Annotated in this window: 64 protein-coding genes, 1 tRNA gene and 1 pseudogene (2 of these 66 only partly in view); 9 read left to right on the forward strand and 57 right to left on the reverse strand. The window is 67.7% G+C overall.

Annotated features, from left to right (window positions below; all coding sequences use genetic code 11):
• Nucleotides 1-538, forward strand: the 3' portion of a protein-coding gene (coaA, locus tag ACWD1U_RS21880; RefSeq protein ID WP_451109749.1) for a type I pantothenate kinase. 452 nt of this gene lie to the left of the window's left edge; the window shows 538 of its 990 coding nt (coding positions 453-990); the start codon falls outside the window, past its left edge; its stop codon occupies nt 536-538.
• A gap of 31 nt (nt 539-569) precedes the next feature.
• Nucleotides 570-1502 carry a DUF389 domain-containing protein gene (locus tag ACWD1U_RS21885; protein WP_451109838.1) on the forward strand — a complete coding sequence of 311 codons (933 nt, stop codon included), beginning with the start codon at nt 570-572 and terminating at the stop codon, nt 1500-1502.
• Nucleotides 1503-1596: 94 nt separating this feature from the next.
• Here ACWD1U_RS21885 and glmM read toward each other — a convergent pair whose 3' ends face one another.
• The 3 genes from glmM to rplM form a co-directional block, all read right to left on the reverse strand.
• A complete protein-coding gene (gene glmM, locus ACWD1U_RS21890) occupies nt 1597-2955 on the reverse strand; it encodes a phosphoglucosamine mutase (protein ID WP_451109751.1) in 1359 nt (452 codons plus the stop codon).
• A 156-nt stretch (nt 2956-3111) separates the two neighbouring features.
• Entirely contained in the window at nt 3112-3624 is a 513-nt protein-coding gene (rpsI, locus tag ACWD1U_RS21895; protein ID WP_004927169.1) for a 30S ribosomal protein S9, read from the reverse strand.
• A gap of 42 nt (nt 3625-3666) precedes the next feature.
• Nucleotides 3667-4110 (reverse strand): 50S ribosomal protein L13, encoded by a 444-nt coding sequence (gene rplM / locus ACWD1U_RS21900; RefSeq protein WP_451109753.1) that lies wholly within the window; start codon nt 4108-4110, stop codon nt 3667-3669.
• Between the two features lie 603 nt (nt 4111-4713).
• Between rplM and ACWD1U_RS21905 the strand changes: the two genes are divergently transcribed.
• Entirely contained in the window at nt 4714-5580 is an 867-nt protein-coding gene (locus ACWD1U_RS21905) for a hypothetical protein (RefSeq protein WP_451109755.1), read from the forward strand.
• A 22-nt stretch (nt 5581-5602) separates the two neighbouring features.
• Here the strand turns inward: ACWD1U_RS21905 and ACWD1U_RS21910 are convergent, their stop codons facing one another.
• The 5 genes from ACWD1U_RS21910 to ACWD1U_RS21930 form a co-directional block, all read right to left on the reverse strand.
• Nucleotides 5603-6688 carry a C40 family peptidase gene (locus ACWD1U_RS21910; protein ID WP_451109757.1) on the reverse strand — a complete coding sequence of 362 codons (1086 nt, stop codon included), beginning with the start codon at nt 6686-6688 and terminating at the stop codon, nt 5603-5605.
• 40 nt (nt 6689-6728) lie between these two features.
• Nucleotides 6729-7211: a poly-gamma-glutamate biosynthesis protein PgsC/CapC gene (locus ACWD1U_RS21915; protein ID WP_020276280.1), complete on the reverse strand. Its 483-nt coding sequence runs from the start codon at nt 7209-7211 to the stop codon at nt 6729-6731.
• An 87-nt stretch (nt 7212-7298) separates the two neighbouring features.
• Nucleotides 7299-8786 carry a poly-gamma-glutamate synthase PgsB gene (gene pgsB, locus ACWD1U_RS21920; protein ID WP_451109759.1) on the reverse strand — a complete coding sequence of 496 codons (1488 nt, stop codon included), beginning with the start codon at nt 8784-8786 and terminating at the stop codon, nt 7299-7301.
• Nucleotides 8787-8793: 7 nt separating this feature from the next.
• A complete protein-coding gene (locus ACWD1U_RS21925; RefSeq protein WP_451109840.1) occupies nt 8794-11040 on the reverse strand; it encodes a HAMP domain-containing protein in 2247 nt (748 codons plus the stop codon).
• 205 nt (nt 11041-11245) lie between these two features.
• A complete protein-coding gene (locus ACWD1U_RS21930; RefSeq protein ID WP_451109842.1) occupies nt 11246-12394 on the reverse strand; it encodes a CapA family protein in 1149 nt (382 codons plus the stop codon).
• 131 nt (nt 12395-12525) lie between these two features.
• Between ACWD1U_RS21930 and ACWD1U_RS21935 the strand changes: the two genes are divergently transcribed.
• A complete protein-coding gene (locus ACWD1U_RS21935) occupies nt 12526-13434 on the forward strand; it encodes a hypothetical protein (RefSeq protein ID WP_451109761.1) in 909 nt (302 codons plus the stop codon).
• A 17-nt stretch (nt 13435-13451) separates the two neighbouring features.
• Here ACWD1U_RS21935 and truA read toward each other — a convergent pair whose 3' ends face one another.
• From truA to ACWD1U_RS22100, 33 genes are all read right to left on the reverse strand, one after another.
• Nucleotides 13452-14306, reverse strand: a complete 855-nt coding sequence (truA, locus tag ACWD1U_RS21940; protein WP_451109763.1) for a tRNA pseudouridine(38-40) synthase TruA — start codon at nt 14304-14306, stop codon at nt 13452-13454.
• A 165-nt stretch (nt 14307-14471) separates the two neighbouring features.
• Nucleotides 14472-14957, reverse strand: a complete 486-nt coding sequence (rplQ, locus tag ACWD1U_RS21945) for a 50S ribosomal protein L17 (RefSeq protein WP_451109765.1) — start codon at nt 14955-14957, stop codon at nt 14472-14474.
• A 117-nt stretch (nt 14958-15074) separates the two neighbouring features.
• Nucleotides 15075-16097 carry a DNA-directed RNA polymerase subunit alpha gene (locus ACWD1U_RS21950; protein WP_003966937.1) on the reverse strand — a complete coding sequence of 341 codons (1023 nt, stop codon included), beginning with the start codon at nt 16095-16097 and terminating at the stop codon, nt 15075-15077.
• Between the two features lie 156 nt (nt 16098-16253).
• Entirely contained in the window at nt 16254-16658 is a 405-nt protein-coding gene (gene rpsK, locus ACWD1U_RS21955; RefSeq protein ID WP_003956432.1) for a 30S ribosomal protein S11, read from the reverse strand.
• A 64-nt stretch (nt 16659-16722) separates the two neighbouring features.
• Nucleotides 16723-17103, reverse strand: coding sequence for a 30S ribosomal protein S13 (rpsM, locus tag ACWD1U_RS21960; protein WP_003992375.1), 381 nt, complete (start codon nt 17101-17103; stop codon nt 16723-16725).
• Between the two features lie 194 nt (nt 17104-17297).
• Nucleotides 17298-17411 (reverse strand): 50S ribosomal protein L36, encoded by a 114-nt coding sequence (rpmJ, locus tag ACWD1U_RS21965; protein WP_003974245.1) that lies wholly within the window; start codon nt 17409-17411, stop codon nt 17298-17300.
• Between the two features lie 60 nt (nt 17412-17471).
• A complete protein-coding gene (gene infA / locus ACWD1U_RS21970) occupies nt 17472-17693 on the reverse strand; it encodes a translation initiation factor IF-1 (protein WP_003948620.1) in 222 nt (73 codons plus the stop codon).
• A 238-nt stretch (nt 17694-17931) separates the two neighbouring features.
• Entirely contained in the window at nt 17932-18768 is an 837-nt protein-coding gene (gene map / locus ACWD1U_RS21975; RefSeq protein WP_451109769.1) for a type I methionyl aminopeptidase, read from the reverse strand.
• Nucleotides 18769-19031: 263 nt separating this feature from the next.
• The gene (locus tag ACWD1U_RS21980; RefSeq protein ID WP_451109771.1) at nt 19032-19694 is read right to left on the reverse strand and encodes an adenylate kinase; all 663 of its coding nucleotides are present in this window, start codon (nt 19692-19694) and stop codon (nt 19032-19034) included.
• The gene (gene secY, locus ACWD1U_RS21985; RefSeq protein ID WP_451109772.1) at nt 19694-21007 is read right to left on the reverse strand and encodes a preprotein translocase subunit SecY; all 1314 of its coding nucleotides are present in this window, start codon (nt 21005-21007) and stop codon (nt 19694-19696) included. The genes ACWD1U_RS21980 and secY overlap by 1 nt, the downstream gene beginning before the upstream one ends.
• 235 nt (nt 21008-21242) lie before the next feature.
• On the reverse strand, nt 21243-21698 hold the full coding sequence (gene rplO, locus ACWD1U_RS21990; RefSeq protein WP_053846784.1) for a 50S ribosomal protein L15: 456 nt from the start codon (nt 21696-21698) through the stop codon (nt 21243-21245).
• Between the two features lie 2 nt (nt 21699-21700).
• On the reverse strand, nt 21701-21883 hold the full coding sequence (gene rpmD / locus ACWD1U_RS21995) for a 50S ribosomal protein L30 (protein ID WP_003974250.1): 183 nt from the start codon (nt 21881-21883) through the stop codon (nt 21701-21703).
• 2 nt (nt 21884-21885) lie between these two features.
• Nucleotides 21886-22491, reverse strand: a complete 606-nt coding sequence (gene rpsE, locus ACWD1U_RS22000) for a 30S ribosomal protein S5 (protein ID WP_003992370.1) — start codon at nt 22489-22491, stop codon at nt 21886-21888.
• A 43-nt stretch (nt 22492-22534) separates the two neighbouring features.
• Nucleotides 22535-22918: a 50S ribosomal protein L18 gene (rplR, locus tag ACWD1U_RS22005; RefSeq protein ID WP_184987145.1), complete on the reverse strand. Its 384-nt coding sequence runs from the start codon at nt 22916-22918 to the stop codon at nt 22535-22537.
• A 3-nt stretch (nt 22919-22921) separates the two neighbouring features.
• Nucleotides 22922-23461, reverse strand: coding sequence for a 50S ribosomal protein L6 (gene rplF / locus ACWD1U_RS22010; RefSeq protein WP_451109776.1), 540 nt, complete (start codon nt 23459-23461; stop codon nt 22922-22924).
• Between the two features lie 23 nt (nt 23462-23484).
• A complete protein-coding gene (gene rpsH / locus ACWD1U_RS22015; RefSeq protein ID WP_003992367.1) occupies nt 23485-23883 on the reverse strand; it encodes a 30S ribosomal protein S8 in 399 nt (132 codons plus the stop codon).
• Between the two features lie 213 nt (nt 23884-24096).
• Nucleotides 24097-24282, reverse strand: a complete 186-nt coding sequence (locus ACWD1U_RS22020; RefSeq protein WP_003948630.1) for a type Z 30S ribosomal protein S14 — start codon at nt 24280-24282, stop codon at nt 24097-24099.
• Between the two features lie 5 nt (nt 24283-24287).
• The gene (gene rplE / locus ACWD1U_RS22025) at nt 24288-24845 is read right to left on the reverse strand and encodes a 50S ribosomal protein L5 (protein WP_030233867.1); all 558 of its coding nucleotides are present in this window, start codon (nt 24843-24845) and stop codon (nt 24288-24290) included.
• Complete coding sequence (rplX, locus tag ACWD1U_RS22030) at nt 24845-25168, reverse strand: 50S ribosomal protein L24 (protein ID WP_003992365.1); 324 nt, start codon at nt 25166-25168, stop codon at nt 24845-24847. The genes rplE and rplX overlap by 1 nt, the downstream gene beginning before the upstream one ends.
• A gap of 2 nt (nt 25169-25170) precedes the next feature.
• The gene (gene rplN / locus ACWD1U_RS22035) at nt 25171-25539 is read right to left on the reverse strand and encodes a 50S ribosomal protein L14 (RefSeq protein WP_003998823.1); all 369 of its coding nucleotides are present in this window, start codon (nt 25537-25539) and stop codon (nt 25171-25173) included.
• A gap of 104 nt (nt 25540-25643) precedes the next feature.
• Complete coding sequence (gene rpsQ, locus ACWD1U_RS22040) at nt 25644-25931, reverse strand: 30S ribosomal protein S17 (RefSeq protein WP_010036717.1); 288 nt, start codon at nt 25929-25931, stop codon at nt 25644-25646.
• Nucleotides 25928-26152: a 50S ribosomal protein L29 gene (rpmC, locus tag ACWD1U_RS22045; RefSeq protein ID WP_010036720.1), complete on the reverse strand. Its 225-nt coding sequence runs from the start codon at nt 26150-26152 to the stop codon at nt 25928-25930. The genes rpsQ and rpmC overlap by 4 nt, the downstream gene beginning before the upstream one ends.
• On the reverse strand, nt 26152-26571 hold the full coding sequence (rplP, locus tag ACWD1U_RS22050; RefSeq protein WP_086601013.1) for a 50S ribosomal protein L16: 420 nt from the start codon (nt 26569-26571) through the stop codon (nt 26152-26154). Before rplP ends, rpmC begins: the two co-directional genes overlap by 1 nt.
• Before the next feature lie 5 nt (nt 26572-26576).
• Entirely contained in the window at nt 26577-27407 is an 831-nt protein-coding gene (gene rpsC / locus ACWD1U_RS22055; protein ID WP_059424834.1) for a 30S ribosomal protein S3, read from the reverse strand.
• Nucleotides 27407-27754: a 50S ribosomal protein L22 gene (rplV, locus tag ACWD1U_RS22060; protein WP_010036727.1), complete on the reverse strand. Its 348-nt coding sequence runs from the start codon at nt 27752-27754 to the stop codon at nt 27407-27409. The genes rpsC and rplV overlap by 1 nt, the downstream gene beginning before the upstream one ends.
• Before the next feature lie 42 nt (nt 27755-27796).
• The gene (rpsS, locus tag ACWD1U_RS22065) at nt 27797-28078 is read right to left on the reverse strand and encodes a 30S ribosomal protein S19 (RefSeq protein WP_003992359.1); all 282 of its coding nucleotides are present in this window, start codon (nt 28076-28078) and stop codon (nt 27797-27799) included.
• A gap of 12 nt (nt 28079-28090) precedes the next feature.
• Complete coding sequence (gene rplB, locus ACWD1U_RS22070; RefSeq protein WP_145867745.1) at nt 28091-28927, reverse strand: 50S ribosomal protein L2; 837 nt, start codon at nt 28925-28927, stop codon at nt 28091-28093.
• 38 nt (nt 28928-28965) lie between these two features.
• Nucleotides 28966-29385, reverse strand: a complete 420-nt coding sequence (gene rplW / locus ACWD1U_RS22075) for a 50S ribosomal protein L23 (RefSeq protein WP_361196789.1) — start codon at nt 29383-29385, stop codon at nt 28966-28968.
• Entirely contained in the window at nt 29385-30041 is a 657-nt protein-coding gene (gene rplD, locus ACWD1U_RS22080; protein WP_059424831.1) for a 50S ribosomal protein L4, read from the reverse strand. Before rplD ends, rplW begins: the two co-directional genes overlap by 1 nt.
• Before the next feature lie 4 nt (nt 30042-30045).
• Entirely contained in the window at nt 30046-30690 is a 645-nt protein-coding gene (rplC, locus tag ACWD1U_RS22085; protein ID WP_010036739.1) for a 50S ribosomal protein L3, read from the reverse strand.
• Nucleotides 30691-30707: 17 nt separating this feature from the next.
• Entirely contained in the window at nt 30708-31016 is a 309-nt protein-coding gene (gene rpsJ, locus ACWD1U_RS22090; protein WP_003948644.1) for a 30S ribosomal protein S10, read from the reverse strand.
• Between the two features lie 635 nt (nt 31017-31651).
• A complete protein-coding gene (locus ACWD1U_RS22095) occupies nt 31652-31852 on the reverse strand; it encodes a DUF397 domain-containing protein (protein WP_451109782.1) in 201 nt (66 codons plus the stop codon).
• Nucleotides 31849-32727, reverse strand: a complete 879-nt coding sequence (locus ACWD1U_RS22100) for a helix-turn-helix domain-containing protein (RefSeq protein WP_451109784.1) — start codon at nt 32725-32727, stop codon at nt 31849-31851. Before ACWD1U_RS22100 ends, ACWD1U_RS22095 begins: the two co-directional genes overlap by 4 nt.
• 152 nt (nt 32728-32879) lie before the next feature.
• Between ACWD1U_RS22100 and ACWD1U_RS22105 the strand changes: the two genes are divergently transcribed.
• From ACWD1U_RS22105 to ACWD1U_RS22120, 4 genes and pseudogenes are all read left to right on the forward strand, one after another.
• Nucleotides 32880-33353, forward strand: a complete 474-nt coding sequence (locus ACWD1U_RS22105) for an ATP-binding protein (protein ID WP_451109786.1) — start codon at nt 32880-32882, stop codon at nt 33351-33353.
• A 202-nt stretch (nt 33354-33555) separates the two neighbouring features.
• Nucleotides 33556-34424 (forward strand): annotated as a pseudogene (locus ACWD1U_RS22110) (helix-turn-helix domain-containing protein).
• Nucleotides 34421-34858 carry a hypothetical protein gene (locus tag ACWD1U_RS22115; protein ID WP_451109788.1) on the forward strand — a complete coding sequence of 146 codons (438 nt, stop codon included), beginning with the start codon at nt 34421-34423 and terminating at the stop codon, nt 34856-34858. The pseudogene ACWD1U_RS22110 and the gene ACWD1U_RS22115 overlap by 4 nt, the downstream one beginning before the upstream one ends.
• Entirely contained in the window at nt 34855-34992 is a 138-nt protein-coding gene (locus ACWD1U_RS22120) for a hypothetical protein (RefSeq protein WP_451109789.1), read from the forward strand. The genes ACWD1U_RS22115 and ACWD1U_RS22120 overlap by 4 nt, the downstream gene beginning before the upstream one ends.
• 182 nt (nt 34993-35174) lie before the next feature.
• Here ACWD1U_RS22120 and tuf read toward each other — a convergent pair whose 3' ends face one another.
• From tuf to ACWD1U_RS22200, 16 genes are all read right to left on the reverse strand, one after another.
• Nucleotides 35175-36368, reverse strand: coding sequence for an elongation factor Tu (tuf, locus tag ACWD1U_RS22125; RefSeq protein ID WP_030839706.1), 1194 nt, complete (start codon nt 36366-36368; stop codon nt 35175-35177).
• A gap of 156 nt (nt 36369-36524) precedes the next feature.
• Nucleotides 36525-38651 carry an elongation factor G gene (gene fusA / locus ACWD1U_RS22130; protein ID WP_451109791.1) on the reverse strand — a complete coding sequence of 709 codons (2127 nt, stop codon included), beginning with the start codon at nt 38649-38651 and terminating at the stop codon, nt 36525-36527.
• A gap of 39 nt (nt 38652-38690) precedes the next feature.
• Complete coding sequence (gene rpsG / locus ACWD1U_RS22135; RefSeq protein WP_003998848.1) at nt 38691-39161, reverse strand: 30S ribosomal protein S7; 471 nt, start codon at nt 39159-39161, stop codon at nt 38691-38693.
• A 2-nt stretch (nt 39162-39163) separates the two neighbouring features.
• A complete protein-coding gene (gene rpsL / locus ACWD1U_RS22140; RefSeq protein ID WP_003948652.1) occupies nt 39164-39535 on the reverse strand; it encodes a 30S ribosomal protein S12 in 372 nt (123 codons plus the stop codon).
• Nucleotides 39536-39857: 322 nt separating this feature from the next.
• Nucleotides 39858-40379 carry a DUF1707 and DUF4190 domain-containing protein gene (locus ACWD1U_RS22145; protein WP_451109794.1) on the reverse strand — a complete coding sequence of 174 codons (522 nt, stop codon included), beginning with the start codon at nt 40377-40379 and terminating at the stop codon, nt 39858-39860.
• A 231-nt stretch (nt 40380-40610) separates the two neighbouring features.
• A complete protein-coding gene (locus ACWD1U_RS22150) occupies nt 40611-44510 on the reverse strand; it encodes a DNA-directed RNA polymerase subunit beta' (RefSeq protein ID WP_451109796.1) in 3900 nt (1299 codons plus the stop codon).
• Between the two features lie 94 nt (nt 44511-44604).
• On the reverse strand, nt 44605-48090 hold the full coding sequence (rpoB, locus tag ACWD1U_RS22155; protein WP_451109798.1) for a DNA-directed RNA polymerase subunit beta: 3486 nt from the start codon (nt 48088-48090) through the stop codon (nt 44605-44607).
• A gap of 573 nt (nt 48091-48663) precedes the next feature.
• Complete coding sequence (rplL, locus tag ACWD1U_RS22160) at nt 48664-49053, reverse strand: 50S ribosomal protein L7/L12 (protein WP_033308983.1); 390 nt, start codon at nt 49051-49053, stop codon at nt 48664-48666.
• Nucleotides 49054-49167: 114 nt separating this feature from the next.
• Nucleotides 49168-49698 (reverse strand): 50S ribosomal protein L10, encoded by a 531-nt coding sequence (gene rplJ / locus ACWD1U_RS22165; protein WP_384150903.1) that lies wholly within the window; start codon nt 49696-49698, stop codon nt 49168-49170.
• 293 nt (nt 49699-49991) lie between these two features.
• Nucleotides 49992-50819, reverse strand: coding sequence for a DUF1396 domain-containing protein (locus ACWD1U_RS22170; RefSeq protein ID WP_451109801.1), 828 nt, complete (start codon nt 50817-50819; stop codon nt 49992-49994).
• Between the two features lie 93 nt (nt 50820-50912).
• On the reverse strand, nt 50913-51770 hold the full coding sequence (locus tag ACWD1U_RS22175) for a hypothetical protein (RefSeq protein ID WP_451109802.1): 858 nt from the start codon (nt 51768-51770) through the stop codon (nt 50913-50915).
• Nucleotides 51771-51897: 127 nt separating this feature from the next.
• Nucleotides 51898-52623 carry a 50S ribosomal protein L1 gene (rplA, locus tag ACWD1U_RS22180; RefSeq protein ID WP_451109804.1) on the reverse strand — a complete coding sequence of 242 codons (726 nt, stop codon included), beginning with the start codon at nt 52621-52623 and terminating at the stop codon, nt 51898-51900.
• Nucleotides 52624-52699: 76 nt separating this feature from the next.
• Nucleotides 52700-53134 carry a 50S ribosomal protein L11 gene (gene rplK, locus ACWD1U_RS22185; protein ID WP_003992325.1) on the reverse strand — a complete coding sequence of 145 codons (435 nt, stop codon included), beginning with the start codon at nt 53132-53134 and terminating at the stop codon, nt 52700-52702.
• Nucleotides 53135-53304: 170 nt separating this feature from the next.
• Nucleotides 53305-54132: a transcription termination/antitermination protein NusG gene (nusG, locus tag ACWD1U_RS22190; RefSeq protein WP_451109806.1), complete on the reverse strand. Its 828-nt coding sequence runs from the start codon at nt 54130-54132 to the stop codon at nt 53305-53307.
• An 80-nt stretch (nt 54133-54212) separates the two neighbouring features.
• Nucleotides 54213-54497, reverse strand: coding sequence for a preprotein translocase subunit SecE (gene secE, locus ACWD1U_RS22195; RefSeq protein ID WP_451109808.1), 285 nt, complete (start codon nt 54495-54497; stop codon nt 54213-54215).
• Between the two features lie 108 nt (nt 54498-54605).
• Nucleotides 54606-54678: transfer RNA gene (locus ACWD1U_RS22200), tRNA-Trp, on the reverse strand.
• Between the two features lie 262 nt (nt 54679-54940).
• Here ACWD1U_RS22200 and ACWD1U_RS22205 point away from each other — a divergent pair.
• On the forward strand, nt 54941-55073 hold the 5' end (the start) of the coding sequence (locus ACWD1U_RS22205) for a pyridoxal phosphate-dependent aminotransferase (RefSeq protein WP_451109810.1). It continues 1094 nt past the right edge of the window; 133 of the gene's 1227 nt are visible here — the first part of the coding sequence; the start codon lies at nt 54941-54943; the stop codon falls past the right edge of the window.

Below are 55073 nucleotides of genomic sequence, written 5' to 3' on the forward strand. Positions count from 1 at the left end.
CGGCCTGATGTCGCGCAAGGGCTTCCCGGAGTCCTACGACCGCCGCGCCCTGACCCGCTTCGTCGCCGACATCAAGGCCGGCAAGGACGAGGTCACGGCACCGGTCTACTCCCACCTGATCTACGACATCGTCCCCGACAAGCGGCTCACCGTCCGCCGCCCCGACATCCTGATCGTCGAGGGCCTGAACGTCCTCCAGCCCGCCCTGCCCGGCAAGGACGGCCGCACCCGGGTCGGCCTCGCCGACTACTTCGACTTCAGCGTGTACGTCGACGCCCGCGTCGAGGACATCGAGCGCTGGTACCTCAACCGCTTCCGCAAACTGCGGGCGACCGCCTTCCAGAACCCGTCCTCGTACTTCCGCAGGTACACCCAGGTCTCGGAGGAGGAGGCCCTCGACTACGCCCGGACGATGTGGCGCACGATCAACCGCCCCAACCTGGTCGAGAACATCGCCCCCACCCGCGGCCGCGCCGCCCTCGTGCTGCGCAAGGGCCCGGACCACAAGGTGCAGCGGCTCAGCCTGCGCAAGCTGTGACGCGCGGGGAAAGGCCGCTTAGATGGTCGCCATGCTCCATCTGCGCCTGATCACACCCTCCGGCAGGACCGACGAGGTGGTGCGGCTGATCGACAAGACGGTCGGCGCCACCCATCTCGTCGTGCTGCCGGACACCGCCCGCGACCCCGCCGGGGACGTCGTCATGTGCGACGTGGCACGCGAGGCGGGCGACGAACTCCTCGCGTGCCTGCGGGAACTGGGCATCGACACCAGCGGCTCCATCGCCGTCGAGTCCATCGACCTGTCACTGTCCGCGCGGGCCGACCAGGCCGAGGCCGACGCGCCCGGTGAGGGCGCGGACGCGGTCCTGTGGGAGCAGCTGACCGAAGCGACCCACGAGGAGTCGACCCTCTCCGCCACCTACCTGGCCTTCATCACGCTCGCCACGATGATCGCGGCCTGCGGTGTGGTGCTGGACAACGCGATCCTGATCGTGGGCGCCATGGCCGTGGGCCCGGAGTTCGGCCCCCTCGCGGGCATCAGCACCGCGATCGTCCGGCGTCGGCCGCGCCTCGCCCTGCGCTCCCTGATCGCGCTGCTGGCGGGCTTCGCGGCGGCGATGGCGGTCACGGTCGGCTTCAGCTTCTTCATGGACGCCGTCGGCCTGTTCACCGAGGCCCGGCTGGAGGCCGACCGCCCCAACACCCACTTCATCTACGCCCCCGACTTGTTGTCCTTCGTCGTGGCGGTCCTGGCCGGCATCGCCGGCACCCTCTCCCTGACCTCGGCCAAGTCGGGCGCCCTGGTGGGCGTGGCCATCTCCGTGACCACGATCCCCGCGGCGGCGAACGCGGCCGTGGCCCTGAGCTACGGCGACACGACCCAGACCCGGGGCTCGACGGAGCAACTCCTGATGAACCTGCTGGGCATCATCGTCGCCGGCACGGCCACGCTGCTGGTACAGAAATGGCTCTGGTCCAGGCGGCCCGAGAACACGCCGTAGCGGCGACCTTCCTCAGGGGCGCGGGGACCGCGCGACAAGCCGCACCCGACCCGCGGCCCGTCGACAACCGCGGCCCCACCCCCTACCCGGCTTTTCAACCGAGCGCGGACTTCACCGCATCAGCCAGCCGCCCGGCCACGGACCGAGCCTGCTCGATATCGGCGGCCTCGACCATCACCCGGACCAGCGGCTCGGTCCCGGACGGCCGGAGCAGCACCCGCCCGGTGGCCCCGAGCTCCCGCTCCGCGTCGGCGACGGCGGTCGCGAGCTCCGAGGACGTCGTCACCCGGGACCTGTCCACGTCCGGCACATTGATCAGCACCTGGGGCAGCCGCTCCATGACAGAGGCCAGCTCCCGCAGCGGACGCCCGCTGCCGGCGACCCGAGCCGCCAGCAGGAGCCCGGTCAGCGTCCCGTCCCCGGTCGTCGCGTGGTCGAGGATGATCACATGCCCGGACTGCTCGCCCCCGAGGGCGAAGCCGTGCTCCTTCATCTCCTCGAGCACATACCGGTCACCCACAGCGGTCTGCACCATGCGGATGCCCTCCCGCTCCATGGCGAGCTTGAACCCCAGGTTGGACATCACGGTGGCCACGACCGTCTCGGACCGCAGCGCGGAGCGCTCCCGCATGGCCAGGGCCAGCACGGCGAGGATCTGGTCCCCGTCCACCTCCTCGCCCGTGTGGTCCACGGCCAGGCACCGGTCGGCGTCACCGTCGTGCGCGATACCGAGATCCGCCCCGTGCTCGACGACGGCGGCCTTGAGCTTGTCGAGGTGCGTCGAGCCGCACCCATCGTTGATGTTGAGCCCGTCCGGCTCGGCCCCGATCGTGACGATGTCGGCACCGGCCCGCTGGAACGCCTCGGGAGAGACCCGGGCGGCGGCACCGTGCGCCTCGTCGAGGACGACCTTCAGCCCGTCGAGCCGGTTCGGCAGGACACCCAGCAGATGCTCGACATACCGCTCGAAGCCCTCGCCGGACTCCCGCACGCGGCCCACCCCGGCGCCGGTCGGCCGGTCCCACGGCGCGCCGGTGCGGTGCTCCTCGTAGAGGGACTCGATCCGGTCCTCCAGCTCGTCGGCGAGCTTGTGCCCGCCGCGGGCGAAGAACTTGATGCCGTTGTCGGGCATGGCGTTGTGGCTCGCGGAGAGCATCACACCGAGGTCGGCGCCGAGCTCCGCGGTCAGGAACGCCACCGCGGGCGTCGGCAGCACGCCGACCCGCAGGACGTCGACGCCGGCGCTGGCCAGACCCGCGACCACGGCGGCCTCCAGGAACTCCCCGGACGCACGCGGGTCACGCCCCACGACCGCGGTCGGCCGGTGTCCCTCGAACGTGCCCGCCTCGGCCAGTACGTGCGCCGCGGCGACGGAGAGGCCCAGCGCCATCTCGGCTGTCAGATCCGCGTTGGCGACACCGCGCACGCCGTCCGTGCCGAAGAGTCGTCCCACTGTGGTGTCCTCCGAAATTGCTGAAGAGAGTGCGGCTCACATCCCCAAGTACATCCCTGAGACTGTCCGGGGGCGGTAGGGGTTGTGTAAACGAACCGCCCCGGCAGCACAGAGCGTGCCGCCGGGGCGATCGTTGCGAAGAAACAGCGGACGCGATTAGCGCTTGCTGTACTGCGGGGCCTTGCGGGCCTTCTTCAGACCGGCCTTCTTGCGCTCGACCGCACGGTCGTCGCGCTTGAGGAAGCCGGCCTTCTTCAGCGGGCCGCGGTTGTTGTCGACGTCCGCCTCGTTCAGCGCACGGGCGACACCGAGACGGAGCGCACCGGCCTGACCGGAGACACCGCCACCGGCGATGCGGGCGATGACGTCGTAGCGGCCCTCGAGCTCGAGGACCTTGAACGGCTCGTTGACTTCCTGCTGGTGCACCTTGTTGGGGAAGTAGTCCTCAAGGGTGCGACCGTTGATCTTCCACTTGCCGGTGCCCGGGACGATCCGGACGCGGGCGATGGCGTTCTTGCGACGGCCCAGGCCGGCGGCCGGCTGGGGTTCGCCGAAGCGGGAGGCCATGGACTCCGAGGTGTACTCGCCCTCGACGGGGACCTCGGACTCGGTGGTGTAGCTGTCGATGTCAAGCTCTTCGAGCGGCTGCTCGGCAGTGGTCTCGGCCACGATTCTCCTCAGATTCTCTTCAGTCTTAGGGGGTGGCCGGACTTACTGCGCGACCTGGGTGATCTCGTACGGCTGCGGCTGCTGCGCGCCGTGCGGGTGCTGGTCACCCTTGTAGACCTTCAGCTTCGAGAGCATCTGACGGCCCAGAGTGTTCTTGGGGAGCATGCCCTTGACGGCCTTCTCGACGGCCTTCTCGGGGTTCTTGTCGAGCAGCTCGTCGTAACGGACGGAGCGCAGACCACCCGGGTAACCGGAGTGGCGGTACGCCATCTTCTGGGTCCGCTTGTTGCCGGACAGGTGCACCTTGTCGGCGTTGATGATGATGACGAAGTCACCAGCGTCGACGTGCGGCGCGTAGATCGGCTTGTGCTTGCCCCGCAGAAGCGTGGCGGCGGTGGAGGCGAGACGGCCCAGGACAACGTCCTGAGCGTCGATGACGTGCCACTGGCGCGTCACATCGCCGGGCTTGGGGCTGTACGTACGCACGGTTCGTAGCCTTCGCTTCGAGTGAATGGTCCTGACAAGGTCACCGAAACGATCACGACAGCCTGGACCGCACGGCGGCGACGCATACCGCGTACGTGGGGTCGCTGGTCATCGGCCCGGTGGACCGGTGTAAGGGCCCGTCCCGTGAGAATGAGCAAGCCAATACACAACGAACCAGCAGGATACCGGGGCTCAGCACAAGGGTCAAAACGCGGGATCACCACCGCCGAATGCCACCCGGCGCGCACAGAGCGGCACACACGGCGACGGCTCGTCTGAGCGTCCGCCGCCGGACCGGCCTGGCGCAGGGGAACACCGACGAGACCAGCACATCGACGGCTAGGGCGGCGCACCACCCCGGCACGGAACCCCCCGCGCGCGGCCGGCGCGACGCCCGCACCGCCCCGACCACGACAGACGGCCACACCCCGGTCACGAGCGACGGCCAGGACCACAGGCACACCAGCAGTACCACGGCCGGGAGCAGTCGCCCCAACCACCCGCAGATGTCGCCTTTGCCCGTGCGCATGGGAGGAACGCTAGGGGCTGCGGGGCCGATCCAGGCGGACCAGCACACCCGTTGTCCCGTCTAAGATGCGCCCCATGAGCTTTGGGCAGGGGGGACCTCAGTCCCAGTGGGATCCCTGGAAACCGCAGTCGCAGCAGCCCTGGAACAGCGGGGGCGGCCACTCTCCGGACTGGGCGGCGCTCGCTGAAGCCTCCGAGGCCCGCAACAAACGCCGCCGGCTGCTGCTGATCGGCGGCGGCGCGCTCGCCACCGCAGCGATCGGCACCGCCGTCGCCGTGGCCGTCGTCTCGGCGGGCGACGACAACCGGGGGAACCCGACCTCCCTGCCGTCGACCGACATCCCGAGCGAGTCCGCCTCGGCTCCGTCGTTCGCCCCGACCAGCGCCCCGCCCCCGCTGGACCCGAAGGACTTCATCGCCAGCGCGAAGAAGGACAAGGCCCCGCTCAGCCCTGACACCCTCTTCTCGGGCACGCAGCTGACCATGGGCGGGACGCTGTACAAGAAGGGCCCCACGGCCGACACGAGGAACTGCGCCTCGGCGGCCGGCGGCACGCTCTCCAAGATCCTCACCGCGAACGAATGCACGCGCCTGATACGCGCCACGTACGTCAAGGACGGCATCGCGGTGACGGTCGGCGTGGCGGTCTTCGACACCCAGGCCCAGGCCGTCAAGGCCAAGGGCGAGACCGACAAGAGGAGCTTCGTCAAGTCGCTCTCCGGCGGCGGCGTGAAGGGATTCTGCGAGTCCGGGTTCTGCCGCACGACCAGCAACTCCTACGGCCGCTACGCCTACTTCACCAACGCCGGCTTCACCAACGGCAAGGACGTGACGCCCGAGGACACCGCGGTCTTCAAGACCGGCAACGACCTGGCCCAGTTCACGGTCGACCAGATCCACCGCCGCGGCGAGGCCCAGGCGTCGGCCGCGGCCAACGAGTGACCGGCCGCCGCCGAGCGCCCGGTCACAGCCTCTTCGCGCTGCGCAGCGTCTTGGCGTAGTAGCCGTTGCCGTCCAGCCGGGACACGCCGCCGACATCACCGATGGTCGGTCCGTTGACCTCCTCGCGGCTGGAGATGAAGAGCAGGTGGCCCTCGGTGTCGTAGCCGAGCACCATGCCGACGTGGTCCAGGCGCTGCGCGGTCCGGGTGTCGAGCTTGAAGAAGACGAGGTCACCGGGCTGGAGCTGGTCGATGCCGGTGGGCCGGTCCTTGGGCGTGATACCGGTGAGCGGCAGGATGTCGGCGCCCTGCTTGGAGCGGGCCATGCCGTTGGCGGTGCGCGGCAGGCCGTCACCCGAGTCGTCAGAGGACATCAGCGGGTAGCGGGCGCGGTAGCCGAACACCATCCGCATGTATCCCGAGCAGTCGATCGACCGGGCGCGTGCGGTCTCCGGCTGGCCTGTCACGCCGTCCCGGAAGGGGTACGGGACGCCGAGGTAGTCGTAGAAGTCGGACTGTTCCAGGCGCAGGTCGCCGCCCTCGGCCCCGGCGGTGTTGAGGGGGCCGAAGTTGGCGTCACCGGCGTAGACGGCGCCCTGCGCGTCCTTCTTCTCCTTGGCGCCCGCGACGTACTGGAAGGCGATGGCCAGGAGGTCGTCCTCCTTGCTGGTCTGGTATTCGGCGTACCAGTCCTTGAACCACTTCTGCTTGTCCGCGCCCTTCTTCCAGGGCTCGGGCATGAGGCGGACCCAGTCCGTCGTGGAGACCTTGGAGCTCGTCGACGAGGGCTCGGCGAAGGAGCGGGCCGGTCCGGTCAGGGTCGCCGTGCGCGCCCCGTCGGTGAACACCGCCTTGACCTGCCCGTCGGATCCGCGCAGCACGGAACGGGCGGGGTTCTCCAGCCGGGACCAGCTCTCCCCGCCCTTGTCGCGGGTCTTCGCCGCGCCGCCGGCCCGGTCCGAGCCGTCCAGCACGCCGACGTTCGTGATCTCCGGGACGCCCTTGTCCTCCTGCTCGCGCAGCTCCACGGTGAGGTAGCCGGAGGTCGCGACGAGCCCCAGCACCACGAGGCCGGAGAGGACCGGCCGCGATTTCTTCTTCCCTGCCATGTGTTCTCTCCTGGGTGGTCGGTCGCCGGGACGCCGGTTCTCAGACGGTGGGCATGATGCCGAGCAGCAGTCCGGCGGCGACGACGATGTAGGCCATGAGCGAGACGGTGCCGGTCGCCAGCAGCGTCGCCCCCTTGGGCTGGCGGACCATCTGGTACGCGATCAATCCGGGCACGATGAAGCCGAGGGTCTGGTTGCCGTACAGCAGCGGGAACTCGATCGACAGCACGATCATCACCGTGGCCTGGAGCAGCACGCCCAGCAGGACCACCGCGGCGAACAGCCGCTTGCCGTAGAGGATCACCAGCCGCTGCATGACCTTGGTGCCCGCGTAGGTGAGGGCGGTGACGCCGACCACCATGGCGGCCCGCTGGAGGTCCTCGATGAGGGTCAGGGCGAGCCAGCCCGGCGTGATCATGCCGCCGGGTGACAGGTTGGTGGTCAGGTAGCACAGCAGCGAGAAGAACAGGCCGATGGCGATGCCGAGGGCGGCCATCTCGGGGGTCAGGGCGGCGGTGGTCAACGGGGTCTCCGGGCACGGGATACGGGTGCGGGTTCGGTACGGGGCGATCGGCGGTCCTGCGCGAGGCGCTGGCCCCGCCCGTGGACGTCAGGAACGGGGAGGCCGGCCCCCGTCGTCGGCCGGGACGTATCCGTAGGGCTCGTCGGCGTACTGCCATGCCTGCTGGGCCGGAGCGGCGTACGGCCCTTGCTGGTAGGGGGCCGGCTCGGGGTGCCCGGCGTCGGCGTACGGCCCCGTCGGCTGGGCGGGGATGCGGACCACCGGGACCTCCTGGGTACGGGAGGCCTGGTAGCGCTCCTCATAGGCCATGGGGTAGGAGGCGTAGGGGTCCAGGCGGGTCGGCTGGGCCGGCACGGCCGTCTCCGAGGGCCGCGCGGCGTCGGCGGGGGCGGACTCGTCCGCCGGGAGTTCGGCCAGGTACTCCAGCAGTTCCTCGCCCTGGCCGTGGATGTTGCCGATGGCGACCAGGGAGGAGTCGGCGGCCAGGCGCTCCAGCAGGGCGGGCATGAACTCCTCCGCCGACCGCCGTTCGCCCCCGAGGTCGATCGCGCGATCACGCCACTCGGCGGGGATGGCGTCGATCGCGCTCTTGGCGGGGTGCCCGATGACGAAGACGTGGTCCGGCTGGAGATCGGGGATGATCTCGCCCATCTGGCCGTTGCGCTCGACGCGGTCGGGCCGGCAGTTGATCACGACGTTCAGCGGCCGGTGGATGGCTCCGAGGTCGAGCAGCTGGTTGATGTTCATCAGCGTCGACTCGGGGTCGTTTGCCGCGAAGACGTTGGCGAAGGCGAGCCGCTTGCCCTCGGGCGTGGCGTAGCGCTCGACGGACAGCACGCCCGGGTCCGGCGGGGCGTCGTACATGCCCTGGAGGGCGACCTGCCGTTCCACGCCGAGCAGTTCGGCCACGACGAGGGCGATCGCGACGTTCTCCTTGAAGGTGAACCAGCTGAAGCCGCGCAGTTCCTCGTCGGTGACGGTCTCCGGGTCGGCGTAGATCAACTGGCAGTTACGGGCGTCGGCCTCCTCCTGGAGGATGTGGAAGCGCTCCTTCTCGGCGGTGACGCAGATGCCGTCCTCCGGCATGGAGCGGCACAGCGACCGCGCCACGTCGTCGAGGGTGGGTCCCATCTCGGCGAGGTGGTCCTCGCGGACGTTGCACAGCACGCCGATCGTGGAGCGGATCAGCTTGCTCTGGTTCACCTCCTGCAGGGCCGGCATGACGGCCATGCACTCGATGACGAGGGCGTCGGGCCGGTAGGTGGCGGCCCGGCGCACGATGCCGATCTGCTCCACCACGTTGGCGATGCCGAACTTGCGGTAGACCGGCTCCTCGGTGGCGTCCGGGTGGATGAACCGGGCCGCCGTGCCCGTGGTCTTCGCCACGGTGACCAGGTCGCCGCCGCGCAGCGCCCCGGCGCACAGCCGGGTGATGGAGGATTTGCCGCGGATGCCGTTCACGAGCACGCGCGACGGGATGCTGTGCAGGCTGGCGTAGTGCCGGCGCTGCTCCACGATGCCCGCCACCAGCAGCAGCACGCTGCCGGTGAGCAGGACGAAGTACAGATAGAGCACGGCTGGGTCACCTTCCCCGAACGCCGGCCTCCGGCTCCGCGAGCCGGCGCGCCTGGATCTGCTTACGGGCCTGGAGTTGCTGGCGCAGCAGTTCGAGGCTGCGCACGACCGCGCCCACCTCGTCCTGGTAGCGGGGGTACAGCACGGACTTGAGGTCGCCGTCGGCCAGTTTCTCCGCGCCGGCCGCCAGGGCCCGCATCGGCCGGGCCACGACCAGGTACACCCAGCCGAGGCAGACGACGATCAGGGCCAGACCGAGCAGTCCGGCCAGGACGCTGCGGTCCTCGCGCTGGTACGGGGTGATCTGGAAGTCCTTGGCGTTCTGCCAGCTGACCACGGTCCAGCCGATGTCGGCCGCAACGCCGCCGCCGGAGAACGGGGCGGCAGCGGCGACGGTGGTCCCGCGTCCTTCGCGGATCAGCAGGCCGTTCTCGACGGGACCGGCGCCGACGTGGACGCCGCCGGCCCGGACTAGGTCGGTGAGCGCGTCGCGCGGCAGGTCCTCGAAGGCCAGGAAGCCGTCGCTGGCGGCGATGGTCTGCGCCTTGGAGTCCACCACGCGGACCTCGCCGAGCCCGGGCCGCTTCAGCAGCGAGTTGAGGAACTCGACCCGGACCTCGCCGACCAGGGTCATGCCCTCGCGGCCCGGCAGGGGCGCCCCGGCCTGGACGACCGGCTTCTTGTCGCCCTTGCCGGCCACCCGGACCAGCGGCAGGTCGTCGGCGTCGGCGAAGCCGGCGCGCGGCTCCTTGCCCGCGCGGGCGACGACCTCGCCGTCCTCGTCGAGGAGGTACAGCGCCTGGTAGCGGGTGTGCTCGCGCAGGGTCTCCTCCAGCAGGGCACGGCCGGCGCCGGCGTCGTCCGGGTCGATCAGCCGGGACGTGGAGACCAGGTCCGCCTGCGCCTCGTTGAGCGCCCGGCGCACCCGGTCGGCGACCAGGTCGGTACGGTCACGCTGGTCCGCGACCATGCTGGCCGGGATGCTGACGGAGTCGTCGGTGCGGTTCAGCAGGAGGCCGACGGGCACACACCACAGCAACAGCAGTACGGCGGTCAGCGCGAGCGGCCCGCGCACCCCGAACCGCCCCTTGACGCGCTGACGCCCGCCGGGATCACCGGCCGGGCCGCCGAGCTGCGTGCGCAGCCTCTCCAGCGCGGAGCCGATGCGCGCGGCCTCACCCCAGCGGGGCACGTCCACCGGGCGGGTCAGGTCGCCCCGGGCCAGTCGGCGGGACTCCAGGAACAGCCGCAGCAACGGCCGCTGCACGGTCGCCCACAGCACGGCCGCGGCGAGCAGTCCGAGTACCACCAGGGCTCCGGCCGCCAGCAGCCCGTACAGCTCCCGGTCCGGAACGACGGCCTGCTGCTGGACCACGGGCAGCAGGGCGACGACGGTGAGCCCCAGGCCCGCGCCGACACTCTTCTTCTCCTCCGGGTCGGCGGAGGAGAGGGAGGCGTAACCGGCCGTGGCGACACGGCCGTTGTAGCTCCCGCCGACGAGGGTCCCGCTGACGCCGGGGTAGCCGCGGGAGCCCGGCTCCCTGGCGCTGATCGGGTTCTGCTCGGTCTCCCGTGCCGCCTGGGCGGACAGCCCGCTCATCTGCTTCTGCAGGAACGCCAGTTCCTTGCGCTCCTGGTCGGTGTTGAGCGCCTCGGACTGTTCGAAGCCTGCCGTGGCGAGGACCTCCCCGCCGGTGGCGACCACCGCCATGGAGCGGAACTGGCCCAGGTTGATGGCGGGCACGGACAGGCTGTTGGAGGCGAGCAGCAACTGCTGCGGCCGGTCCTCGAAGTCGAGGGCCGCCATGGTCATCAGGCGTACGTCACCGGTCTCCAGCCGCACCATGCGGGGCTTGAGAGCCGTGTCCCCGGTGAGGACGTCCTTGTCCAGCCACCCGAGGGGAATCGTTTCACCCCTGGCGGCCAGCACCTTGCCGCTCTCCAGGTCCAGGACCGTGGTGCCGGTCCACTTCTGGTACGTCTTCCCCAGGTCGGACAGGACGCGCTCGGGCTTCACCGGCGACCCCGCGTTCAGCGCGGCAGCGGTGCGGTTCAGGTCGGTGACCCGCTCGTCGATCGAGGCACGCAGGGCGATGGCGCCGTCCTCCGCGAAGTGCTGCTGCGAGGAGAGCACCGCCTGCGGTACGGCCTGCTCGCCGGCGGGGCCGAGCACCTGCGCGGTGAGGCCCGCGAGGGCGAGCACCAGCACGCACAGCAGCGCGATCGGGGGGCGGACGCCGCCCAGCAGCGGCATGTCCGCGCGTCTCCGGCTGCGCCGCCGTCCTCCCTTCACGGGGCGCACGGCGCGGGTGGGTGTCACCGGTGGTCTCCTCCGGCCTCTCTAGGTGAAGGACGGCCGCACAGGACACCCCTCCAGGGGGAGGGTGCAACGGACCGCCGTTTACAAGACTGTTGGGGAGGGGCGAGGTTGTGTCGCTCGGCCCCGATGCGCTGTGGCGCTAGTCACGCTCCAGCGTGAGCTCCTTCAGGCCGTCGCCGCCCGGAGCCCCGCGGTTGTACAGGAAGCCACGCGTGCGGTCGGCCGCCAGCCGGTAGCGGGCCAGCCGCTCCTCGGAGACGTCGCCCGGCGCGTCGAGCGCCCGCCGCACGTCCACCACCCGGTGGTCCTCGACCGCGTCGGCGGGCGGCTTCTCACCGGCCTCCACCTCGGGCGGGATGTCCACGAGCGTCGTGGCGTAGCGGGCGGAGACGTCCCAGCCGTCGGTCGTCTCACGGAACTCGAACCAGCCGATCGCACCCTCCTCGGTGACCCCGGTGGGCGAGGAGTGACGGGCGACCTGGTTGCCCAGGCTGTAGGCGACCCAGGTGCCGTTCACCTTCTGGATCGGCTGCACCGCATGGGAGTGGTGCCCGATCACCAGGTCGATCCCGGTCTCCGTGGTGAGCCGCTCCGCCAACCGCAGCTGGGGGACGCTCGGTTCGTTGTAGTGCTCGGCCCCCCAGTGGACCGAGAGGATGACCACCTCGGCGCCCTTCTCGCGGGCCCGGGCCTCGGCGTCCTTGATCGCGTCCGCGTCGAGCTCGTTGAACGCCCATTTCTCCTTCTCCGGCGTCGGATGGCGGAACGACATCCAGGAGAACGAGAGGTGGGCGACCTTGACGCCTTTGACGTCACGAATGGTGATGCGTTCCGCTTCCTCGGGCGTACGGGCGGACCCGGTGTGCCCGAGGCCGGCCTCGTCCATGGCGTTCAAGGTGCGCCGCACGGCCCCGAGGCCGTGGTCGTAGGTGTGATTGGAGGCCGTCGAACAGGTGTCGTAGCCCACACCCTTGAGCGTCGTCAGGATCTGCGGCGGGACGAGGAACTCGGGGTACCCCTCGAAGGGGCCCCGCGGATTCCCGACGGGCGTCTCCATGTGACAGATGGCCAGATCGGCCTTGCTGATGACCGGCTTCACCCCGGCGAGCAGCGGCCCGAAGTCCAGCCCGGCCTCTCCCTCGCCGGTCTTCTCGGCATCCTTGGCGGCCTGGTCGACCAACTCGGGGTGGATCAGCACGTCACCGGCGGCGGCGACGGTGAACGAGCGGCCACCCGGCTTCACCTGCGGGGCGGAGGCCGCGGAGGTACACGCGGTCGTCACGGCGATGGTGGCCGCGAAAGCGGTTGCCGCCCGGGCGATCCGGAGAGGATTACGAAGTGTCACCGCATCATATTCACATGAAGCGCACAAGCACCACGGAAGTTACCGTCACAAGACAGTCACATTTGACTCGCATTATGGTTCAAATCGGACTGGTCCTCGCCTTGTTCGGCTGCCAGTCGGCAACAGACCGGTCAACGGACAACGCCACTCCACACGCCCGGGAGTTGGTGGACCTCCGCAGCAGGATCCTCACGTACACGGCCGATCTGGAACCCGACGCCGCGTACACCCCACCGGACGACACCCAGCGCGAGCGCGTCGCCGAGAGCGTCGGCCACCTCCTGGACGGCGATGCCACGAAGGCCGAACGACTGCTCGCCCCCCTCGGCCTCGAGCTCACCCGCCTCACCGACACCGAGTCCGGCCGCAGGTACGACGAGATCGCCGCCGCCCGCCCGGGCCGGGCCGAACGCTGGGGGCGCCTCTACCTGACCGCCGACTCCGACGTCCGCTGGAACGCTCAGATACCGCACCCGGTCTCCGACCAGGACACCGAACGCCTCGGCGTGCGGCTTCTGGAGGACAACCCCGGCGGCTCGCTGGTCCTGGCCGGCGCGCACCGCGAGGCCGGCCGGGGCGACGCCGCCGACGTCGCCCACCGGGAGGACAGCCTCTTCCACGCCATCGTCGTGGAGTTCCAAAAACGCGACGTCCCGGGCGTACAACTGCACGGCTTCGGCAAGGACTCACGCCGCCCCTACGAGGCAGTCCTGTCCACCGGAGCCGCGCGGAGCACCCTCACCGAGGCCGTCGCCCTGGCCGACGGCATGCAGGCCGACGGGCTGCGGGTCTGCCGGGGCTGGTCGGATCGCTGCCCCTTGGAAGGCACCACGAACGTCCAGGGCAGGGCCGCGGAGCGCCACCACGCCAAGTTCCTCCACGTGGAGCTCTCCCGTGACGCACGCGGCGACGGCACCGACGCCGACACCGCCGCCACGGCCCTCTCAGGGCTGGTCACCACCTGGAACTCCACCGACCGGTGAGGAAGGGCGGAAGCCGGTCAGCAGCACCCCGCCGACGGCAGCGACCGCTTGTTCCGCGCCTCCTTGTTGCGCGCGGCGAGCAACTCGTCGGCCGGGTAGCCGACCTCCTCCAGCGTCAGCCCGTGCGGCCGTACGACGTGCACGGCCGAGTCCCGTACGCCGGCCGCCAGCACCTTCCCGGGCCAGTCGGCGGGCCGGTGCCCGTCCCCCACGAACAGCAGCGCCCCGATGAGCGACCGCACCATGTTGTGGCAGAAGGCGTCGGCCCGCACGGTGGCGGTGATGATCCCGTCGGCCCCCCGCACCAGGCTCAGTTCCTGCAGCGTACGGATGGTGGTGGCCCCCTCCCGCTTCTTGCAGTAGGCGGCGAAGTCGTGCTCGCCCAGCAGTCCCCGGGCGGCCTCGTTCATGGCATCCACGTCGAGGGGCCAGTCGTGCCACAGCACATGGTTGCGCAGCAGCGGGTCGACGCCCCCGGGGTTGTCGGTGACCCGGTACGCGTAACGCCTCCAGACCGCCGAGAAGCGGGCGTTGAACCCGCTGGGCGCCTCCCTGAGGGCCCAGACCCGCACGTCCCTGGGCAGCCGCCCGGCGAGCCGCTTGAGCAGCTTCTGGTGGTGCTCGGCCCACACCTCACGCGGCAGATCGACATGCGCGACCTGCCCCCGCGCATGCACCCCGGCGTCGGTACGTCCCGCCACGGTCAGCTCGTAGGTCTCCCGCGACCGCGTCACGGTCCGCAGGGCGTCCTCGATCTCCCCCTGCACGGTCCGGCGCCCCCCGGCCTGCTTGGCCCACCCGGAGAACTCGCTCCCGTCGTACGACAGATCGAGCCGGGCCCGGACGCAGCCGGGTGCCACTTCATCACTCACGTACAGATCCTCTCAGAACACAAAAGCGGGCCCGCTCCCGATAAGGAACGGACCCGCCATCGCCCTCTCAGGGGCGCGGGGCTGTGTTGACTTGCGGCTCCGCCGCGTGGGCACGAACAACCACGACGAAGCCGCGGCCGCAGGCGAACAGCCCCGGCAGAACGCTTACGCGTCCTTGGACTCCTCGGCGTCATCGGCCTTGGTCGTGTCGACCTGAGCCTCGGCAGCCTCGGCGTCCTTGGCGGCACGCTTGGTCGCGGCCTCGGCCTCGCCGGTCGCCTCCTGCGCCACCGTCAGCCCCTCGACCAGTTCGATGACAGCCATGGGCGCGTTGTCGCCACGGCGGTTACCGATCTTGGTGATGCGGGTGTAGCCACCCGGACGGTTCTCGTAGCGCGGGCCGATCTCGGTGAAGAGCGTGTGGACGATGCTCTTGTCCGTGATGACCTGGAGCACCTGACGGCGGTTGTGAAGGTCGCCCTTCTTCGCCTTGGTGACCAGACGCTCGGCGTACGGACGCAGCTTGCGCGCCTTCGCCTCGGTGGTGGTGATGCGACCGTGCTCGAACAGCGCCTTCGCGAGGTTCGCGAGGAGGAGCTTCTCGTGCGCGGCGCTGCCGCCCATACGGGCACCCTTGGTGGGCTTCGGCATGGTGTTTCTCCTAGGTGTCTGCCCCGGCCGTATCAGGTACCGGAGTCAGTATCCGAGCAGGCGGGTTTGCCTGTCGGAGATCCGGGGCCCGCTGACGCGAACCCCGGAAGCGGAGACTCAGTACTGCTCGGTCTCCACGAAGCCCGCGTCCGCGTCGTCGTCCGCACCGAAGGCGTCCGCGGCGGCGGTCGGGTCGAATCCGGGCGGGCTGTCCTTCAGGGCCAGGCCCATGCCGGCCAGCTTCGCCTTGACCTCGTCGATCGACTTCGCACCGAAGTTGCGAATGTCGAGCAGGTCCGCCTCGGAACGCGCGACGAGCTCACCCACGGAGTGGATGCCCTCACGCTTGAGGCAGTTGTAGGAGCGGACCGTGAGCTCCAGCTCCTCGATCGGCAGCGCCAGGTCGGCGGCAAGGGCGGCGTCCGTGGGGGACGGGCCCATGTCGATGCCCTCGGCGTCGATGTTGAGCTCGCGGGCCAGACCGAACAGCTCGACCAGGGTCTTACCGGCGGAGGCCATGGCGTCACGCGGCCGCATGGCCTGCTTGGTCTCGACGTCGACGATCAGCTTGTCGAAGTCGGTCCGCTGCTCGACACGCGTGGCCTCGACCTTGTACGTGACCTTGAGCACCGGCGAGTAGATCGAGTCGACCGGGATCCGGCCGATCTCCTGGCCGACCTGCTTGTTCTGCACGGCGGAGACGTAACCGCGGCCACGCTCGACCGTCAGCTCCATCTCCAGCTTGCCCTTGCCGTTGAGCGTGGCGAGGACGAGGTCGGGGTTGTGGACCTCGACACCGGCCGGCGGCGCGATGTCGGCGGCGGTGACCAGACCCGGGCCCTGCTTGCGCAGGTACATCACGACCGGCTCGTCGTGCTCCGAGGAGACGACCAGCTGCTTGATGTTGAGGATCAGGTCGGTGACGTCCTCCTTGACGCCCGGCACGGTGGTGAACTCGTGCAGCACGCCGTCGATGCGGATGGACGTGACCGCCGCACCCGGGATCGAGGAGAGGAGGGTCCGGCGCAGGGAGTTGCCGAGGGTGTAACCGAAGCCCGGCTCCAGCGGCTCGATCACGAACCGGGAGCGGAACTCGTCGACGACCTCTTCGGTCAACGAGGGACGCTGAGCGATCAGCATGTGTGGATCAGATCCTTCTTTCGTGGACGCCCGCTATATGACGTCCGACGGAAACCGCACCAGGAAAAAGCGCGGGTACTGCAAGGGTACGGGCGATACGGCTCTTTTACGGAGCCGTACCGCCCGGAACCACAGCCTGCGTGCGGCAGCCTCGCGTCAGACGCGGCGGCGCTTCGGCGGACGGCAGCCGTTGTGCGGGGTCGGGGTGACGTCCTGGATGGAGCCGACCTCGAGGCCCGTGGCCTGCAGGGAGCGGATCGCGGTCTCACGACCGGAACCCGGACCCTTCACGAACACGTCGACCTTGCGCATGCCGTGCTCCTGGGCGCGGCGGGCAGCCGACTCGGCGGCCATCTGCGCGGCGAACGGCGTGGACTTCCTCGAGCCCTTGAAGCCGACGTGACCGGCGGAGGCCCAGGAGATCACGTTGCCCGACGGGTCCGTGATCGAGACGATCGTGTTGTTGAACGTGCTCTTGATGTGCGCGTGGCCGTGAGCGACGTTCTTCTTTTCCTTGCGGCGCACCTTCTTGGCAGCGCCCTGACGACCCTTGGGGGGCATCTATTACTCCTACGGGAGGTGGTCGGTCCTACAGCGAAGACCGTGGACAGGTGTCCGCTGCGGACTACTTCTTGCCCGGCTTCTTCTTGCCGGCGATGGCGCGACGCGGGCCCTTGCGGGTGCGGGCGTTGGTGCTGGTGCGCTGACCGCGGACGGGCAGACCGCGACGGTGACGCAGACCCTGGTAGGTACCGATCTCGACCTTGCGGCGGATGTCGGCCTGGATCTCGCGACGGAGGTCACCCTCGGTCTTGATGTTGTTGTCGACGAACTCACGGATCGCGACGAGCTGCTCCTCGGAGAGGTCGCGAACGCGGGTGTTCGGGTCGACGCCGGTGGCGGCCAGCGTCTGCTGCGAGAGGGTCCGGCCGATGCCGAACACGTAGGTGAGGGCGATCTCCACGCGCTTGTCGCGCGGGATGTCAACACCGGAAACGCGTGCCATTCAATGGCTCCAGTTACTTGTCGGAGGTCTTCCACAGAACCGACTCCCAGCCGCCGTACCAGGTACGAACTGGGTCCCCGGCCTCCGAGCCGGGGGTGTCAGGCGAAACGTCGTCCGCCTGGGTCCTGCGTATGAACATATTCAGCTTGCGTCGCGCGAATCCCTGCGAGGAATGCAGAGGGATCGGTCGTGCTTCAGCCCTGGCGCTGCTTGTGGCGCGGGTTGTCGCAGATGACCATGACCCGGCCGTGACGGCGGATCACCCTGCACTTGTCGCAGATCTTCTTGACGCTCGGCTTGACCTTCATTAGGTGAGGTTCTCCGGGTCAGTGCCACCACCCCGCCGCGAAGCGGGATGCGGGCAAGATCTACTTGTAGCGGTAGACGATCCGGCCACGCGTCAGGTCGTACGGAGACAGCTCCACCACGACCCGGTCGTCAGGGAGGATGCGGATGTAGTGCATACGCATCTTGCCGCTGATGTGTGCCAGGACCTGGTGGCCGTTCTGGAGCTCGACCTTGAACATGGCGTTCGGAAGAGACTCGACGACAGTGCCCTCGATCTCGATGGCACCTTGCTTCTTGGCCACGCTTCGCCCTTCGAATCGACTACCTTGATCGACTCCGTGCGAGCGCATGCAGGCATGCGGGTACACAAGAGCCGACGAGTCAGTCTACGCCAGGGCCCTCGGAAACACGAATCGGGGAAGTCTGCCCCGGCGGAGTGTGCTTTAAGCGCCCTCTAAGAGGTCCGGGGGATGTGCCGATGTGCGGCTCAGCCGCGTGGGCGCGGCCGCCGACCGCAGGATGCCCCTCCCCGGACGGCGCTCAGGCCAGGGGGTCGGGGGCGGCGACGATCCCGTGCTCCGCCAGCTTCGCCTTGCCGCCGTCGGGGGCCGTGAGCACCAGCGGGCCCTCCTCCGTCAGCGCGACCGAGTGCTCCCAGTGGGACGACCAGGTGCCGTCCGTGGTGACGACCGTCCAGTCGTCCTCCAGGACCTCCGTCTTCGGCGTGCCCAGGGACACCATCGGCTCGATGGCGAGGCAGAAGCCGGGCACCAGCTTGGGGCCCTTGCCGCGCCGCCGCTCGACGTAGTTCAGCAGGTGCGGGTCCATGTGCATCTCGGTGCCGATGCCGTGGCCGCCGTAGTCCTCGATGATCCCGTACCGGCCGCCGCCGGGCTTGGGCTGACGGCGGATGTACGTCTCGATGGCCCGGGAGACGTCGACCAGCCGGTTGCCCTGCTTCATGGCCGCGATGCCCGCCCACATCGACTCCTCGGTGACCCGGGAGAGCTCGACCAGTTCCGGAGCGTGACCGGATCCCACGAAGGCCGTGTAGGCGGCGTCACCGTGCCAGCCGTCGATGATCGCGCCGCAGTCGATGGAGATGACGTCCCCGTCCTTGAGGACGACGTCGTCGGAGGGGATGCCGTGGACGACGACCTCGTTCACCGAGGTGCAGATGGTCGCGGGGAAGCCGCCGTAGCCGAGGAAGTTCGGCTTGGCGTTGTGCTCGGCCAGCACCTTGCGGGCGACCTGGTCCAGATCCCTCGTCGTGGCCCCGGGCACGGCGGCCTCGCGGGTCGCCGCGTGAATGGCGGCGACGACGAGCCCCGCCTCACGCATCTTGGCGATCTGCTCGGGGGTCTTGATCTGCACCATGATGGGTTGCGCCTCCTGGCCACTGGTATCGCGGCGCTCCAGGATACGCGTACGCGCCGACGCCCGCCGAAGCGGCGGCGGCATCCGCCTGGAACGGGCAGAGCCCCGCTTGAGGCGGGAACGCTGAGCGGCCTGCGTGAAGCGGGGCTCTGCTGCTTCGCTGGGGTCCGCTCTCCCTGATGACCGGGGCCCTGAGGAAACAAGGAAGCCCTCGTCGTCCACCAGGGAACGACGCGGGCTTCCTCACGGATTCTCGAACGCTTCTACTGACCGTCCTCGTCACGCTGCAGCGCCTCCATGGCGCGAGCCGTGACCTCCTCGACCTTGCCGAGCGCGGAGATCGTCACGACCAGCCCCTGCGCCTTGTAGTAGTCGATGATCGGCTCGGTCTGCGTGTGGTAGACCTCCAGCCGCTTGCGGACGGTCTCCTCGGAGTCGTCGCCGCGCTGGTAGAGCTCGCCGCCGCAGACGTCGCAGACGCCCTCCTTGGCCGGCGGCTTGTACGTCACGTGGAAGACGTGCGCCGACTCGTTGCGGCAGACACGGCGGCCGGCGATCCGCTTGACCACCTCGTCCTCGGGGACCTCCAGGTCCAGCACCGCGTCGAGCTGCATGCTCTCGGTCTCGAGCAGCTCGTCGAGCGCCTCGGCCTGGGAGACGTTGCGGGGGAAGCCGTCCAGCAGGAAGCCGTTCTCGGCGTCCGGCTGCTCCATGCGGTCCTTCGCCATCGCGATGGTGACCTCGTCGGGCACGAGATTGCCCGCGTCGATGTAGGACTTCGCCAGTTTGCCGAGTTCCGTCTGCTGGCTGATGTTGGCCCGGAACAGGTCGCCCGTGGAGATGTGCGGGATCGACAGGTTCTGAGCCAGGAACGCGGCCTGCGTTCCCTTACCGGCACCCGGCGGCCCGACGAGGACGATACGCATCAGCGGAGGAACCCTTCGTAATTGCGCTGCTGGAGCTGGCTCTCGATCTGCTTCACCGTCTCGAGACCGACACCCACGATGATCAGGATGCTGGTCCCGCCGAACGGGAAGTTCTGGTTTGCCCCGAAACCAGCCAACGCCATCGTCGGCACGAGAGCGATCAGCCCCAAGTACAGCGAACCCGGCCAGGTGATCCGGTTGAGCACGTACGACAGGTACTCAGCGGTCGGCCGGCCAGCCCGGATGCCCGGGATGAAGCCACCATACTTCTTCATGTTGTCGGCGACTTCCTCGGGGTTGAAGGAGATCGCCACGTAGAAGAACGCGAAGAAGACAATCAGGAAGAAATAAACAGTGATGTGCGCCGGCGCCGCCGTATCGGCCAGGTTCTTTGTGATCCAGACCGCCCATCCCGCCTGAGAGTTGGCGAACTGGACGATCAGCGCCGGAATGTAGAGCAACGACGAGGCGAAGATGACGGGGATCACACCCGCCTGGTTCACCTTCAGCGGGATGTACGTGGACGTACCACCGTAGGAGCGGCGGCCGATCATGCGCTTGGCGTACTGAACCGGGATGCGGCGCTGGGCCTGCTCGACGAAGACCACTAGGCCGACCATGACAAGGCCGACCGCGATGACGGTGCCGAACTCGATCCAGCCGTCGGCCAGGGAGCCCTGCTCCTTGATGGCCCACAGGGCGGACGGGAAGGTGGCGGCGATCGAGATGAACATCAGGATCGACATGCCGTTGCCGATGCCGCGGTCGGTGATGAGCTCACCGAGCCACATCACGGCCGCCGTGCCGGCGGTCATCGTGATGACCATGGTCATGGTGACGAAGATCGACTGGTCCGGGACGATCTGGCCGGCCACCGGGCAGCCCTGGAACAAAGATCCGCTGCGGGCCGTGGCGACGAGGCCGGTGCCCTGGAGGATGGCGAGGGCGATCGTCAGGTACCGGGTGTACTGCGTGATCTTCGCCGTGCCGGCCTGGCCCTCCTTCTTCAGGGCTTCCAGACGCGGGATCACCACGGTCAACAGTTGCAGGATGATGCTCGCCGTGATGTACGGCATGATGCCCAGCGCGAAGATCGTGATCTGCAGCAAGGCGCCGCCGCTGAACATGTTCACCAGACCGAACAGGCCCGAGTTGGCCTGGGCGTTGTCGATACAGGTCTGGACGTTCCGGTAGTCGACACCCGGGATCGGGACGTGCGTACCGACCCGGTAGACCACGATGATGAAGAGCGTGAAGAGCAGCTTCTTGCGCAGGTCGGGCGTCTTGAACGCCCGGGCGAACGCGGTGAGCACGGTGCCTCCTGCGACCCCCGCGCAACTGCGTCAAGGGTGACGGTCTTGAGGTTCGACGAATAGGTAACGGTCAACTGCCGCTCAGAGTGCCCGGTGTGCGGCTCCCTGTGAAAAGAGGGCAGTGCAGGCCACCTTACCGGCGCGACTGCCGCCCTAGGAACGACCAACCGGGGATACCCCATTTGTGGGGTATCCCCGGTCGGGATCGCTCAGGTCATCAAGACGCCTGTGGAGTTCAGACGAGCTCGGTGACGGTGCCGCCGGCGGCGGTGATCTTCTCCTTGGCGGAGCCGGAGACGGCGTCGACCGTCACCTGCAGCGCCACGGAGATCTCGCCCTGGCCGAGCACCTTGACGAGGCTGTTCTTGCGAACGGCACCCTTGGCGACCAGACCCTCGACGGTGACCTCGCCACCCTCGGGGTACAGCGACGCCAGCTTGTCGAGGTTCACGACCTGGTACTCGGTCTTGAACGGGTTCTTGAAGCCCTTCAGCTTCGGGAGACGCATGTGGAGGGGCATCTGCCCACCCTCGAAGCGCTCCGGAACCTGGTAGCGGGCCTTCGTGCCCTTGGTACCACGACCGGCCGTCTTACCCTTCGACGCCTCACCACGACCCACACGGGTCTTGGCGGTCTTGGCGCCCGGGGCGGGACGGAGGTTGTGGATCTTGAGCGGGTTGTTCTCCGCCATGATCAGTCGACCTCCTCGACCGTCACGAGGTGGCGGACGGTGTGCACCATGCCGCGGAACTCGGGGCGGTCCTCCTTGACGACCTGCGTGTTGATGCCCTTGAGGCCAAGGGAGCGCAGGGTGTCACGGTGGTTCTGCTTGCTGCCGATGTAGGACTTGACCTGCGTAATCTTGAGCTGCGCCATGATTACGCACCCGCCCCGGCACGCGCACGGAGAAGAGCCGCGGGGGCGACGTCCTCGAGCGGCAGACCACGGCGGGCCGCGATCTCCTCGGGACGCTGCAGGCCCTTCAGGGCCGCCACGGTCGCGTGCACGATGTTGATGGCGTTGTCGGAGCCGAGCGACTTCGACAGCACGTCGTGGATACCGGCGCACTCGAGCACGGCACGCACCGGACCACCGGCGATAACACCGGTACCGGGCGACGCGGGCTTGAGCAGGACGACGCCGGCCGCCTTCTCACCCTGGATGGGGTGCGGGATGGTGCCCTGGATCCGGGGGACCTTGAAGAAGTGCTTCTTGGCCTCCTCAACACCCTTGGCGATGGCGGCCGGCACCTCCTTGGCCTTGCCGTATCCGACACCCACGGTGCCGTCACCGTCGCCCACCACGACCAGCGCGGTGAAGCTGAAGCGACGACCACCCTTCACAACCTTGGCGACGCGGTTGATCGCGACGACGCGCTCAACGTACGCGGTCTTCTCGGCGGCAGCTGCGCCGCCGTCACGGCCCTTCCGGTCCCGCCGCTCGCCGCCACCGGCACCGCCACCGCGGCGCTGGGGTCCAGCCATTGGAATTACCTCTCTCTGTCTCCGCTAGCTACGGAACCAGGACTCAGAACTTGAGTCCGGCCTCGCGGGCGGCGTCCGCCAGGGCGGCGATGCGCCCCGCGTACTGGTTACCACCACGGTCGAACACGACGGCCTCGACACCGGCGGCCTTGGCACGCTCGGCGACCAGGGCGCCGACCTGCTTGGCCTGCGCGGACTTGTCGCCCTCGCCACCGCGGATCGAGCTGTCCAGCGTGGACGCCGATGCCAGGGTGTGGCCCTTCAGGTCGTCGATCACCTGCGCCACGATGTGGCGGTTCGAGCGGGTCACGACCAGACGGGGACGCTCCGCCGTACCGTTGATCCGCTTGCGGATCCGGATGTGACGGCGCTTGATCGAGGCGCGCTTGTAGGCGTCGCCCTTCAGGATCTTCTGCCCGTATGCCATGGCTTACTTACCCGCCTTTCCGACCTTGCGGCGGATGACTTCGCCCTCGTACTTGACACCCTTGGCCTTGTACGGGTCGGGCTTGCGCAGCTTGCGGATGTTGGCCGCAACCTCGCCGACCTTCTGCTTGTCGATGCCCTCGACCGAGAAACGGGTCGGGGACTCCACCTTGAAGGTGATGCCCTCGGGGGCCTCGACCAGGATCGGGTGGCTGTAGCCCAGGGAGAACTCCAGGTTGGAGCCCTTGGCCTGGACGCGGTAACCGACACCGCTGATTTCGAGCTTCTTGACGTATCCCTGGGTCACACCGGTGATCATGTTCGCCACCAGCGTGCGGGACAGGCCGTGCAGGGCCTTGCTCTGCCGCTCGTCGTTGGGCCGCAGCACCTGAAGGGTGCCGTCCTCGGCCTTGGCGATGTCGATCGGCGCGATGACGGTGTGGGTCAGTTCGCCCTTGGGGCCCTTGACCGCGACCGTACGGCCGTCGATGGTGACGTCCACGCCGGCGGGAACCGGGATGGGGAGCTTGCCGATACGCGACATGTTGTCTCTCCTCCGTTCCCGAATTACCAGACGTAGGCGAGGACTTCCCCACCCACGCCCTTCTTCTGCGCCTGCTTGTCGGTCAGGAGCCCGTGGGACGTGGAGATGATGGCCACGCCCAGGCCGCCCAGCACCTTCGGCAGGTTGGTGGACTTCGCGTACACCCGGAGACCGGGCTTGGAGATCCGCTTGATGCCCGCGATGGAGCGCTCACGGTTGGGGCCGAACTTCAGCTCCAGGACGAGGTTCTTGCCGACCTCGGCGTCCTCGACCTTCCAGCCCGTGATGAAGCCCTCCTGCTGGAGGATCTCCGCGATGTGCGACTTGATCTTCGAGTGCGGCATCGCCACGGAGTCGTGGTACGCCGAGTTCGCGTTCCGCAGACGCGTCAGCATGTCTGCGATCGGATCAGTCATGGTCATGAATTGGCCTTCGGCCTCTCTCGCCGGGGTTTCCTGGTGCGCCATCCCTCTCCCCGATCCGAGACGGGACGGGTGCGGCGCGGTGGACCTACGGCGTAGTAAGTCGTAAGGGCGGCGGCAGACGCCCAACCCCACAAGCCTAAGGCATGCGAGCTGGACGTCCTGCCGCCCCAGATGCTTACCGAGAGCCCTGCTAATCCCTGATTGGGGGGATTACCAGGAGCTCTTGGTCACGCCCGGCAGCTCGCCACGGTGAGCCATCTCACGAAGGCACACGCGGCACAGGCCGAACTTGCGGTACACGGAGTGCGGGCGGCCGCAGCGCTGGCAGCGGGTGTAGCCACGCACACCGAACTTGGGCTTGCGAGCAGCCTTGGCAATCAGAGCCTTCTTCGCCATCTCGCTCACGCCTCCTTGAAGGGGAAGCCGAGGTGACGAAGGAGCGCGCGGCCCTCAGCGTCGTTGGTCGCCGTGGTGACCACGGTGATGTCCATACCCCGGACGCGGTCGATCTTGTCCTGGTCGATCTCGTGGAACATGACCTGCTCCGTGAGACCGAAGGTGTAGTTGCCACGGCCGTCGAACTGCTTGGGGGACAGGCCGCGGAAGTCGCGGATGCGCGGGAGCGCGAGCGACAGGGTGCGGTCCAGGAACTCCCACATGCGGTCGCCACGGAGCGTGACGTGGGCACCGATCGGCTGGCCCTCACGCAGCTTGAACTGCGCGATGGACTTGCGGGCCTTGGTGACGGCCGGCTTCTGACCGGTGATCGTGGTGAGGTCCTTGATGGCACCCTCGATCAGCTTGGAGTCGCGGGCGGCGTCGCCCACACCCATGTTGACCACGATCTTGACGAGACCGGGGATCTGCATGACGTTCTCGTACTTGAACTCGTCACGCAGCTTGCCCGTGATCTCCTCACGGTACTTCTGCTTCAGACGCGGAGTGGTGGTGGTCGTCATCAGATGTCCTCACCCGTCCGCTTGGCAACGCGGATCTTGTTGCCTTCGTCGTCGAAGCGGTAACCGACGCGGGTCACGACCTTGTTGCCGTCCTTCTCCACGACCAGCTGGACGTTGGAGACGTGGATCGGCGCCTCGGTGGTGACGATGCCGCCGGCCTGCGAACCGCGAGCCGTCGGACCGGCCTTGGTGTGCTTCTTGACCCGGTTGACACCCTCGACCAGGACCCGGTCCTCGCGGGGGAAGGCCGCGATGACCTTGCCCTGCTTGCCCTTGTCCTTACCGGTGATGACCTGGACCAGGTCGCCCTTCTTGATCTTCATGCTCACAGCACCTCCGGCGCGAGGGAGATGATCTTCATGAACTTCTTCTCGCGCAGCTCACGGCCGACCGGGCCGAAGATACGGGTGCCACGAGGGTCGCCGTCGTTCTTGAGAATGACGGCGGCGTTCTCGTCGAAGCGGATGTACGAGCCGTCCGGACGGCGGCGCTCCTTGACGGTGCGAACGATGACCGCCTTGACGACGTCACCCTTCTTCACGTTGCCACCGGGGATCGCGTCCTTGACGGTGGCGACGATGACGTCACCGATACCCGCGTAGCGGCGACCGGAGCCGCCGAGCACACGGATGCAGAGGATCTCCTTCGCACCCGTGTTGTCGGCGACACGCAGTCGCGACTCCTGCTGGATCACGTCTATCTCCTGGTTGTCTGCCGGTTCCCGGGGAGAGGCGTGAACGACTCACGCTTCTCCCCGAGCCTGGCGGAACGATGCCTAGGGGGTCCCCCTAGGAGGGATTACTTGGCCTTCTCGAGGATCTCGACGACGCGCCAGCGCTTGGTCGCGGACAGCGGCCGGGTCTCCATGAGGAGGACGCGGTCGCCGACACCCGCGGCGTTCTGCTCGTCGTGGGCCTTGAGCTTGTTCGTACGGCGGATGACCTTGCCGTACAGCGCGTGCTTCACACGGTCCTCGACGGCGACGACGACGGTCTTGTCCATCTTGTCGCTGACGACCAGACCCTCTCGGGTCTTGCGGAAACCGCGGTCCGTCTTGGTCTCTTCAGTCACGTTGCTCTCGCTCATGCGCTCTCCACCGTCTCGATGCCCAGCTCGCGCTCACGCATCAGGGTGTAGATCCGCGCGATGTCCTTGCGGACGGCCTTGAGCCGACCGTGGTTCTCGAGCTGGCCCGTCGCCGCCTGGAAGCGGAGGTTGAACAGCTCTTCCTTGGCCTCGCGGAGCTTGTTGAGAAGCTCCTCGTTGCCCAGCTCGCGCAGCTCCGACGCCTTGGTACCGGCCGACATCACGCTTCACCTGCCTCGCGCTTGACGATCTTGCACTTCATCGGCAGCTTGTGGGCCGCACGGGTCAGGGCCTCGCGCGCGATCTTCTCGTTGGGGTACGACAGCTCGAACATCACGCGTCCGGGCTTGACGTTGGCCACCCACCACTCCGGCGAACCCTTACCGGAACCCATGCGGGTCTCGGCAGGCTTCTTGGTGAGGGGGCGGTCCGGGTAGATGTTGATCCAGACCTTGCCACCACGCTTGATGTGACGCGTCATGGCGATACGAGCGGCCTCGATCTGGCGGTTCGTCACATACGCCGGGGTCAGCGCCTGGATACCGTACTCGCCGAATGCGACCTCAGTGCCACCCTTGGCCATACCACTGCGCTTGGGGTGGTGCTGCTTGCGGTGCTTGACCCTACGGGGGATCAGCATTTCGGTCAGGCCTCCGTTCCGGTGCTCTCAGCCGGAGCGGCGGACGCGGGAGCCTCGGCCTTGGGGGCCTCGGCGCCGGCAGCCTGCTGCGGCTTGCGACCGCGCCCGCCACGCTCGCCACCGCGGCCACCACGGGCCGGGCGGTCGGCGCCACCGCGGGCCGGGCGGTTACCCGCACGGGCAGCGGCGTTCTCGGCGCGGACCTCGGCGATGTTCTTGACGTCGCCCTTGTAGATCCAGACCTTCACACCGATGCGGCCGAAGGTCGTCTTGGCCTCGAAGAAGCCGTAGTCCACGTTCGCGCGGAGCGTGTGCAGGGGCACGCGGCCCTCGCGGTAGAACTCCGAGCGGGACATCTCGGCGCCACCGAGGCGGCCACCGCACTGGATCTTGATGCCCTTGGCGCCGGCCTTCATCGCCGACTGCATGCTCTTGCGCATGGCACGGCGGAAGGAGACGCGGGAGGAGAGCTGCTCGGCGACGGCCTGGGCGACCAGCTGAGCGTCCGTCTCGGGGTTCTTGACCTCGAGGATGTTCAGCTGGACCTGCTTGCCGGTGAGCTTCTCGAGGTCACCGCGGATGCGGTCGGCCTCGGCGCCACGGCGGCCGATGACGATGCCCGGACGCGCGGTGTGGATGTCCACACGCACACGGTCACGGGTGCGCTCGATCTCGACCTTGGAGATGCCGGCGCGCTCCATGCCGGACGTCATCATCCGACGGATGGCGACGTCTTCCTTGACGTAGTCCTTGTACAGCTTGTCGGCGTACCAACGCGACTTGAAGTCGGTCGTGACACCGAGCCGGAACCCGTGCGGGTTTACCTTCTGGCCCATTACCGGGTTCCTTCCTTGCTGCTGACGACCACGGTGATGTGGCTGGTCCGCTTGCGGATCCGGTAGGCACGGCCCTGGGCACGCGGCCGGAACCGCTTCAGGGTCGGGCCCTCGTCGACGTAGGCCTCGGAGATGTAGAGGCTGTCGACATCGGTGTGGTCGTAGTTGTGCGCGGCGTTGGCGATGGCGCTGTCCAGCACCTTGCCGACCGGCACGCTCGCGGCCTGCGGGGCGAAACGCAGGACCGCCTGAGCCTCCGTGGCGTTGAGGCCACGGATGAGGTCCACCACACGGCGGGCCTTCATGGGCGTGACGCGGATGTACCGCGCCTGGGCCCTGGCTTCCATGGTTGTCCTTCCAGTGTCTGTCATGGTCATTCCACCCCGCGCTTAGCGGCGCTTCGACTTCCGGTCGTCCTTGACGTGACCCCGGAAGGTGCGCGTCGGCGAGAACTCGCCGAGCTTGTGGCCGACCATCGACTCGGTGACAAACACCGGAATGTGGGTCTTGCCGTTGTGCACCGCGAGCGTGTGGCCGAGCATGGCCGGCACGATCATCGAGCGACGGGACCAGGTCTTGATGACGTTCTTGGTGCCGGCTTCGTTCTGGGCGTCCACCTTCTTGATCAGGTGGTCGTCGACGAAGGGCCCCTTCTTCAAGCTACGAGGCATCTCAACCCGTCCTTAGCGCTTCTTGTTCGTCTTGCGGCGGCGGACGATGTACTTGTTCGACGCCTTCTTGGGCGAACGAGTACGGCCTTCCTTCTTGCCCCACGGGGACACCGGGTGACGACCACCCGAGGTACGGCCCTCGCCACCACCGTGCGGGTGGTCCACCGGGTTCATGACCACACCACGCACGGTCGGGCGAACGCCCAGCCAGCGCTTACGGCCCGCCTTACCCCAGTTGATGTTGCTCTGTTCGGCGTTGCCCACCTCGCCGACGGTGGCGCGGCAGCGCACGTCGACCAGGCGGATCTCACCGGACGGCATGCGGAGGTGGGCCATGGAGCCCTCCTTCGCGAGCAGCTGCACGGAGGCGCCGGCGGAGCGGGCGAACTTCGCGCCGCCGCCCGGACGCAGCTCGATGGCGTGCAGCGTGGTACCGACCGGGATGTTGCGCAGGGCAAGGTTGTTGCCCGGCTTGATGTCGGCCCCGGGACCGTTCTCGACGCGGTCACCCTGCTGCAGGTTGCGCGGGGCGAGGATGTAGCGCTTCTCGCCGTCGGCGTAGTGCAGCAGCGCGATGCGCGCGGTGCGGTTGGGGTCGTACTCGATGTGCGCGACCTTCGCCGGCACGCCGTCCTTGTCGTGACGACGGAAGTCGATCACGCGGTAGGCGCGCTTGTGGCCACCACCCTGGTGGCGGACGGTCACACGACCGGAGTTGTTACGGCCACCCTTGCTGTGCAGGGGGCGGACCAACGACTTCTCCGGCGTGGACCGCGTGACCTCGACGAAGTCGGCGACGCTGGAGCCACGACGGCCCGGCGTAGTCGGCTTGTACTTGCGGATTCCCATTTCTCAGTCCTCGTCCGATATCGGACGATCCGACCCGCTTACGCGGTCGGACCGCCGAAGATGTCGATACGGTCGCCCTCGGCGAGGGTCACGATCGCGCGCTTGGAGCCGGCGCGCTGACCGAAGCCGGTCTTGGTGCGCTTGCGCTTGCCCTGGCGGTTGATCGTGTTGACCCCGGTGACCTTGACCGAGAAGACCGCCTGGACGGCCTGCTTGATCTGGGTCTTGTTGGCGCTCGGGTCGACGATGAACGTGTACTTGCCCTCGTCGAGAAGCGCGTAGCTCTTCTCGGAGACGACCGGCTTGAGCAGCACGTCACGGGGGTCCGTGAAGGACTTGCTCAGCGGGGTCTCGACGGTGTTCTTGCCCTCGGTGGCGTGGCGCCGCGCCTTCTTGACGCGAGCCTCCTTGGCCTTCTTCGCGGCCTTCGAGGCGATAGCGGGGTGACGGATGGCCATCAGACCTCGCTCCCTTCGGTGTCGTTGGCCTTCGGGCCGGCGACGAAGGACTCGAAGGCGGCCTTGGTGAAGACCACGTCGTCCGAGACGAGAACGTCGTACGTGTTCAGCTGGCCCGGCTCCAGGATGTGGACCTGGGGCAGGTTGCGGGCGGACAGCCACGCGGCCTCGTCGGAGCGGTCGACGACCAGGAGCAGGTTCTTGCGCTCGCTGATCTTGCCGAACAGGCTCTTGGCGGCCTTGGTGGACGGGGTCTCGCCCTCGACCACGCCGGAGACGACGTGGATGCGGTTGTGGCGGGCCCGGTCGGTGAGGGCGTGACGCAGGGCGGCAGCCTTCATCTTCTTCGGGGTCCGCTGCGAGTAGTCACGCGGCACGGGACCGTGCACGACGCCACCACCGGCGAACTGCGGCGCGCGGGTCGAACCCTGACGGGCGCGACCGGTGCCCTTCTGGCGGTACGGCTTCTTGCCACCGCCGCGGACCTCGCCACGGGTCTTGGTCTTGTGCGTGCCCTGACGGGCAGCGGCCAGCTGCGCGACGACGACCTGGTGGATCAGCGGGATGCTGACCTTCTCGACGTCGAAGATCTCCGCGGGGAGCTCGACGGAACCGGCCTTGTCGCCCGCCGGCGAAAGGATGTCAACAGTGCTCATTACCTCAGGCCCCCTTGGCCGCGGTGCGGACCAGGACGAGGCCGCCGTTCGGACCGGGAACCGCGCCCTTGATGAGCAGCAGACCCTTCTCCGCGTCAACGGCGTGGACGGTCAGGTTCTGGGTGGTGACCCGCTCGTTGCCCATGCGACCCGCCATGCGGAGGCCCTTGAACACACGGCCCGGGGTGGCGCAGCCACCGATGGAACCGGGAGAGCGGTGCTTGCGCTGGGTGCCGTGTCCGGCGCCGAGGCCACGGAAGTTGTGGCGCTTCATGACACCGGCGAAGCCCTTGCCCTTGCTCTTGCCGGTCACGTCGACCTTCACGCCGGCCTCGAACACCTCAGCGGTGATCTCCTGGCCCAGCGTGTACTCGGAGGCGTCCGCGGTGCGGATCTCGACGAGGTGGCGACGGGGGGTGACGTCGGCCTTGGCGAAGTGGCCCTTGAGGGGCTTGTTCACCTTGCGCGGGTCGATCTCGCCGAAAGCGATCTGGACGGACTCGTAGCCGTCGACATCGTTCGTACGGACCTGGGTGACGACGTTGGGGCCGGCCTTGACGACGGTGACCGGGACGACGCGGTTGTTCGCGTCCCACACCTGCGTCATGCCGAGCTTCTCGCCCAGGATGCCCTTGATCTGCTTAGCCATCTCTCAGATCACCGGCCTCAGAGCTTGATCTCGATGTCGACACCGGCCGGGAGGTCGAGTCGCATCAGAGAGTCAACGGTCTTGGGGGTGGGGTCGAGGATGTCGATCAGGCGCTTGTGCGTGCGCATCTCGAAGTGCTCGCGCGAGTCCTTGTACTTGTGCGGCGACTTGATGACGCAGTACACGTTCTTCTCAGTGGGCAGCGGCACCGGGCCCGCGACCGACGCACCAGTACGCGTCACCGTCTCGACGATCTTCTTCGCCGAGGAGTCGATGACCTCGTGGTCGTAGGCCTTGAGCCGGATGCGGATCTTCTGTCCCGCCATGGCTACTAGTAGTCCTGTCTCTCGTAACGCTCTGGAACCCGGCGTTCCAGCCCTTCTGTCCGACCCACGCGGTCGGGCGTGTCGCTCTTCCGCTGACACAGATGTCCCTTGTACGAACATCCCTGCAGGGAATGCGCACGGCCCTTCCGGAACCGCAGACCGGGACCTAGAAGGCCACCGGGTGCCTGGCCGGCGCCGCACTGACGCTTCCCGAAAGATTCCCGTACGTCCGCCCCAGCGCTGCCGTGTGGCAGTTAGGACGACGAGTACTGTGGGACTCGCTTCCGGTCCTCCCGGCGGGAGGCGCGCAGCATCAACACTCGACCGAGCAACTCGGACAGTCTGCCATACGGGGCAAGGCCGACGCCAATCGAGCCGGAGAGAATACCCCGAGGGTGACGTAGGTCAAACGCGGGGCGAGGCCGGGCGCTGTCGATGACGCCGCGGAAGAGGCTCCGGCGCAGCTGATCATCATGACACGGGCCACTCCTCCAGCGCCTGGTCGTGGGCCCGGGAAGCCCGCCCTGCCTCTCCACCGCGTCGGAGTCCAGGGCCAGGTCATCGACCTGCGCATCGGCGGCGGCTCCGACGCCCTCGGCATCCGCATAGCCGCGCCGCACGAACAAGAACGACGGCTAGACGGAGGCCACGAAGTCCGACCAGGCCTCCGGCGCGAGCGCGAGCCGGGGGCCTGCGACCTGCTTGGAGTCGCGGACGTGGATCACACCCGGAGTGGTTGCGATCTCGACGCAGGAGTCGCCGTCAGGGCCACTGCTGTAACTGCTTTTGAACCACGCCAGTGCGGAGGTATCCCCGCCAGAAGCGTTGCGGATCATGTCTCTCCCAGCAGTTGCTCAATCAAGGCCAGCGACTCCCGTGGTGGAAGGGCCTGAGCTCGGATGGTGCCATACCGCAGTTCGAGGATCCGGATCTGCTTCGGATCAGTGGTCGGTCGGCCGCTGAAGGCACCGTCGGACCGGCCCACCGCAGTACCGTCCCCGAACTTCAGCACCTCGATCCTCCCGTTCAGACCGGGATGGGCCTCGCTGCTCGTCGGCATCACCTGAAGCCTGACGTTCCGCAACTGCCCCACCTCCAGCAGGCGCTCAAGCTGCTGACGCCAGACCATTGTGCCCCCAACCGGGCGCCGTAGCGTCGCTTCCTCCTGGACGAAGCTGAGCGACGGTGCCGGCGACCGCTCGAACACGGACTGCCGGGCCATGCGCGCAGCCACCAGACGCTCCACCTCGTCCGGCGAGTATGCGGGCTGCCAAGACTCGAACAGGGCTCGCGCGTGATCAGGGGTCTGCAACAGGCCGTTGACACTGATGCTTTCGTACACCCCGATCTCAACCGCCTGCCCCTCCAACTTGGCCAGTTCCCGCACCTTTTTGGGATACCGGACCCTCTTCACGTCCTCCCACGTCGCCGCGATGAGCCCACCCGCCCCCAGCACCTCATCGGCCCTGATCAGATAGTCCTGCCGAGGGATCCGCTTCCCGCCCTCGATCTTGTAGACCATGTCCTCGCCGTACCCGACCGCCGTCCCGAACTCGGCGGCCCGCATCCCCACCGCCTCCCGCCGCAGCTTCAGCTGCCGCCCGACGGTGGCGATGACCGCGACACCCCACTCGTCGTCGGGATCCACCTCCCAACCCGGCTCGTCCGCCTCACCGTTGAGCCGACCCGCGTCCGCCTCGACCGCCGTCATCCCGCACCCTTCCGTCGTACGACCGTGCCCAGCGCCCTACCCGTACGTCCAGCCCCGACAGCCCGGACACGACCGGACAAGCTCCGGACAGTCACCGTACGCACCCGCTGAGTCACTGTTCACTGTAGGCACGGGCCGCCACGCTGAGTGACGTGACGCAGAAATCCCCCGGACTCACCGCCCCCATCCGCAACTTCAGCATCCAGCTGTCGTCCACCCCACGCGGCGCCCGACTGGCCCGTCTCCTGGCCACCGGACAACTGCGCTCCTGGGGACTGCCACCGGACCCGGCAAGGCACGTCATCGCAGAGCTGGCGACCAACGCGGTGCGGCACGACCGCATCCCCGGCCGCGACTTCCGCCTGCTCCTCCACGTCGTCGCCGACACCCTCCGTATCGAGGTCACGGACGCCCGCGACGACCGGCTGCCGACACCCCGACTCCCCACCCCGGAGTCCGAGTCCGGCCGTGGCCTGCTCCTCGTCGACGCACTCGCCGACCGCTGGGGTGCCATCCCGGGACTCGCGCCCCGTAAAACCGTCTGGGTCGAAATCGACCTCGCGCCGGAACCCGAGAACCCATGCTCCGGTGGCGCAGACGGTCTTCCCCAAGGACTACAAGGGTGAAAGAACCCCCACCAAGCCCCACCCCTCCTCCCGCCCGCAGAGCCGTCTCACCCACGCGAGTGAACATCACCAACTCGACTGGCTTCGGGAGCCATTGCCTCCCCTACGCTCAGCGCAACACACCGCAGACATGCGACGGCCCCCGCCGGGACGGCAATCCCAGTGCGAGGGCCTGACCACCGAGGAAGAAGAGACCTTCCCGATGGATACGCAGAACCCTAGCGTGCCCTCGCACGCCCACACCCGGGTTGCCGGGAAGAAGTACCCGAACCGACGTCACCCCCACGCCGGCCTGGTGCACGACAACACCCGTCACACCACCCGTTTCACGGTGATCGGTAACCACCTCGCCCAGCACGCCGAGCTGTCGCTGCTCGCGATCGGGCTGGGCGTGCACATCCAGTCGCTCCCGGCGGGCGCCCGAGTCGACATCAAGTCCCTCGCCACCCGCTTCCCGGAGGGCACGACGCGTATCGCCGCGGCTCTGCGCGAGCTGGAATCCCACGGCTACCTACGACGCACCCGCGAACGGGTCCCCGACGGCCGGATCATCACCCGCACGATCTCCTGCACCAGCCCGGCCGCCAAGAAGACGACACCCCCGCCCCGGTACGGCGAACGCACACCCCTCGGAAGCGGACCCCCGCGAAGCCCCTCCCCGCCGTCCCTGCCCCCGCCTGCCCCTCCCCCGCCCTCCTCCAGCAGGCGACGGACCTCCTCGCGGACCTCCGCCGCCACGACCCCCGCCTGCTCTTCTCCGCCCACGACACCGCCCACCTGGCCTCCGGCGTCGCCGCCTGGCTGGAGCGGGACGTCTCCCCCGCCGCCGTGCGCCACGCCCTGACCACCGACCTCCCACCCGAGCAACTGCGCCGCCCGGCGGCCCTCCTGGCCCACCGCCTCACGGCCCAACTGCCACCACCGCCCCCGTTCCGGGCGCCCGCGCCACCGCCGGCCGTCCGTCACCCGTTCCAGACCTGCGACGGCTGCGACCGCGCCTTCCGCGCACCGGCCCCCGGCCGCTGCCACGACTGCCGACACGACCGGGCCGAGTTGCTGGAGGCAGCATGAGAAGAGCAGCTGCCGCACACGTCGCCGCGCTCACCGGCAACACGGGCGGGCTAGCCTGGCCGAGGCACTCCCTGGAGGTGGACACGATGAGCACTCAGGCCGACCACGGACATGAGCTGATCCCCCGCCCTCAGCAGACTCCTGACGCCCTGCGCGCGGCCCTCGCCGCCGTCGATCCGGCCCGCCTGGAAGAGATGCAGGGCACCAAGGACGAAGCCTTCGCCAAGGCGGTCGAGTGGCACTCGCTGAGCCCGGTGCAGAGCTGGGTGCTGACCTGGGCCAGGGACATCGAAATCGCCCGGCGCCCCGATCTGTCCACCCGCTACACCCGGGCGAAAGGCGACCTGGAGCACGATGACCCCACCATCGCCCAAGCGGCCCTGCGTGAGCTGAGCGCTGTCCTGGACGAAGCCATGAAGCCAGTCCGCGGGTGAGCTGGAAATGGGAGTACGCCTTCGGCGCGGAGGAAGCGGCCCGAACCGCTCCCACCAGCTTCCTCGCCGAGGTGGAAAGCAAGGCGGACGAACTGGTCGTCTACGTCGTCCAGATCACATACCTGGGCTTCTGACCAGCTGGGCGAAACGCGTCTCACGCTCGTGGTGCCGGAACCTGCACACGCCAAACCGTCCCGGACGGCACCCCCAGCTGTCGTGGAGCAGGGCAGGAACAGCAAAGGGGCCCGCACGACCGAAGTCGTACGGGCCCCTCCGAGCCACTCAGGTCAGTAGACCCTCAAGCCAGTCCGAAGACTCACTTGTTGATCTTGGTGACCTGGCCGGCGCCCACGGTCCGGCCACCCTCACGGATGGCGAACTTCAGGCCCTCCTCCATGGCGACGGGCTGGATGAGCTCCACCTTCATCTCGGTGTTGTCACCCGGCATGACCATCTCGGTGCCCTCGGGGAGGGTCACCACGCCGGTCACGTCCGTCGTACGGAAGTAGAACTGCGGGCGGTAGTTGTTGAAGAACGGCGTGTGGCGGCCACCCTCGTCCTTGGACAGGATGTAGGCCTGCGCCTCGAACTCGGTGTGCGGGGTGACCGAGCCCGGCTTGATGATGACCTGGCCGCGCTCGACGTCCTCGCGCTTGATGCCACGGAGGAGCAGACCGACGTTCTCACCGGCCTGGCCCTCGTCGAGGAGCTTCCGGAACATCTCGATGCCGGTGACCGTGGTGGTGGTCTTCTCCTGCTTGATGCCCACGATGTCGACGGTCTCGTTGACCTTGAGGACACCACGCTCGATACGGCCGGTGACGACCGTACCGCGACCGGTGATCGTGAAGACGTCCTCGATCGGCATGAGGAACGGCTTGTCGACGTCACGCTCGGGCTGCGGGATGTTCTCGTCCACGGCCTTCATGAGCTCGAGGACGGAGTTGCCCCACTCCTTGTCGCCCTCAAGAGCCTTGAGCGCCGAGACCTTGACGACCGGAAGGTCGTCGCCCGGGAACTCGTACTCGGAGAGGAGCTCACGAACCTCGAGCTCGACGAGCTCCAGGATCTCCTCGTCGTCCACCATGTCGGCCTTGTTCAGGGCGACGACGATGTACGGAACGCCGACCTGGCGGGCCAGGAGCACGTGCTCCTTGGTCTGCGGCATCGGGCCGTCGGTGGCGGCGACCACGAGGATGGCGCCGTCCATCTGCGCCGCACCCGTGATCATGTTCTTGATGTAGTCCGCGTGACCGGGGCAGTCGACGTGGGCGTAGTGACGCGTCTCGGTCTGGTACTCGACGTGCGCGATGGAGATGGTGATACCGCGCTGGCGCTCCTCAGGAGCCTTGTCGATCTGGTCGAAGGCCGAGGCCTCGTTCAGGTCCGGGTACGCGTCGTGCAGCACCTTGGTAATGGCGGCCGTGAGGGTCGTCTTACCGTGGTCGATGTGACCGATGGTGCCGATGTTGACGTGCGGCTTAGTCCGCTCGAACTTCGCCTTCGCCACTGGGGTCCTCCTGTGGAGTGGTTCTGGTACGCCTTACTCATCGGCGCCAGGTGATCTTTGCTGGAAAGCCCGGGCCCCGGGGCATTCTCACCACGATTGCGGCGGAATGCCCCTCAAGGCTCCGGAGTCAAGCCTACGGCGTGTAGACGCGGTGCGTTACTCGCCCTTGGCCTTCGCGATGATCTCCTCGGCGACGTTCCGGGGAACCTCGGCGTAGGAGTCGAACTGCATGGAGTAGCTGGCGCGGCCGGACGTCTTGCTGCGCAGGTCGCCGACGTAACCGAACATCTCCGAAAGGGGCACGAGGCCCTTCACGACGCGGGCACCGGCCCGCTCCTCCATGGCCTGGATCTGACCACGGCGGGAGTTGATGTCACCGATGACCTCACCCATGTAGTCCTCGGGCGTGGTGACCTCGACGGCCATCATCGGCTCGAGCAGTACGGGGCTGGCCTTGCGCGCGGCCTCCTTGAAGGCCTGCGAACCGGCGATCTTGAACGCGAGTTCGGAGGAGTCGACCTCGTGGTAGGCACCGTCGAGCAGCGTCACGCGGACACCGGTCATCTCGTACCCGGCGAGGATGCCGAACTGCATGGCCTCCTGCGCACCGGCGTCCACCGAAGGAATGTACTCCTTCGGCACACGGCCACCGGTCACCTTGTTGATGAACTCGTAACTGGCGTCGCCGCCCTCGATCGGCTCGATCGCGATGATGACGCGAGCGAACTGGCCGGTACCACCCGTCTGCTTCTTGTGGGTGAACTCGACCTTCTCGACGGCCTTGCGGATCGTCTCGCGGTAGGCGACCTGCGGCTTGCCGACGTTGGCCTCGACCTTGAACTCACGGCGCATACGGTCGACCAGCACCTCGAGGTGCAGCTCGCCCATACCGCCGATGATGGTCTGGCCGGTCTCCTCGTCGGAGTGGACCTGGAAGGACGGGTCCTCCTCGGCGAGGCGCTGGATCGCGACGCCGAGCTTCTCCTGGTCGCCCTTCGACTTGGGCTCGATGGCGACCTGGATGACCGGCGCCGGGAAGTCCATGGACTCCAGGATGACCGGGTTCTTGTCGTCCGACAGCGTCTCACCGGTGGTGGTCTGCTTCAGGCCCATGACGGCGACGATGTCGCCGGCGCCCACCGACTCGATCTCCTCACGCTTGTTCGCGTGCATGCGGTAGATCTTGCCGATGCGCTCCTTCTTGCCCTTCACCGAGTTCAGCACCGCGGTGCCGGAGTGCAGGCGGCCCGAGTAGACCCGGACGAAGGTGAGCTTGCCGAGGTGCGGGTCGCTCATGATCTTGAACGCGAGCGCGGCGAGAGGCTCGTCGTCCGACGGCTTGCGCGCGATGACCTGCTCATGGTCCTTGACGTCGTGGCCCTCGATGGCCTCGACGTCGAGCGGGGTGGGCAGGTAGCGCACGACCGCGTCGAGCAGGGGCTGAACGCCCTTGTTCTTGAACGCGGTGCCGCAGAACACGGGGGTGACGGTGGTGCCGCCGCCCTTGCCGGACGCGATGGTGATGCGACGGATCGCGGCGTAGAGCTGCTCCACGGTGGGCTCGGTGCCCTCCAGGTACAGCTCCATCAGCTCTTCGTCGTTCTCGGCGACGGCCTCGAGCAGCTTGCCGCGGTACTCCTCGGCAGCCTCGGCGTGGGTGTCCGGGATGTCGACGGTGTCGTACATCTCGCCCTTGGTCGCCTCGGCCGACCAGACCAGGGCCTTCATCGTCACGAGGTCGATGACGCCCTTGAAGTCCGCCTCGGCACCGATCGGCAGCTGCATGACGAGCGGCTGCGCGCCCAGACGGTCCGAGATCATGTCCACGCAGCGGTGGAACTCGGCGCCGGTACGGTCCAGCTTGTTGACGAAGCAGATACGCGGCACGCCGTAACGGTCGGCCTGACGCCACACCGTCTCGGACTGCGGCTCGACACCGGCGACACCGTCGAACACCGTCACGGCACCGTCGAGCACACGCAGGGAGCGCTCCACCTCGACGGTGAAGTCGACGTGCCCCGGGGTGTCGATGATGTTGATGGTGTAGTCGTTGTCCTCGAGCGGCCAGTGACAGGTGGTCGCAGCAGACGTGATCGTGATGCCACGCTCCTGCTCCTGCTCCATCCAGTCCATGGTGGCAGCGCCGTCGTGGACCTCACCGATCTTGTACGAAACGCCGGTGTAGAACAGGATCCGCTCGGTGGTGGTCGTCTTGCCCGCGTCGATGTGGGCCATGATCCCGATGTTGCGGACCCTGGCCAGGTCAAGCGAAGTGGTAGCCATAAGGCTTCAGTCTTCTCTCGGTCTCGATGGGGTCTGCGACTACCAGCGGTAGTGCGCGAAGGCCTTGTTGGACTCGGCCATCTTGTGCGTGTCCTCGCGCTTCTTCACAGCGGCACCCAGGCCGTTGCTGGCGTCGAGGAGCTCGTTGAGCAGACGCTCGGTCATGGTCTTCTCGCGACGGGCGCGGGAGTAACCGACGAGCCAGCGCAGCGCCAGGGTGTTGGCACGGCCGGGCTTGACCTCGACCGGGACCTGGTAGGTGGCACCACCGACACGGCGGGACTTGACCTCGAGGGTCGGCTTGATGTTCTCGAGAGCGCGCTTCAGCGTGATGACCGGGTCGTTGCCGGTCTTCTCGCGCAGGCCCTCCATGGCGCCGTAGACGATGCGCTCGGCGGTGGAGCGCTTGCCGTTCAGCAGCACCTTGTTGATCAGGGAGGTCACCAGAGGAGAACCGTAGACCGGGTCGATGATGACCGGGCGCTTCGGGGCGGGGCCCTTACGAGGCATTCTTACTTCTCCTTCTTGGCGCCGTAGCGGCTGCGGGCCTGCTTGCGGTTCTTCACACCCTGGGTGTCAAGCGAACCGCGGATGATCTTGTAGCGAACACCCGGCAGGTCCTTCACACGGCCACCACGCACGAGCACGATGGAGTGCTCCTGCAGGTTGTGTCCCTCACCCGGAATGTAAGCGGTGACCTCGATCCCGCTGGTCAGACGCACACGCGCGACCTTACGCAGGGCCGAGTTCGGCTTCTTCGGGGTGGTCGTGAACACACGCGTGCAGACGCCCCGGCGCTGAGGGGAACCCTCGAGTGCGGGCGTCTTGTTCTTCTCGACCTTGTCCTGCCGGCCCTTGCGGACCAGCTGCTGGATCGTAGGCACTACTTCTCCGGTTTCTGTGTGCCGAATGGTGAAGCTAACCTGGAACGTCGCCGACCCACGCGGTCGGGTGTGTCGAATCACGCGGACTCCCGCCGCCCAGGCAGAAATAAGCGCAGATTACGGTGGCCGGTGTCAGCTCGCTGTGCGGTTGATGGCACGCACGAGAGCCAGGGCACACCCCAGGCACAAGGTCTGAGCGTACCTATCGCATTCGCTGCGGTCAAAACAAATGGGTACCGCCCGCATCGGCATGCGGGACATGTCAAGACCCCCGGCCGTTGTCGATCTTCAATTCGACGGCGGGTGTCCGGTCTGCGGTCATTCAGGACGCCACGGCGGACACCACCATCAGCAACACCAGGACGAGTGCCCAGCCGGCCGTGGACAACCACCCGAGCACGAGCCCGGTCAGCGCGAGCCCGTCCCCCAGCTCCCCGCGGCTGCGGATCTCGGCCCGTGCCACATGCCCCAGCACCACGGCCGGAATCCCGGTCAGCCCCATCGACGGCAGGCACAGCAGCCCGCACACACCGGCCGCGACCGCCTTCCCGTTCGTCCGCGGCCGCGCCACGGGCACGAACGTCCGCGGCACGGGCACCACACCGGCCGGCTCCACAAGCGGCCCCTGAGGCAGATCGGAGACGAGCAGCGCCAGCTCCCCCACGGTCCGCGCCGCGTACGCCCGCGCCACCCGCTTCTCGAACTCGTCGTGCTCCATCCGCCCCTCGCCGTACCCCGCTCTGAGCACGTCCACGGCCCGCTCCCGATCGGCATGCGAGGCGAGCATGGACGGCGCACTGGAGCCCTGCCAGGGCTGCCAGGACGGATAGGGCGGCTGCGACACGGAGCACCTCCCCGGGAGCCGGAGTCCTTCCATGATGCGCCGAAGCGCGGGTTCCGGCACCGGTGCGTACCCGGCGGGGCGTCAGGCATCGGCCAGGTGGCCCGCCCACGGCGTCCGCGGACCCGGACCCGCCGCGGTCGAGAGGCGGCCCCATGTCCCTGCACACCGCCCCGTGACACGCCAAAGGGCGGCCACCCCAAAGGATGACCGCCCTCGGCTCAAGCGACTCGCTTACTGGTTGTACGGACCGTAGTCGTAGTCCTCCAGCGGCACGGCCTGGCCGGAGCCCGTGCCGAACGGCGAGTAGTCGATGTCGTCGTAGCCGACGGCCGAGTACATCGCGGCCTTGGCTTCCTCGGTCGGCTCGACCCGGATGTTGCGGTAGCGGGACAGACCCGTACCGGCCGGGATGAGCTTACCGATGATGACGTTCTCCTTGAGGCCGATCAGGGAGTCGGACTTGGCGTTGATCGCCGCGTCCGTGAGGACCCTGGTCGTCTCCTGGAAGGACGCCGCCGACAGCCAGGACTCCGTGGCCAGCGAGGCCTTGGTGATACCCATGAGCTGCGGACGACCGGAGGCCGGGTGACCGCCCTCCTGGACCACACGACGGTTCTCCTGCTCGAACTTCGAGCGCTCGACCAGCTCGCCCGGCAGCAGCTCGGCGTCGCCGGACTCGATGATCGTCACGCGGCGCAGCATCTGCCGGATGATGATCTCGATGTGCTTGTCGTGGATCGACACACCCTGCGAGTTGTACACCTTCTGGACCTCGCCGACCAGGTGGACCTGGACGGCACGCTGGCCCAGGATGCGCAGCACGTCGTGCGGGTTGGTGGCACCCACGGTGAGCTTCTGGCCCACCTCGACGTGCTCGCCCTCGCTGACCATCAGACGGGCACGCTTCGAGATCGGGTAGGCCATCTCGTCGCTGCCGTCGTCCGGGGTGACGACGATCTTCTTGGTCTTCTCGGTCTCCTCGATCCGGACGCGGCCGGAGGCCTCGGAGATCGGGGCGACACCCTTCGGGGTACGGGCCTCGAAGAGCTCGACGACACGCGGCAGACCCTGGGTGATGTCGTCACCGGCCACACCACCGGTGTGGAAGGTACGCATCGTCAGCTGGGTGCCGGGCTCACCGATGGACTGGGCGGCGATGATGCCGACCGCCTCACCGATGTCGACCAGCTTGCCGGTGGCCAGGGAGCGGCCGTAGCACATCGCGCAGGTGCCGACGTGCGACTCGCAGGTCAGGATCGAGCGGGTCTTGACCTCCTCGACACCGTGGTGGACGAGCTGGTCGATGAGCACGTCGCCCAGGTCCACGTTGGCCGGCGCGATCACCTTGCCGTCGATGACGACGTCCTGGGCGAGCATGCGGGCGTAGACGCTGGTCTCGACGTCCTCCGCCTTGCGCAGCGTGCCGTCGGCGTCGCGCGTGGCGATCCGCAGCTTCAGACCGCGCTCGGTGCCGCAGTCCTCCTCGCGGATGATGACGTCCTGGGAGACGTCGACCAGACGACGGGTGAGGTAACCCGAGTCGGCGGTACGCAGAGCGGTGTCCGCCAGACCCTTACGGGCACCGTGCGTGGAGATGAAGTACTCCAGCACGGACAGGCCCTCACGGAAGGACGCCTTGATGGGACGCGGGATCGTCTCGTTCTTCGCGTTCGACACCAGACCACGCATACCGGCGATCTGACGCATCTGCATCATGTTGCCTCGTGCACCCGAGTTCACCATCATGAAGATCGGGTTGGTCTTCGGGAAGTTGTCGTTCATCGCCTCGGCGACCTCGTTGGTCGCCTTGGTCCAGATCGCGATGAGCTCCTGCGTGCGCTCGTCCTTGGTGATCAGACCGCGCTCGTACTGCTTCTGGACCTTCTCGTCCTGCGCCTCGTAGCCCTTGACGATCTCCTTCTTCGCCTCGGGAACGACGACGTCGGAGATGGCCACGGTGACGCCGGAACGGGTCGCCCAGTAGAAGCCGGCCGCCTTCAGGTTGTCGAGCGTCGCCGCCACGATGACCTTCGGGTAGCGCTCGGCGAGGTCGTTGACGATCTCGGAGAGCTGCTTCTTGCCGACCTCGTAGTCGACGAACGGGTAGTCCTCGGGCAGCAGCTCGTTGAAGAGCGCACGGCCCAGCGTGGTGTTCAGCCGGAAGCTGTCACCCTGCTGCCACTCGGGCTCACCCTCCTCACGCGCCGGCGGCATCCAGCCACGCGGCGGGATGGTGCCGACCGGGAAGCGGACGTCGATCCTCGACTGGAGCGACAGCTCGCCCGCGTCGAAGGCCATGATCGCCTCGGCGACCGAGGCGAAGGAACGGCCCTCGCCCTTCAGCTCGCGCATCTCGCCGTCGGTGGTGAGGAAGAACAGACCGAGGACCATGTCCTGGGTCGGCATCGTCACCGGACGGCCGTCGGCGGGCTTGAGGATGTTGTTCGAGGACAGCATCAGGATGCGGGCCTCGGCCTGCGCCTCCGCGGACAGCGGCAGGTGCACGGCCATCTGGTCACCGTCGAAGTCCGCGTTGAACGCGGTACACACGAGCGGGTGGATCTGGATGGCCTTGCCCTCGACCAGCTGCGGCTCGAAGGCCTGGATGCCGAGGCGGTGCAGCGTGGGCGCACGGTTCAGCAGAACCGGGTGCTCCGCGATGACCTCTTCCAGCACGTCGTACACGACCGTGCGGCCGCGCTCGACCATGCGCTTGGCGCTCTTGATGTTCTGCGCGTGGTTCAGGTCGACCAGGCGCTTCATCACGAACGGCTTGAAGAGCTCCAGCGCCATGGCCTTGGGCAGACCGCACTGGTGCAGCTTCAGCTGCGGACCGACGACGATCACGGAACGGGCCGAGTAGTCGACTCGCTTACCGAGCAGGTTCTGACGGAAGCGACCCTGCTTGCCCTTCAGCATGTCGCTGAGGGACTTCAGCGGGCGGTTGCCGGGGCCCGTGACCGGGCGGCCGCGACGACCGTTGTCGAAGAGGGCGTCAACAGCCTCCTGAAGCATGCGCTTCTCGTTGTTGACGATGATCTCGGGCGCGCCGAGGTCGAGGAGCCTCTTCAGACGGTTGTTGCGGTTGATCACACGGCGGTACAGGTCGTTCAGGTCGGAGGTCGCGAAGCGGCCACCGTCCAGCTGCACCATCGGACGCAGGTCCGGCGGGATGACCGGCACGCAGTCGAGGACCATGCCCTTGGGGCTGTTGGAGGTCTGCAGGAAGGCAGACACGACCTTCAGCCGCTTCAGCGCACGGGTCTTCTTCTGGCCCTTGCCGGTACGGATGATCTCGCGGAGGCGCTCGGCCTCCTCGTCGAGGTCGAAGGACTCCAGGCGCTTCTGCAGCGCCGCGGCACCCATCGAGCCGTCGAAGTACGTACCGAAGCGGTCGCGCAGCTCGCGGTAGAGCAGCTCGTCGCCCTCGAGGTCCTGGACCTTGAGGTTCTTGAACCGGTTCCACACCTCGTCGAGACGGTCGATCTCGCGCTGCGCACGGTCGCGCAGCTGCTTCATCTCGCGCTCGGCACCCTCGCGCACCTTGCGGCGCACGTCGGCCTTGGCGCCCTCGGCCTCCAGCTCGGCCAGGTCGGTCTCGAGCTTCTTGGCGCGGGCCTCCAGGTCGGCGTCACGGCGCTGCTCGATCTGCTGGCGCTCGACGGAGACGTGGGCCTCCAGCGAGGGCAGATCGCGCGTACGGCGCTCCTCGTCGACGTACGTGATCATGTACGCCGCGAAGTAGATGACCTTCTCGAGGTCCTTGGGCGCCAGGTCCAGCAGGTAGCCGAGGCGCGACGGGACACCCTTGAAGTACCAGATGTGCGTGACGGGCGCGGCCAGTTCGATGTGGCCCATCCGCTCACGACGCACCTTGGCGCGAGTCACCTCGACACCGCAGCGCTCGCAGATGATGCCCTTGAAGCGAACGCGCTTGTACTTGCCGCAGTAGCACTCCCAGTCCCGGGTCGGACCGAAGATCTTCTCGCAGAAGAGTCCGTCCTTCTCGGGCTTGAGCGTGCGGTAGTTGATCGTCTCGGGCTTCTTGACCTCGCCGTGGCTCCACTGACGGATGTCGTCAGCGGTAGCCAGACCGATCCGGAGCTCGTCGAAGAAGTTGACGTCGAGCACTATGCGTCAATCCCTCTCAGGGTTGTAAGTCATGGGGTCTGATACGGGGGTCCTGGGGCCGGCGGCCTTCATGACGAAGGCCGCCGAACTCCCGTCAGACCTCTTCGACGCTGCTCGGCTCGCGCCGGGACAGGTCGATGCCAAGCTCCTCCGCAGCGCGGAAGACGTCCTCGTCGGTGTCGCGCATCTCGATGGACATGCCGTCCGAGGACAGCACCTCCACGTTGAGGCACAGGGACTGCATCTCCTTGATGAGCACCTTGAAGGACTCGGGGATGCCGGGCTCGGGGATGTTCTCGCCCTTGACGATGGCCTCGTAGACCTTCACGCGGCCGGTGACGTCGTCGGACTTGATGGTCAGCAGCTCCTGGAGGGCGTACGCGGCGCCGTAAGCCTCCAGCGCCCACACCTCCATCTCACCGAAGCGCTGGCCACCGAACTGGGCCTTACCACCCAGCGGCTGCTGGGTGATCATCGAGTACGGACCGGTCGAGCGGGCGTGCAGCTTGTCGTCGACCAGGTGGTGGAGCTTCAGGATGTACATGTAGCCGACCGAGATCGGCTCCGGGAACGGCTCGCCGGAACGGCCGTCGAACAGCCTCGCCTTGCCGGACGGGAGGACCATGCGCTCGCCGTCGCGGTTCGGGATGGTGTGCTGGAGCAGACCCGCGAGCTCGTCCTCACGCGCACCGTCGAAGACCGGGGTCGCGACGTTCGTGCCCGGCTCGACGGAGTCGGCGCCGATCGCCTGGAGGCGCTCCGCCCACTCGTCCGCGAGGCCGGAGACGTCCCAGCCGCGGCTGGCGAGCCAGCCAAGGTGGATCTCCAGGACCTGTCCCGGGTTCATTCGGGACGGCACACCGAGCGGGTTGAGGATGATGTCGACCGGGGTGCCGTCCTCCAGGAACGGCATGTCCTCGATCGGCAGGATCTTCGAGATGACGCCCTTGTTGCCGTGTCGGCCGGCGAGCTTGTCACCGTCGGTGATCTTTCGCTTCTGCGCGACGTAGACGCGCACCAGCTGGTTCACACCGGGGGGAAGCTCGTCACCCTCCTCGCGGTCGAAGACGCGCACGCCGATGACCTTGCCGGTCTCGCCGTGCGGCACCTTCAGCGAGGTATCACGGACCTCACGGGCCTTCTCACCGAAGATCGCGCGCAGCAGGCGCTCCTCGGGCGTCAGCTCGGTCTCACCCTTGGGCGTGACCTTGCCGACGAGGATGTCACCGGCGATGACCTCGGCACCGATACGGATGATGCCGCGCTCGTCGAGGTCGGCGAGGACCTCCTCGGAGACGTTCGGGATGTCCCGGGTGATCTCCTCGGGGCCGAGCTTGGTGTCACGGGCGTCGACCTCGTGCTCCTCGATGTGGATCGAGGAGAGGACGTCGTCCTGCACGAGGCGCTGCGACAGGATGATCGCGTCCTCGTAGTTGTGACCCTCCCACGGCATGAACGCCACGAGCAGGTTCTTGCCCAGCGCCATCTCGCCGTTCTGGGTGGCCGGACCGTCGGCCAGGACCTGGCCCTCGATGATCCGGTCGCCCTCGTTGACGATGACCTTCTGGTTGACCGAGGTGCCCTGGTTGGAGCGGGCGAACTTGGCCAGGCGGTACGTGATGTACGTGCCGTCGTCGTTGGCGGTGGTGATGTAGTCCGCGGAGACCTCCTGGACCACACCGGGCTTCTCGGCCTTGACCACGTCGCCGGCGTCGACCGCGGAGCGGTACTCCATGCCGGTGCCGACGAGCGGGGACTCGGACTTGATCAGCGGCACGGCCTGACGCATCATGTTCGCGCCCATGAGGGCACGGTTGGCGTCGTCGTGCTCGAGGAACGGGATCATGGCGGTCGCGACCGACACCATCTGGCGCGGCGAGACGTCCATGTAGTCCACGTCCTCGGGGCCGACGTAGTCGACCTCGCCGCCCTTACGGCGGACCAGCACGCGGGCCTCGGCGAAGCGGAGCTCGTCCGTCAGCGGCGCGTTGGCCTGCGCGATGACGAAGCGGTCCTCCTCGTCGGCCGTGAGGTAGTCGACCTGGTCGGTGACCTGGCCCTCGAACACCTTGCGGTACGGGGTCTCGACGAAACCGAACGCGTTCACGCGGCCGTAGGTGGCGAGCGAGCCGATCAGACCGATGTTCGGGCCTTCAGGGGTCTCGATCGGGCACATGCGGCCGTAGTGCGAGGGGTGCACGTCACGGACCTCGAAGCCGGCCCGCTCACGGGACAGACCACCCGGGCCGAGCGCGGAAAGACGCCGCTTGTGCGTCAGACCCGACAGCGGGTTGTTCTGGTCCATGAACTGGGACAGCTGGCTGGTGCCGAAGAACTCCTTGATGGAGGCGACGACCGGCCGGATGTTGATCAGGGTCTGCGGCGTGATCGCCTCGACGTCCTGGGTCGTCATCCGCTCGCGGACCACACGCTCCATACGCGCCAGACCCGTACGGACCTGGTTCTGGATGAGCTCGCCGACGCTGCGCAGGCGGCGGTTGCCGAAGTGGTCGATGTCGTCGGTCTCGACGACCACGGACGTGCCGTTGTCACCGACCGTCTCGGTCTCGCCGGCGTGCAGCTTCACCAGGTACTTGATCGTCGCGATGATGTCCTCGACGGTCAGGATCCCGGCGTCCAGAGGGGTGTCCGTGCCCAGCTTCTTGTTGACCTTGTAGCGGCCGACCTTGGCCAGGTCGTAGCGCTTGGGGTTGAAGTAGAGGTTCTCCAGCAGCGTCTGCGCGGCCTCACGCGTGGGGGGCTCGCCCGGACGCAGCTTGCGGTAGATGTCGAGCAGCGCGTCGTCCTGGCCCTGGGTGTGGTCCTTCTCCAGGGTGGCGCGCATCGACTCGTACTCGCCGAACTCCTCGAGGATCTGCTCGGTGGTCCAGCCGAGCGCCTTGAGCAGGACGGTGACGGACTGCTTGCGCTTGCGGTCGATGCGGACACCGACCATGTCGCGCTTGTCGATCTCCAGCTCCAGCCAGGCACCCCGGGACGGGATCACCTTGGCGGAGAAGATGTCCTTGTCGGACGTCTTGTCGATGCTGGAGTCGAAGTAGACACCCGGCGAACGGACCAGCTGCGACACCACGACACGCTCGGTGCCGTTGATGACGAAGGTGCCCTTGTTCGTCATGAGCGGGAAGTCGCCCATGAAGACCGTCTGGGACTTGATCTCGCCGGTCTCGTTGTTGGTGAACTCGGCGGTGACGAAGAGCGGGGCCGCGTACGTGAAGTCGCGCTCCTTGCACTCGTCGATGGAGTTCTTCGGCGGCTCGAAGCGGTGGTCGCGGAAGGTCAGCGACATCGACCCGCTGAAGTCCTCGATCGGGGAGATCTCCTCGAAGATCTCCTCGAGCCCGGACTTGGTGGGGACGTCCTGACCGTTCTCGAGAGCCTCCTCGACCCGACTCTGCCAGGCCGTGTTGCCGAGCAGCCAGTCGAAGCTCTCGGTCTGCAGCGCGAGCAGGTTCGGAACCTCAAGAGGCTCCTTGATCTTTGCAAAAGAGATGCGCAGCGGGGCAGTGCTGGCGGCGTTGTTCGTATTCGCGGTCGAGGCGTTGCGCGAGGCGGCCAAGAGGGGGTCCTTCCGAGGGCTCGGACTCACTACGCGCGTACCGGCCCCTCTCCCGTACACAGAGACAAGCCGCGCAGGTCCGGCCGTAAGGCCAGGTCAGACAGGTCTTGTCATCGATGCTCGGGCGAGGGTAGACCCCTGGTGACGGGCAGGGGACAGCTAACAGGCAGCGCAAAGGGTCAGTGTAGCCACTTGGCACACTGATGTCCAGTGCGGGTTGTCAGACCCGTGTTTACCCTCGTTGTTCCACTCCTGCGACAAGGCCCTGCCCTCAACGCACGTTAGTACTGCCCTCTTCGCCGTCGATCCATGCCTCGGATTCGGATCCTTGTGACGACGCGTCCTGAGAATTGCGCGCTGCGTGCGGTTCGTCAAGGCCCCCCTGCGCGAACCGGGGCCGCCCAGAGACACGACGAAGATCACCATACCCCCCGCCACAGAGGCTGCAAGGCAACCGTGGCCGGACCCCGAGAACGCCGAAGAGCGACCACCCGGATGGATGATCGCTCTTCCGCGCTTACGCGTTACACGTCCAGGAGGACATGTCGTGGATCCTGACGGATCCGGGAGGTCTTACTTGACCTCGACGGAGGCGCCGGCGCCCTTGAGGGACTCGGCGGCCTTCTCGGCGGCGTCCTTGGCGACCTTCTCGAGAACGGGCTTCGGGGCGCCGTCCACGAGGTCCTTGGCCTCCTTCAGACCCAGGGAGGTCAGCTCACGCACGACCTTGATGACCTGGATCTTCTTGTCGCCGGCACCGGTGAGGATGACGTCGAACTCGTCCTGCTCCTCAGCGGCCTCGGCGGCGGCGCCACCAGCGGCACCACCGGCGACGACGACCGGCGCGGCAGCGGCGGCGGTGACGTCGAACTTCTCCTCGAACGCCTTCACGAACTCGGAGAGCTCGATGAGGGTCATCTCCTCGAACTGCGCGAGCAGGTCTTCCTGGCTGAGCTTCGCCATGATGGCGGTCCTTCCACTAATTCGGCAGGTGCCGGATGTACATGTGAGGCGGGCGTACGTCTGGCCCGCTACGGTCGCCGCGTTCAGGCAGCGGCGGCCGGGATGCGAGCCGAGTTACTCGGCACCGCCCTGCTCGTCCTGCTTGGCACGGAGCGCGTCCACGGTGCGGACGAGCTTCGACGGCAGCGCCTGGAAGACAGAGGCAGCCTGGGACTGCTTGCCCTTCATGGCACCGGCCAGCTTGGAGAGCAGAACCTCGCGGGACTCGAGGTCCGCAAGCTTCTTGATCTCATCGGCGGACAACACCTTGCCGTCAAGGACGCCGCCCTTGATGACGAGGTTGGGGTTGTCCTTGGCGAAGTCACGGAGACCCTTCGCCGCCTCGACCGGGTCACCGGTCACGAAGGCGACGGCCGACGAACCCGTGAAGAGGTCGTCCAGCGTCGTGATCCCGGCCTCATTGGCCGCAATCTTGGTCAGCGTGTTCTTCGCCACACGGTACTGAGCGTTCTCACCGAGTGAACGACGCAGCTTCTGGAGCTGCGCGACGGTGAGACCGGTGTACGCGGTAACGACAGCAGCGTTGGAGTTGCGGAACTTGTCCCGCATCTCCTCGACGGCATCGACCTTGTCAGGCCTCGCCATGAGCCTCGGCCTCCTTCCGGGTGATTCGGACCGCGCGGACCCGAAGGAGGACTGGGGAAAACGAAACGCCCCGGCGCAGAGGCACGGGGCGTAGCTCGACCGGTTTCACGCACGCTCGGGGCGGCGGACTCCGGGAGCTTCTCCTGTGTCACCTGCGCGGGTCGTCCGCCGTTCAGCGGATCCTTCGGCCACCGCGCCCTCATCCGAGCGCGCGGCAACGACCAGCGGTCTTTGGCTTCTGTAGGAGAGTACGGGAACGGATCGCCGTCAAGCAAATCCGCCCGTACGCCGGATCAGCTCTCGTCGAGTTCCTTGAACATCTCGGCGAGGTCGGCGACGTCCTTGGCGGGCGGGGCCTTGACGTCGACCGGCTTGTTGTAGTCGAGGAAGGTGATGGTCATGTCGAGCGGGCCCTTGGCGGCGTCGCCCTTCATGCGGAACTTCTTGGTGTGGTCGTCGCCGTCGACCCACATGTCCATCGTGACCTTGTCGACGCCGAGCTTCTCGTACTGCTTGATGCTCTTCTCGCGCTGCTCGCGGGTCGCCGCCTTCTCGTCCTTGAGGGACGCGCGGAGATCCTTGAGCGTCACCGTGCCGGCGTAGTGGGTCGTCTCGACGCCGTCGACCTTCTCGGAGCCGACCTTCTTCACGTCCTTGGCGCCCGTGAGGAAGGTGGACTCCGCCGCCGGGTTCTGCTCGGCCTGGCTCGTGGAGCCCAGTTGGTCCAGCTCCTTGCCGACCTTCGACCCGGAGAGGTCGAACTTCATCCAGCTCTTGCCGTCCATCTCCTTGGCCATCTCGGCTCCCCCACCGATGTACATGGCCTTGTCGACGAGGCGGATCTCCATGGGCTCGGTGGCGCCCTGGTCGGGCGCCGTCATTTTCATGCTCATGGCGATCGAGGGCTTCAGGCGCATCGAGGCCTCGGCCTCGACCCGGCCCGACCCCGGCACGGTGCCGTTCATGCGGTAGTGGAGGGACGTGATGTCCTCCGTGTTCTTCGCCGCCTTGGCGACGGCGGCCGCGGGTGTCATCTCCGGCGACTGCTCGGAACCGCAGCCGACGGCACCGGCGGCGAGCAGCAGAGCGCCCAGACCGGCCGCGGGTATGGATGACCTCATTGATTCCCCCCAAGGAATGCATGGTTGCTTCTCAGCAGAGCCGTGAGCCTATCCCAGCGGGACACAAGTGATCTGTCCGATTGGGTGCGGGACTCAGGACGTACCGGGCTGCTTCCGCATCAGGTCCTCGAAGTCCCCGGTGTCGGACAGCGGGGGCCGCTCGGCCCGCACGCGCACGCCGTAGTCGGCGTAGTGCGCGGTCTGGGTCATCAGGCCCGTGGCCATCCGCGCCTTCTCCACCTTCTTGACCAGTAGGTTCCGCTCGTCGATCCACACGTCGACGGTCTCGGTGCTGACCCCGGCCTCGGTGAGCTGCTTCTTCAGGCCGGCGTCGGTGACGTCGGCCGCTGCCACGGTGCCGGACCAGTGGGTGGCGCGCCGGCCGCGGACGGTCTCCTCGCCGACCTTCGTGAGGTCCGCGGAGGACAGCAGCAGCTTCACCGACTGGTTGGGCGTCGTGCTGCGCATCCGGTCACCGAGGTGGGCGCCGGAGCCGCCGGTCAGGGCTTCGAGGTCCTCGTACGCGTACCGGATCCAGCGTTTGCCGTCGGCCTTGTCGGCGAACTTCTCGCCCATGCGCGCGTAGTACGCGTCGGGCAGGTAGCGGGCCTCCATCGAGGTGCTGCCGAGCCGGCGCATGGTGTCGGCGATGGTGCCGCCGGTGTACGTGATGGTCAGGGTGCCGGTGATGCCGTCGGCCCAGCCGAGGGTGCCGTCGGCTCGCATGGACATCAGTGAGCCCATGGTGGTCGTGGACTCGACCCGGGCGGACTCGGCCCGCTCGGTGGCGCGTTCGGCGGAGCGCAGGGCGGCCAGGGCCCTGGCGCGGGCGACGGGGGCGTCCTCGCCGGGGCCGTCGGAGGAAGTCGGGGAGGTGCAGGCCGCGGCCCCCGTCAGCGCGGTCGCCACCGCGACCACCAGTCCCATACGGCGCACGGTCATGCCCTGCATACGTCCCCCCGTTCGCATCCGGTTCCCGCACGTTAACCCAGGCCACCGGCGTACGTACCGGAAAAGGGAACGGGCCCCGCACCTGTAAGAGGTGCGGGGCCCGTGACCGGTTGGGTGAGCCTCAGGCTCAGACCGCAGCCGGGTCCTCCTCGACGAGGAGGTTGCGGGTGCGGTTCGGGTCGACCGGGATGCCGGGGCCCATGGTGGTGCTGACCGCGGCCTTCTTGATGTAGCGGCCCTTGGCGGCGGACGGCTTCAGACGGAGGATCTCCTCCAGGGCCGCACCGTAGTTCTCCACCAGCTTGGTGTCGTCGAACGACGTCTTGCCGATGATGAAGTGCAGGTTCGCGTGCTTGTCGACCCGGAACTCGATCTTGCCGCCCTTGATCTCCGTGACGGCCTTGGTCACGTCGGGGGTGACGGTGCCGGTCTTCGGGTTCGGCATCAGACCACGCGGACCGAGCACGCGGCCGAGGCGGCCGACCTTGCCCATGAGGTCCGGGGTGGCGACGACGGCGTCGAAGTCCAGACGGCCCTTCGACACCTCGTCGATCAGCTCGTCGGCGCCGACGATGTCGGCGCCCGCGGCACGCGCGGCCTCGGCACGGTCACCGGTCGCGAAGACCAGGACCCGGGCGGTCTTGCCGGTGCCGTGCGGGAGGTTCACGGTGCCACGGACCATCTGGTCGGCCTTGCGCGGGTCGACACCCAGGCGGAAGGCGACCTCGACGGTGCCGTCGAACTTGGTCGTGGAGGTCTCCTTGGCGAGACGGACGGCCTCGAGCGGGGCGTAGAGCTTCTCCCGGTCGACCTTGGCGTCCGCAGCGCGAAGGGACTTGCTGCGCTTGCTCACTACTGCTCCTGTGGATTCTTAGGAGTCGTGGTCCGGGCCGAGCAGGCCCCGCCACTTCTGCTGATGGGGTTGGGGCTCAGCCCTCGACCGTGACGCCCATGGAACGGGCGGTGCCGGCGATGATCTTCTCGGCGGCGTCCAGGTCGTTGGCGTTGAGGTCGGGCATCTTCGTGGTGGCGATCTCGCGGACCTGGTCACGCGTGATCTTCGCGACCTTGGTCTTGTGCGGCTCGCCGGAGCCCTTCTCGATGCCCGCGGCCTTCAGGATCATCTTGGCGGCCGGCGGGGTCTTGGTGATGAAGGTGAAGGAGCGGTCCTCGTAGACCGTGATCTCCACCGGGATGACCCAGCCACGCTGCGACTCGGTCGCGGCGTTGTAGGCCTTGCAGAACTCCATGATGTTGACGCCGTGCTGACCCAGCGCGGGGCCGACCGGCGGGGCCGGGTTGGCGGCACCGGCCTGGATCTGGAGCTTGATGAGCCCCGTGACCTTCTTCTTCTTGGGAGGCATAGCTCTCCGGGTCCTTTCGATTCGGGTCCTGCCCGCACTCGGGGACCACCCGGATGCAGGCATACCGCACAACGATAACGGGTATGGATGCGCGGCCAAAAACCGCGCAGGTCAGGCAAGCGCCGGAGCGATCGCCTGACCTGCGCGGAAGCGGTGGGGTCCGGAAGAAACTAGTTCTTCTGGATCTGGTCGAAGGAGAGCTCGACCGGCGTCTCGCGGCCGAAGATCTCGACGAGGCCCTTGACCTTCTTGGAGTCCGGGTTGATCTCGTTGATGGTCGCCTGCAGGGTGGCGAACGGGCCGTCGGTGACGGTGACCGAGTCGCCGACCTCGAAGTCCAGCACCTGGACCTCGACCTTGCGCTGCGGAGCCGGCTTGCCCTCGGCCTCGGCGGCCTCGCGGGCGGCCTTCTCCTCGGCCTCGGGGGCGAGCATCTTGACGATCTCGTCCAGGGTCAGCGGGTACGGGTCGTAGGCGTTGCCCACGAAGCCGGTGACGCCGGGGGTGTTGCGGACGACGCCCCAGGACTCGTTCGTCAGGTCCATGCGGACCAGGACGTAACCCGGGAGCTTGTTCTGCTTGATCGTCTTGCGGTCGCCGTTCTTGATCTGGACGACCTCTTCCTGCGGCACCTCGGCCTGGAAGATGTAGTCCTCGACGTTCAGCGAGACGGCGCGCTGCTCGAGGTTGGTCTTCACGCGGTTCTCGTAGCCGGCGTAGGTGTGGATGACGTACCACTCGCCGGGCAGGACCCGCAGCTCCTCGCGGAGCTTCTCGATCGGGTCGCGGTCGTCCTCGGGCTCTTCCCCGAGTTCTTCCGCGGCCTCTTCACCGGACTCGGTCTCCGCCTCGGCGGCGTCGTCGTCCGCGACGGCGTCGGCAGCCTCGACCTCGGCGGAGGCCTCGGTGTCCTCGCTGTCCGCGCCCTCGACGGTGTCGAGCTCGTCCTCGACGGACTCGACAGGCTCGATGGCGTCGTTCACGTTCGGGTCAGACACGGTGGCTGCTTCTTCCTGGATACATGGGGGTGGAACATGCGAAAGGAGCGCCGGGTACCTCGGCGCTCTTCGCTGGCTGCTCAGCCGAAGACGTACTTGGCGGCGTTACTGAGCCCATAGTCAATCACGGTGACCAGACCGATCATGACGACGACGAAGATGATCACCACGGTCGTGTACGTGGACAGCTGGTTTCGGGTCGGCCAGACGACCTTGCGCAGCTCCGCGACGATCTGGCGGTAGAAGAGGGCAAGGCGCTTCAGCGGGCCCTTCTTGCCGCGCTTGCCGCCCTTGCGGGTCTTCTTGGACTCCGGCGCCTCGTCCTGGGCATCAGGCATGTCGATGGAGCCCACGGCGTCCGTCACTCGTCCTCACCTGATTCCGGGTCGTGGCCGTGCCGCGCCCGGTCTGAGCCGCACGGCGGTGCATTGCTGTACGTACATGCGCACACATCCTGGCGAAGGTGTGTGTAGCAGGGCCGGAGGGACTTGAACCCCCAACCGCTGGTTTTGGAGACCAGTGCTCTACCAATTGAGCTACGACCCTTTGTGTGTCCCCCAACGTACCGCATCCGTCCGGATGCTTGGTGTGCACCGAACGGGCGCAGCCTGCTGAAGGCCAACGAGGTGAGAGTGTACGTGGTCTGCGGCCGGTCGTCGAACAGAATGGGCCCGCGGGAGGGCTCGTCGGTCGAAGACCGCCCTGGCCGCGCGGCCGATCCGGACTGGTGTTCAGGTGTTTGCCCGGGGTTGTTCAGTCTGTGAAACCCCCGTGCCGCGCGAGTTTCCTGTCTGGAACGATGGGGCCCATGAGCGCTGCAACCCCTCCCACCGAGCGCCGGGTCTCCGCCCGAGTCGGCGCGATCTCCGAATCCGCCACCCTCGCCGTGGACGCCAAGGCCAAGGCCCTCAAGGCCGCCGGGCGGCCGGTGATCGGCTTCG

The organism is Streptomyces sp. NPDC002788 (genome assembly GCF_053592115.1).

Bases quoted from the DNA above. Each gene is read 5' to 3' on its own strand.
- rpmD (WP_003974250.1), bottom strand. From the start codon at position 21,883: ATGGCGCAGCTCAAGATTACGCAGGTCAAGTCCTACATCGGCAGCAAG.
- rpsM (WP_003992375.1), bottom strand. From the start codon at position 17,103: ATGGCACGCGTTTCCGGTGTTGACATCCCGCGCGACAAGCGCGTGGAG.
- rplW (WP_361196789.1), bottom strand. From the start codon at position 29,385: ATGGCCATCCGTCACCCCGCTATCGCCTCGAAGGCCGCGAAGAAGGCC.
- ACWD1U_RS21925 (WP_451109840.1), bottom strand. From the start codon at position 11,040: ATGCCGCTGCTGGGCGGCGTCCGCCCCCCGATCGCGCTGCTGTGCGTG.
- rpsK (WP_003956432.1), bottom strand. From the start codon at position 16,658: ATGCCCCCCAAGGGTCGTCAGGGCGCTGCCAAGAAGGTGCGCCGCAAG.
- ACWD1U_RS21885 (WP_451109838.1), top strand. From the start codon at position 570: ATGCTCCATCTGCGCCTGATCACACCCTCCGGCAGGACCGACGAGGTG.
- rpsC (WP_059424834.1), bottom strand. From the start codon at position 27,407: ATGGGCCAGAAGGTAAACCCGCACGGGTTCCGGCTCGGTGTCACGACC.
- ACWD1U_RS21910 (WP_451109757.1), bottom strand. From the start codon at position 6,688: ATGGCAGGGAAGAAGAAATCGCGGCCGGTCCTCTCCGGCCTCGTGGTG.
- ACWD1U_RS21905 (WP_451109755.1), top strand. From the start codon at position 4,714: ATGAGCTTTGGGCAGGGGGGACCTCAGTCCCAGTGGGATCCCTGGAAA.
- ACWD1U_RS21980 (WP_451109771.1), bottom strand. From the start codon at position 19,694: ATGCGTATCGTCCTCGTCGGGCCGCCGGGTGCCGGTAAGGGAACGCAG.
- rplK (WP_003992325.1), bottom strand. From the start codon at position 53,134: ATGCCTCCCAAGAAGAAGAAGGTCACGGGGCTCATCAAGCTCCAGATC.
- ACWD1U_RS22170 (WP_451109801.1), bottom strand. From the start codon at position 50,819: ATGAGGTCATCCATACCCGCGGCCGGTCTGGGCGCTCTGCTGCTCGCC.
- rplD (WP_059424831.1), bottom strand. From the start codon at position 30,041: ATGAGCACTGTTGACATCCTTTCGCCGGCGGGCGACAAGGCCGGTTCC.
- rpsJ (WP_003948644.1), bottom strand. From the start codon at position 31,016: ATGGCGGGACAGAAGATCCGCATCCGGCTCAAGGCCTACGACCACGAG.
- rpmJ (WP_003974245.1), bottom strand. From the start codon at position 17,411: ATGAAGGTCAAGCCGAGCGTCAAGAAGATCTGCGACAAGTGCAGGGTG.
- rplV (WP_010036727.1), bottom strand. From the start codon at position 27,754: ATGGAAGCCAGGGCCCAGGCGCGGTACATCCGCGTCACGCCCATGAAG.
- rplF (WP_451109776.1), bottom strand. From the start codon at position 23,461: ATGTCGCGTATCGGCAAGCTCCCCATCCCGGTTCCCGCCGGCGTGGAC.
- rpmC (WP_010036720.1), bottom strand. From the start codon at position 26,152: ATGTCGGCCGGTACCAAGGCGTCGGAGCTGCGCGAGCTGGGCAACGAG.
- rplQ (WP_451109765.1), bottom strand. From the start codon at position 14,957: ATGCCGAAGCCCACCAAGGGTGCCCGTATGGGCGGCAGCGCCGCGCAC.
- rplR (WP_184987145.1), bottom strand. From the start codon at position 22,918: ATGGCATACGGGCAGAAGATCCTGAAGGGCGACGCCTACAAGCGCGCC.
- fusA (WP_451109791.1), bottom strand. From the start codon at position 38,651: ATGGCTACCACTTCGCTTGACCTGGCCAGGGTCCGCAACATCGGGATC.
- rplO (WP_053846784.1), bottom strand. From the start codon at position 21,698: ATGGCGGAGAACAACCCGCTCAAGATCCACAACCTCCGTCCCGCCCCG.
- rpsS (WP_003992359.1), bottom strand. From the start codon at position 28,078: ATGCCTCGTAGCTTGAAGAAGGGGCCCTTCGTCGACGACCACCTGATC.
- rplB (WP_145867745.1), bottom strand. From the start codon at position 28,927: ATGGGAATCCGCAAGTACAAGCCGACTACGCCGGGCCGTCGTGGCTCC.
- rplJ (WP_384150903.1), bottom strand. From the start codon at position 49,698: ATGGCGAGGCCTGACAAGGTCGATGCCGTCGAGGAGATGCGGGACAAG.
- ACWD1U_RS21950 (WP_003966937.1), bottom strand. From the start codon at position 16,097: ATGCTGATCGCTCAGCGTCCCTCGTTGACCGAAGAGGTCGTCGACGAG.
- rpsG (WP_003998848.1), bottom strand. From the start codon at position 39,161: ATGCCTCGTAAGGGCCCCGCCCCGAAGCGCCCGGTCATCATCGACCCG.
- rplC (WP_010036739.1), bottom strand. From the start codon at position 30,690: ATGGCTAAGCAGATCAAGGGCATCCTGGGCGAGAAGCTCGGCATGACG.
- rplL (WP_033308983.1), bottom strand. From the start codon at position 49,053: ATGGCGAAGCTCAGCCAGGAAGACCTGCTCGCGCAGTTCGAGGAGATG.
- ACWD1U_RS21935 (WP_451109761.1), top strand. From the start codon at position 12,526: ATGGTTCAAATCGGACTGGTCCTCGCCTTGTTCGGCTGCCAGTCGGCA.
- rplX (WP_003992365.1), bottom strand. From the start codon at position 25,168: ATGAAGATCAAGAAGGGCGACCTGGTCCAGGTCATCACCGGTAAGGAC.
- rpsQ (WP_010036717.1), bottom strand. From the start codon at position 25,931: ATGAGCGAGAGCAACGTGACTGAAGAGACCAAGACGGACCGCGGTTTC.
- ACWD1U_RS22095 (WP_451109782.1), bottom strand. From the start codon at position 31,852: ATGATCCGCAACGCTTCTGGCGGGGATACCTCCGCACTGGCGTGGTTC.
- ACWD1U_RS22175 (WP_451109802.1), bottom strand. From the start codon at position 51,770: ATGCAGGGCATGACCGTGCGCCGTATGGGACTGGTGGTCGCGGTGGCG.
- ACWD1U_RS22115 (WP_451109788.1), top strand. From the start codon at position 34,421: ATGAGAAGAGCAGCTGCCGCACACGTCGCCGCGCTCACCGGCAACACG.
- map (WP_451109769.1), bottom strand. From the start codon at position 18,768: ATGGTGCAGATCAAGACCCCCGAGCAGATCGCCAAGATGCGTGAGGCG.
- rpsH (WP_003992367.1), bottom strand. From the start codon at position 23,883: ATGACCATGACTGATCCGATCGCAGACATGCTGACGCGTCTGCGGAAC.
- rpsE (WP_003992370.1), bottom strand. From the start codon at position 22,491: ATGGCTGGACCCCAGCGCCGCGGTGGCGGTGCCGGTGGCGGCGAGCGG.
- ACWD1U_RS22020 (WP_003948630.1), bottom strand. From the start codon at position 24,282: ATGGCGAAGAAGGCTCTGATTGCCAAGGCTGCTCGCAAGCCCAAGTTC.
- ACWD1U_RS22100 (WP_451109784.1), bottom strand. From the start codon at position 32,727: ATGACGGCGGTCGAGGCGGACGCGGGTCGGCTCAACGGTGAGGCGGAC.
- rplP (WP_086601013.1), bottom strand. From the start codon at position 26,571: ATGCTGATCCCCCGTAGGGTCAAGCACCGCAAGCAGCACCACCCCAAG.
- rplE (WP_030233867.1), bottom strand. From the start codon at position 24,845: ATGACGACCACCACCACTCCGCGTCTGAAGCAGAAGTACCGTGAGGAG.